Origin of the sequence: Xanthomonas sp. 1678, from assembly GCF_031455575.1 — a bacterium.
Taxonomy (GTDB): Bacteria; Pseudomonadota; Gammaproteobacteria; order Xanthomonadales; family Xanthomonadaceae; genus Xanthomonas_A.
Genome location: NZ_JAVDSZ010000013.1, coordinates 114,953 through 171,590 on the forward strand (window position 1 = coordinate 114,953; position 56,638 = coordinate 171,590).

Below are 56,638 nucleotides of genomic sequence, written 5' to 3' on the forward strand. Positions count from 1 at the left end.
TCGAGATATTCCAGTCCATAGCTTGTCCTTCCCCTGCTAAGGGTTTTTATCGCCTGCCGTTCAGGCGATTCCACCTTACGCGAGTCGCGGCGGACAGCTGTTGACAAATATCGGGTAGATAAACGGAGTTTTAGCCTATGCCATTGATATCCCGCATATTGTGAGGATGTCTACCGAAGTAACTTCCTCCCGTTCTTAATCTGTGTTAGCCGGGCGAGTTAATCGGCAGGCGGCAGCCGGCATTAATGCGCGATGGCCGCTTACGCAGCGCGCGGCAGGCAAAAAAGCCCCGGCGAACCGGGGCTTTTCTATCCGCTCAGCGGCCGGCGCCGCATCGGCTAGGCCGTACCGACCCGGCTCACCATTTGAAGTTGACGTTGGCGTAGGCGAACGCACCGTTGAAGCCGAACGGCGAGGAGGTGCTGTACGGCAGGTAGGTGCGGGTGCCCGCGCCGGCGCGCGACTGGTCGGGGTATTCGTCGAGCACGTTGTCGCCGCCGATGGTGAAGTCCCAGTTGCCCAGCTTGTAGCTGGCGGCCAGGTCCAGCGTCCACTTCGCCGTATAGGTCTGGTCGGCCGCCGGCGTGGTGCCGAAGTCGGTGAACTCGCCCCAGCGCGTGGCGGTGGCGGTGAATGCCCAGTTGCCCGGCGCCCACACGCTGCTGAGGAAGAACTTGTCGCGTGGCGCGCCCTTGGTGATGCGGCCGATCTCGGCGCGGCCGATGCGCACCGCGGTCGGGTCGATCGCCTCCAGCACCGCCGGGTTCTCGGCGATCTTCTCGATCTCGGTCTTGTTGTAGTTGTAGCCGGCGGTCAGGTCCAGGTTGCTGTTGCTCAGCGCGATCTTGTAGGTGCCGACCGCGTCCACGCCCTGGGTCTTGGTGTCGATGGCGTTGGTGAAGTAGCGGCCGCCGCCGATGCCGGCGTAGCCGTTGGCCTGCAGGTAGTTGCGCACTGCGGTGGAGGTCAGGTTCTCCGACAGCACGATGCGGTCGTCGATGTCGATGCGGTAGGCGTCGACGGTGACGTACAGCGCGTCGACCGGTTGCAGCACCAGGCCCAAGCCGTAGTTCTTCGATTTCTCCGCCTTCAGCGGCTCGGCGCCGAGCGCGACCGCGGCCGGATTGTCGGTGCGGAAGGTGCCGATCTCGAACGGCGTGGCGGTGATGCTGCCGTCGGGCTGGGTGACGTTGATGAAGTTGGTGGCGATGGACTGGAAATACTGCTGCTGCAACGACGGCGCGCGGAAACCGGTGGAGGCGGTGGCGCGCAGCGCGATCTTGTCGGTGAAGGCGTAGCGCAGCGACAGCTTGCCGGTGCTGGTGTCGCCGAAATCGCTGTAGTTCTCGTAGCGCCCGGCCAGGCCGGCGGAGAACTTGTCGGTGATGTCGCCTTCCAGGTCGACGTAGGCCGAATAGCTGTTGCGGTCGTAGTGGCCCGAATCGCTGGGCTTGAAGCCGGCGTACACCTGCGCGCCCGGCAGCAGCGTGCCGTTGGCCGAGGGCACCCCGCCATTGAGGTAGGAGGCCACGTCGCCGGGCGATTCGTTGAACTTCTCGCCGCGCCACTCGCCGCCGAAGGCCAGCGTGACCGGATAGGCCAGGCCGATCTCCAGCGACTTGCTGAAGTCGGCGTTGAGCAGGTTCTGGGTGACTTCCAGCGAACCGGCGTAGAAGTCGGTGGGGCTGCTCAGGCCCATGCTGTTGTTGAGGCTGTTCTTGACCTCGAAGCTCAGGTCGTTGCGGCCGTAGTTGTAGCTGATGTCGATGCCCAGCCCGCCCTCGGTGCTGGCCTTGAAGCCGCCGACCCAGGAGACGTCTTTGCTGACGTTGTAGATCTGCGGCAGGAAGCCGCCGGGGTAGATCTCCGGACGGTTGCGGTTGTCGCCGGACCAGCGGAAGTAGCCGTTGGACAGCACCTCGCGGCGGCTGAGCATGCCGTAGGAATAGAACGTGATGTACTCGGCCGGGCTGTACTGGCCGTTGTAGGAGAACGCGCCCTGGTCGATGTCCGGATCGCCGTAGCGCTGCTGCACTTCGCCCAGGTACGGCTTGGCGCGGTCGGTCTGGTCCTGATGGCCGGCCTGCGCGGCGAAATGCACCGCACCGTTCTCGCCGAACTTGACCCCGGCATCGCCGGACAACTGGTACTGCTCGCCGTCGCCGGCGCTGTACTTGCCGTAGCGCGCGGCGATGCTGCCGCCATCGCCGCTGCCCTTGAGCACGATGTTGATGACCCCGGCGATGGCGTCGGAGCCGTACTGCGCCGAGGCGCCGTCGCGCAGCACCTCGATGCGCTCGACCGCGGCGATCGGAATGGTGTTGAGGTCGGCCGGCGACGAGCCGCGGCCCTGCGCGCCGTTGAGGTTGACCAGCGCGGTGGTGTGGTAGCGCTTGCCGTTGACCAGCACCAGTACCTGGTCGGGCGAAAGCCCGCGCAACTGCGCCGGGCGCACCGCGTCGGAGCCGTCGGTGATCGCCGGGCGCGGGAAGTTCAGCGACGGCACCGCGCGCGACAGTGCGGTGGCCAGTTCGGTGGTGCCGGTGGACTGCAGCATTTCCGGCGAGATGATGTCGATCGGCGAGGCCGACTCGGCGACGGTGCGGTCGGCCACGCGGGTGCCGGTGACGATCACGGTATCCAGCGTCTGTGCGCTGCTGGACGTGCTCTGGGCGATGGCGGGCGCTGCGGAGGTGGTCAGGGCGAGGGCGACGGCGATAGCGAGAGGATGGGACGTGCGGTTCATCGGTGGGCGGCTCCAGAACGGGGGAGGTCGCCGCCAGATTCGCCATCACCCCCTCCCGGGTGTCGCGCGCATGGCGAACGTGGCGGCTGTCCAGTGGATTACCGGGATATGTCAGGTGTGTCAATGTTCCGTTAAACCTTGTCGCGTGGTTGCAAGTGCAACGACCGCCGCGACACTTGCGCCAGCGACGATGCGGCCGTTCGCCGCGCTTGTAGACAAAACCGGGCGGTGTCGTCCGGCGGGGCGGTAGCAATGCGTTGCGCTTCGCGCGTCGCGCCGCGTGCCGGCAAAGGCCGGCGCCACTCGCACGGCGGCGGGCGATCACACTGGAGGATGTGCGTAGCGACGCGCCGCAAGCGCGCGCGTGAGGGATGAGGAAACTTGATCAGGCCGACGCTGCGTCGCTTTCAACAGTTCGCTCCGCATGTGCCGCAGTCGCTCAACGTCATTGCCGAGGATGGCAAGTCGACGCACGCATCGACGTGTTTCCCCGCGCCTCCCGCATGCGCAGGTTCGGCGTGCCTTGCAGCGCGATGGCGGCCTTGCGCGCGCGCTTCCTCAATTGGATCGTGGATCGCAGCCCGGCAGCTGCAGTCGGCTCAGAAGCTGATCTGCACCGCGTCGGCACTGCGTTGTGCCGGCCCGTGGAAGACGGCTTCGATGTTGTTGCCGTCGGGATCGAGCACGAACGCCGCGTAGTAGGCGGGGTGATACGGGCGCAGCCCCGACGCGCCGTTGTCGCGTCCGCCATGCGCGAGCGCGGTACGGTGGAAGGCGTCGACCATCGCGCGATCGCGTGCCTGGAACGCGAGGTGGTGGCGTCCGGTCAGCTCGCCCTGCGCAAGCGTGCTGCGGTCGGACACGAACAGTTCGTCGGCCCAGAAATAGCCCTCGCCCTGGCCACCGAGCGGGATGCCCAGTTCGCCGAGCACGGCGGTGTAGAAGGCCTGGCTCGCCTGCAGGTCGCGCACCACCAGGTGCAGGTGGTCGATCAGGCGCCCGCGGTACAGTCGCTCGGTTTCCATATGCATGCTCCGCCGAAGGAAGGTGGCGCGTGTGATACCACCGTTCCCGCCCCGGTTTGTTCAGGTCGTGTGGATGCGAGACGCCGGCGTGCAGCGCAAGAACGAGCACGCCCCGGACCGGCCGGGGCGTGCTCGTGGTGCGCTAGGCGCGTGGGCCTACCAGCGGTAGTTGATCCGCCCGTATACGTAAGCGCCATTGAAGCCGTACGGCGAATAGTTGCTGTACGGCAGCATGCCGTAGGTGGAGTTGACCAGGTTGGTGGTCTTGTCCGGATACTGGTCCAGCAGATTGTCCGCGCCCAGGGTCAGGGCCCAGTTGCTGCTGGGCTTGAAGCTGGCCGAGGCGTCCACCACCCAGCTCGCGTCGTAGGTCTGGTCGCGGGCGGCGCTGGCCGAGTTGCGCACGGTGAAATCGCCGTAGCGCGTGGCGGCCAGGTTGAAGTCCCAGCGCTGCAGCTTCCAGGTGCCGCTGAGGATGAGCTTGTCCTTCGGGAAGCTGTCCTCCAGGCGGCCGATCTCGTCGCGGCCGAGGATGGTCTGGGTCGAGCCGATCGCCGCCAGCGCCTGCGGCTGTTCGACCGCATCGGTGATCTCGGTCTTGCTGTAGCCGTAGCTGGCGGTGAGGTCCAGGGTACTGGCCGCGAACGGGATCGTGTAGGTGCCGACCAGGTCGACGCCGCGGGTGCGGGTGTCGGCGGCGTTGGCGAAGTAGCGCACGCTGGTGACGTTGGCGTAGCCCAGGCCCTGCAGCTGCGCGAGCACGGCGGCATCGTTGAGGTTGGAGGAGAGCAGGATGCGGTCGTCGATCTTGATCTGGTACGCGTCCAGGGTCACGTACAGTCGCTCGACCGGTTGCAGCACCAGGCCCAGGCTGTAGGACAGCGAGGTCTCGGCCTTCAGCGGCGCAGCGCCCAGCGCCTGGGCCACGGCGCTGTCCACCGGGAAGGTGCCCGATTCGAAGAAGCTGCCGTTGATGTAGTTGCTGGTCACCGCCTGGTACTGCTGCTGCGCCAGCGATGGGGCGCGGAAGCCGCTGGCCACGGTGCCGCGCAGCGCCACCTTGTCGGTGAAGGCGTAGCGTGCCGACAGCTTGCCCGAGCTCTTGCTGCCGAAGTCCGAGTAGTCCTCGTAGCGGCCGGTGAGGCCGGCGGAGAACTTGTCGGTGAAGTCGGCTTCCAGGCCGGCGTAGACGGCGTAGTTGTGGCGGTCCGAATGCACTGCGTTGGCCGGGGAGAAGCCGGCGAAGCCCTGCGCGCCGCCGGTGGTGCCGGTGTAGGACGCCGCTTCGCCCGGCGACTGGTTCCACTTCTCCTGGCGGTATTCGGCGCCGAAGGACAGCGTGACCGGGTAGGCCAGGCCCCATTCCAGCGGCTGGGTGAAGTCGGCGTTGAGGATGTTCTGGGTGTACTCCAGCGCACCGTCGTAGAAGCTGCTCGGGCTGTCGGTGCCCAGGCTGTAGTTGATGCTGTTGCGGGTGTTGAAGCCGATCTTGTTGTAGCCGTAGTTGTAGCTCACGTCCCAGCCGAAGCCGCCCGCGGTGCTGCCCTTGAGCCCGGCGACCAGCGAGCGGTCCTTGGAGGACTGGTCGATTTCCGGCACGTAGCCGTCGGGGTAGGTCTGCGCCAGCAGCGCGCTCTGCCCGTTGTGGTTGCGCGAGCGGTAGAACGCGAACGAGGTGATGTCGCGGTTGCTGGCGATGGCGGTGGCGTAGCCGGTGACGTTGTCGCTGAAGCGGAACTCGCCGTTGGCCGAGACCGCGCTGGCGTCGACCTGCGGATCGCCGTAGACGAAGGTGGTTTCGCCGATGCCGGGATAGTTGCCGGTATTCGGCGCGACGCCCTGGTACGGGCCGGCGCGGTTGGTCTCGTCCTGCTGGCTGATCTGGCCGGCCACGTGCAGCGTGCCGCGGCCGTCGCCGAAGCTGACCCCGGTGTCGCCGGAGAGCTGGTACTTCTCGCCGTCGCCGGCCGAGTACTGGCCATAGTCGACTGCCAAGCTGCCGCCCTGGCCGGCGCCCTTGAGCACGATGTTGACGACCCCGGCGATGGCGTCGGAGCCGTACTGCGCCGAGGCACCGTCGCGCAGCACTTCCACGCGCTCGATCGCCGCGATCGGAATCGCGTTGATGTCCACCGCCGAAGCGCCGCGGCCGATGCTGCCGTTGACGTTGATCTGTGCGGAGGTGTGGCGGCGCTTGCCGTTGACCAGCACCAGCACCTGGTCCGGCGACAGCCCGCGCAGCTGCGCGGGGCGGATGCCGCTGGTGCCGTCGGTCAGTGCCGGGCGCGGGAAGTTCAGCGAGGGCAGGGCGCGCGACAGCGCGGTGGCCAGTTCCGAGGTGCCGGTGGACTGCAGCGCTTCGGGGGTGATGATGTCGATCGGCGACTGCGATTCGGCCACGGTGCGGTCGCTGACCCGGGTGCCGGTGACGATGACGGTGTCCAGGGTGCTCGGCGTGGCGCTGCCGTCGGCGTTCTGGGCGAAGGCGGGGACGCCGACGAGGACCGCGACGACGGCGGTCGCGAGCCGGGAAACAGGGTACTTCATGGATTCTCCAGACAACGGGTGGGCCGCGAGGGCCGGATAAGTGGGGGAGCGGGCGGCGCGGGGTGCCACAAGCGGGGTGGCAGGGTGGCGCGCGGGTCCCTGAGCGTCAATTATTCGTTAACGGTAGAATCGTGTCCCAGGAAGCATGCTCATCTGCATATTCCCAACCGTTCTTTGGACGCTCTCCCCCGATGATTTCGTTACGTAATTTCGCCATGCGCCGCGGCGAGCGGCTGCTGTTGTCCAATGTCGATCTGACCCTGCATGCCGGCTACCGCGTCGGCGTGGTCGGGCGCAACGGCACCGGCAAGTCCAGCCTGTTCGCGGCGATCCGCGGCGAGCTGGAGGCCGACAAGGGCGACGTGGAGCTGCCCGGCAAGCTGCGCACCGCCAGCGTCGCCCAGGAGACCCCGTCGCTGCCCGATCCGGCGCTGGACTTCGTGCTCGGCGGCGACACCGAGGTGGCCGCGGCGCTGCAGGCCGAGGCCGACGCGCTGGCCGCCGAGGACTGGGAGGCGGTCGCGGCCGCGCACGTGCGCCTGGAAGAGGTCGGCGGCTACGACGGCACCGCGCGCGCCGGCAAGCTGCTGCATGGCCTTGGCTTTCCCGCGGCGACGCATTCGCGCCCGGTCAAGGATTTCTCCGGCGGCTGGCGGGTGCGGCTGAACCTGGCGCGGGCGCTGATGATGCCCTCGGACCTGCTGCTGCTCGACGAGCCGACCAACCACCTGGACATGGACGCGGTGCTGTGGCTGGAACAGTGGCTGCTGAAGTACCCCGGCACGCTGCTGCTGATCAGCCACGACCGCGAGTTCCTCGACAACGTCGCCACCCACACCCTGCACCTGCATGGCGGCGGCGCCAAGCTGTACGTGGGCGGCTACACCGATTTCGAGCGCCAGCGCACCGAGCAGCTGCGCCAGCAGCAGATCGCGCACGACAAGGAACAGGCCGAGCGCGCGCACCTGCAGAGCTTTATCGACCGCTTCAAGGCGCAGGCCAGCAAGGCCAGCCAGGCGCAGAGCCGGATGAAGCGGCTGGCGAAGATGGCCGGCACCGAGGCGGTGCGCGCCGAGCGCGAGTTCCGCATCGAGTTCGCCCAGCCCAATCGCCTGCCGCATTCGCTGATCCGACTCAACCATGCCGACTGCGGCTACGGCAGCGAGGTGATCCTGCGCCAGGCCGGCTTCGGCCTGGAAGCGGGCGACCGCATCGGCCTGCTCGGCCCCAACGGCGCCGGCAAGTCGACCCTGGTCAAGAGCCTGGTCGGCGAGATCCCGCTGCTGAGCGGCGAGCGCAGCGCGCACCCGGACCTGCGCATCGGCTACTTCGCCCAGCACACGGTGGAATCGCTGCACGAAGGGCAGTCGCCGATCGACCATTTCCGCGACATCTCGCCGGACGCGTCGATCCAGGCGTTCCGCGACTTCCTCGGCAAGTGGAATTTCCCCGGCGACCGCGCCTTCGAAGTGGTGGACGGTTTCTCCGGCGGCGAGCGCGCGCGCCTGGCGCTGGCGCTGATCGCCTGGCAGCAGCCCAACGTGCTGCTGCTCGACGAGCCGACCAACCATCTGGACCTGGAGATGCGCGAGGCGCTGGCCGAGGCGCTGAGCGACTTCGAGGGCGCGATCGTGATGGTCTCGCACGACCGCCACCTGATCGGCCTGGTCTGCGACACCTTCTGGCGCGTGGCCGACGGCGTGGTCGAGCCGTTCGCCGGCGACCTGGACGAGTACGCCGCGTGGCTGCGCAGCCGCCCGGCCGCGCAGGGCACCAAGCAGAAGATGGCCGAGGTCGCGCCGACCCCGCCGCCGCCGGTCAAGCCGCTGCCGGCGAAGAAGCCGCCGAACCCGCACAAGCTCGCCGCCGCCGAGAAGCGCGTCGGCGAGCTTGAGGCGGCGCTGGCCGAGCTCGATCGCCAGCTGGCCGATCCCAAGCACTACGCCGATGCCGAAAAGATGGCGGTGCTGGGCCGCGACCGCGAAGCCACCGCGCAGCAGCTGGCGCAGGCCGAGCAGGCGTGGATGGAACTGATCGAGGGCGCGTGAGCGGCGGCGCTTGCCTGCGGCGCGCTGCCTGGCGCCGCACGTGCGCGCCGGTTCGCTAAGCTGTGGCGCCACGCCAGCAAGCAGGGAGCCAACCATGATCAGCGGCATCATCAGCGTGGACGACTATCTTGGCGCGCAACGTCTGCATACCCGGCATCAGCTGCGGCGCGCCTTGGCGGTGCTGGTGGTCGTATTGCTGGTCGGGCTGGTGCTGGTGCTGTCGCTGCCGTCCGCGGCCACGGTGTTCGGTGCCTTGCTGATCGGCGCCGCCGGCGGCGGGCTGATCGGCCTGGGCGTCACGCGCGCGTGGATACTGCCGCGCAAGGTGCGGCGCCTGCACGCGCAACAGGCCACGCTGCGGCACGTCGTCACCTATGCCTGGAACGAGGCCGAAATAGAGGTGTCGTGGTCGGGCGGGCAGGCGCGCCATCCCTGGGCCGACTACGTCCGCTGTCGCGAGAACGCGCAGGTACTGCTGCTGTACCACAACGACATGCTGTTCGAGCTGGTGCCCACCTCCTGGTTCGCCGATGCCGCCCAGCACGAGGCGTTTCGGCGCCTGGCGTCGCGCGTGGGGGCCTCTGCCGCACGCGCTGTGTAGCTGCGGCCGCAGATGGGTGTGCGAACACGGGTGACGCGTCGCGGCAGAAGTGGAGCGTGCGCCCGCGGCGTGTGCAGGGCGGCGCGCCAGACCGTTGCCAGCTCGCGCGTCCCGATCAGGCGCCGGCGTTTAGGGAGTGGCTCAGGCGGCGGCGCTGGCCACGACCAGCAGGCCGCCGGCGATGGCGGCCCAGTCCAGCGGCGTGCGCGAGCGCAGGCTGCGCAGCGACGGGCGCGCGGTCGGCGTCGGCCGCAGGCTGGCCTTGATCGCCATCAGCGCCAGTCCGGTCGCGCTGAGCGCCCAGTGCCATTCGCTCGCGCCGCTGCGCAGGAAATAGGCCAGGTGCAACAGGCACAGGCAGGCCAGCGCAGCGGCCAGGACGACGTCGCGAGAGACCAGGGCCGGACGCGCGGCCATGACGATACGGTTCATTGCGTGTTCCCCCCAGGAACGTGATCGCCTTCCCCTGGCGCACATTGCAACTGCGACCCTGATCATAGTTCGGCGTTCGGCCGGCCGCCAAGTGGCAGTGCACAAATTTTTCACGCGGTCTGGTGTGGGGGTCTGCACGGCTCCGGCGCGCTCGCGGACCTGCGGTTTCGTGCGGCGAAGGCGGTAGCGCCGGACCGAAGCGCGGGGGCGAAACACCGCTCAGCGCGCCACCTGCTGCCCCTGCTCCTGCAGCCACTCGCGCAAGCGGCGTCCGGCGTCGCTTTCCGCGCGCGAGCGCAGGCGGGTGAGCCAGTAGCGTCCGGCGTCCAGGCGGGTCGGGAACGGCGCGACCAGGCGCCCGGCATCCAGGTCCTGCGCGAACAGGCGCAGCGGCAGCAAGGCCACGCCGGCACCCGCCGCCGCGGCGCTGGCCAGGGTCAGCGACGAGTCGCAGATCGGCCCGCCGGCGACCAGTTCGGGCGCGCCGGCCGCCTGCAGCCAGCGCGGCCATTCGTCCAGCCGGTAGGAGCGCAGCAACGGCACGCCGCCCAGGTCGGCCGGTGCGCGCAGCGCGCGCGCCAGTGCCGGCGCGCACACCGGGGCGAACGGCGCATCGAGGATCGGCGTGGCGCACTGGCCTTGCCAGTCGCCGTCGCCGAAGCGGATCGCCAGGTCCAGGCCTTCGCCGGCCAGGTCGACGCGGTTGTTGTGGGTGTGCACGCGCAGTTCGATGTCCGCATGCGCGGCGTGGAAGGCGTCCAGCCGCGGCAGTAACCAGCCGACCGCGAACGTGCCGACCACGCCGAGGCTCAGCGTCTCGCGGTAGCGGCCGCCGGCGAAGCGCTGCAGGGTGGCGGCGATGCGGTCGAACGTCTCGGTCAGCACCGGGTGCAGGCGCTGGCCCTCGTCGGTCAGGGCCACGCCGCGCGGCAGGCGCTGGAACAGGACCACGCCCAGCCGCTCCTCCAGCCGTTTGATCTGGTGGCTCAGCGCGGCCTGGGTCACGCACAACTCGGCGGCGGCGCGGGTCAGGTTCTGGTGGCGCGCGGCTGCCTCGAAGGCGCGCAGGGCATTCAATGGCAGCTGCGGGCGGATCATCGTCAGGAATTAGTTCTGCTCATGGCTGCGATTGAATAACCTCGCTGGTGGGCGGCGGTCAAGCTGCGCATCATCGTCGCTTCCGACGGAGGTGGACGATGCTGGCGAGACGACAATTTTTGCAGGGGATGGGGTTGGCGGCGGCAGCCCTGGCGGTCGCGGTGGCGGACGCGAAAGCGCCGCAGAGCAAGGCGCCGGACCTGGCGCAGCGGCTGGCCGTGATCGAGCGCGGCAGCGGCGGCCGGCTCGGGGTGACGCTGCTCGACGGCAACGGCGCGACGCTCGGCGGGCAGCGCCAGGACGAGCGTTTCCCGATGTGCAGCACCTTCAAATTTCTATTGGCGGCGGCGGTGCTGCAGCGGGTGGATCGCGGCGAACTGACGCTGCAGCAGCGCGTGCAGATCCGCGCGGCGGACATGCTGTCGCACGCGCCGGTCACCGAGCGCCATGTCGGCGGCGCGCTCAGCGTGGCCGAGCTGTGCCAGGCGACGATGATCTTCAGCGACAACCCGGCGGCCAACCTGCTGTTCCCGCTGGTCGGCGACCCGCCGGGGCTGACCCGCTTCCTGCGCGGGCTCGGCGATACGCAGACCCGCTCCGACCGCCACGAGCCGGAGATGAACCGGTACGCCGCCGGCGACCCGCGCGATACCACCACCCCGGCGGCGATGGCCGCGACCCTGCGCGCGCTGCTGCTCGGCGATGCGCTGCAGCCGGCCTCGCGCAAGCGGCTGACCGATTGGATGATCGACAACCGCACCGGCGACGCCTGCCTGCGCGCCGGGCTGACGCCTGCCTGGAAGATCGGCGACAAGACCGGCAGCAACGGCGTCGACACCCGCAACGACATCGCCATCGTGTGGCCGCCGGGCCGGCGCACGCCGTTGCTGCTGACCGCCTATCTCAATGGCGCCAAGGTCGACGACGCCGCACGCGACGCGGCGCTGAAGGCGGTGGCGGTCGCGGTACGGGAAACGCTCGCGGATTGAACGCCTGGCGTGTCCGGTCCGCGCAATGCATGTAGTCGGCGATGGGCTTCGGCGACAAGCGGTGGCCGTCCGGACTTCGCCATCGCGGCCTCTCCGAGCGAAGGCGGGGCGCTCAACCGGGCGCGGCGAGCTCGGCCACCTCGCTCTGGTGCATCTGCGCCGGCCCGCCCATGGCCGGATCGCTGACGCTGGCCTTGCCGGTTTCCACGCGCCCGGCCAGGCGCTGGCGCGCGCGGTCCTGCACCAGCCACAGGTCGTACCAGCCGCCGGTCGGCGCCGCTTTCCAGGCGAGCCGCCGCTGCGCGCCCGGGGCCACGCTCAGGCGGTCGTGCGGTTGCGCCTGCGCGTAGGCGCCCGGCTGCAGTTGCACGTGCAGGGCGCTGTCGCCGGGATTGCGCAGCAGCAGGCACAGCGCCTGCGGATCGTCCGCGTCCTGCGCGATCTCGGCCTGCAGCAGCGGTGCGTCGAGGTCGCCGCGGTAGTGGCGGTGGAAGCCGTTGGGGCCGAGCAGCCACAGGTCGTAGCGGCCGTCGTAGGTGGTCCAGGTCGCGTCCAGCGTCGCGCCGCCGCCGACCGTGTAGCGCCGCGGAATCGCCGCCAGGTCGTAGCGGTCGTAGACGTGCAGCACCGCGGCCGCGCCGGCATTGGCCATCCGCAGCCGCACTTCGCCGCGCGCGTCCACGTGTTCGAACTGCACCGTCGGGCGATACGGCAATGCGCGCGAGCGGCGCACGCCGAACGGCTGTTGCGGGGCCTGCACGGTGGCCGGCAGCGGCGGCAGCGCATGCTCGCGCAGGGCGGCCGCGCGCGCCGCGGCGGCGCTCACGTCGGGCAGCGCGGCGACGAACGGGCGCGTATCGGCCTGGCGGAAATCGAAGGCGTCGAGCAGGTCGCCGCAGACCGCGCGGCGCCATGGCGTCAGTCCGCTCGCGGCGACGCCGAAGCGGCGTTCCAGCAGGCGCAGCACCGAGGTGTGGTCGTAGACCTGCGAGTCGATCCAGCCGCCGCGGCTCCACGGCGAGATCACGTACAACGGCACCCGCGGGCCCAGGCCATAGGGCCGGCCGCGCAATTCCGGCAGGTCGGCCTTCTCGTCGCCCGGCGCCGGATGCAGGTGGTATTCGCCGTCGGTGCTGACCGTCGAGGCGCCGGCCCAGCCGCCGGCCGCGGCCGGATCGGGCGAGGGTGGCGCCGGCGGCGGCACGTGGTCGAAGAACCCGTCGTTCTCGTCGAACATCAGCAGCAGCGCGGTGCGCGACCAGACCTGCGGATCGGCGGTCAGCGCGTCGAGCACGCGCGCGGTGTAGGCCGCGCCTTGTGCGGGACTGGACGGATCGGGATGCTCGCTGCCGGCGGCGTCGGCGATGATGAAACTCACCGCCGGCAGCCGCGCGGCGAGCACGTCCTCGCGCAACTGCGCCAGCGTGCGCGTGCCGACCCCGCGTTCGCGCAGCTGCGGATCGTGGCCGGGCGCGCCGCGCCAGGCTGCGCGGAACGGCGCGAAGCCGGCCAGCGGGTTGTCGGTGAAGTTGTCGGCCATGTCCTGGTAGATCTGCCAGGACACGCCGGCCTGCTGCAGCGCTTCGACGTAGCTGGGCCAGCGGTAGTCCTGCGCATGTCCGCCCAGTTCGGGGAAGTTGTCGTGCGAGTTGGCGATCACCGGCCCGCCGGCGCGCGCATGCGCATCGTTGTGGCCGGTCCACAGGAACACCCGGTTGGGATTGGTGCCGGCCTGGATCGCGCAGTGGTAGGCGTCGCACAGGGTGAAGGCCTCGGCCAGCGCGAACTGGAACGGCAGGTCGTCGCGTTCGTAGTGGGCCAGCGCATGGTCGCGCTTGGCCGCGGTCCAGTGGCCCATGCGGCCGTGGTCCCAGGCCTGCTGCGCGTTGGGCCAGGTGTGCGGCGTGCCTTGCACGCGCATGGTGGCGAAGTCGCGCGCGGTGTGCAGCGGGAACGGCGCCAGCAGCCGGCTGCCGTCCGCGCTGGGCTGCAGCCAGACGCTGCGCCGTGCCGCCTCGGGCAGCGGCGGCGCCGGGATCGGGAAGCGGTCGCCGAAGCCGCGCGCGCCGGGAAAGCTGCCGAAGTAGTGGTCGAAGGCGCGGTTCTCCTGCATCAGGATCACCACGTGCTGCAGGTCCTGCAGGGTGCCGCTGCGTACGTCCGGCGCGATCGCCGCGGCGCGGGCGATGCTGGGCGGCAGCAGCGCTGCGGCGGCACCGGCGACGCCGGCCTGCAGCAGGCGGCGGCGGGGAAGATCGGTCATGGCACGGGCACCGGCAGGACGGAACGAAGAGGGCTCGCCGACGGCATCGCGCCGCCGGCGAGGGCGCAGCATGCGGGCTGCGCGATTACAGATCCAGCGTCAGGGTCAGGCCGACCGTGCGCGGTGCGGCGATGAAGGCGCTGTCGCTGCCATCCACGCCTTCCAGGTAGCGCTTGTCGGTGAGGTTGCTGACGTTGAGGTCCAGCTTCACCCCCTGCAACTGCGCCGACAGCTGCGACAGGCTCAGGCCCAGGTGCGCGTCGAAGGTGGTGACGCCGTCCAGGCTGGCGCTGTTGGACGCATCCAGGTAACGCTTGCCCAGGTAGCGCCCGGAGATGCCGAACGCCCAGGCCTGGCCCTGCCAGTCGGCCGAGGCGACCAGGGTATTGCGCGGCTGGCCGATCACCTGCGAGCCGGGGGTGATCTCCAGCGCCGTGTCGCGCGCCGCGTCGCCGCTGCCCAGGTAGGTCGCCTTGTTGAAGGTGTAGGCGCCGTTGATCCGCCAGCCGTTGTCCCAGCCGTAGCCCAACGCCGCTTCCACGCCGCGCGCGTGCACGCCGCCGAAGTTCTCGTAGACGCCGTCGGTCTCGCCCAGATAGTCGATGCCGTCGACGAAGTTGGCCGGCACGTAGACGATGCGGTTGTCGAAACGGATGTCGTACACGGTGACGCTGCCGGTCAGCGGCCAGCGGCTGATGCGCAGGCCCAATTCGACGTTGTCGGCGGTTTCCGGCTTGACCCGGCTCAGCGCCACCGGGTCGGTCTCGCCGAGCACGCCGGAGGGGATCGCGGCGAAGTTCTGCGAGTAGCCGGCGAAGGCTTCCAGGCCCTTGACCGGCGTGGTCCAGGTCAGGCCGGCGGAGAACAGCGGATCGGAATGCGCGTCCGATGCGGCGTGCTGGCTGTCGCCGATGCGGCGGTCGCGGGTCTGGTCGACGAAGAACTGCTTGACGCCCACGCGCCAGGCGAAATCGCCGTAGCGCATCAGGTCTTCGACGTAGTACATGCGCTCGTCGGTGTCGTAGCGGTCCTTGAACTGCACCCAGTACGGGCTGTGGTCGAAGGCGATGTTGGTGCCGACGTTGAGCAGCCGGTGCCAGTCGCGGGTGACGCTGCGCTGGTACTTCTCCAGCCACACGCCGGCGCGCACGGTGTTGTCGATCGCGCCCAGCGCGGTGCGCAATTCGGCATCGGCGGTGAACCCGGCGCGCTCGTTGTCGTAGTGGCTATGGCGGTAGGACTGCACCGCTTGCGAACCGGCCGGGTAGCAGGCCGGGTCGGACTCGGCCGGCAGCGTCGCGCTGCCGCTGCAGCCGGCGCGCATGGTCGCCGCCGCGCCGCTGGGGGTGACGAAGTAGATCTTGCCCAGGTCGCTGCCGCCGTACACGGTGCGCCCGCCCCGGTATTCCGATTCCGGATTGCCGCTGCCGTCGTCGCTCACGTCCACCAGGTACGGTGGGATCCAGTCGCCGCGGCCTTCCAGGCGGTGCGCGTAGCCGGCCAGCGTGGCCTTGAAGCCGTTGCCGCCGTCGAACGCGCCGCGCAGGTAGCCGAAGGTGTTCTTTCGGAGTGCGCGCGAGCCGGAACGGTAGTTCTGGTCCAGATAGGGAATGCCGGTCAGCGTGCCGGTCAGCAGGTCGTGCTCGGGATCGCGCGCGAACTGCTCAGGGGTGACGCTGGTGTATTCCGACTCGTCGGCGTCATCGTAGGACAGGTAGCCGCTCAGTTTCCATGCGCCCAGCTCGCTGTCGAACTTGCCGGCCAGGTGGTCGCGGGTGGTGTGGCCGCTGCCGTCGATCCAGTCGTCGTTGCTGCTGTGCGAGGCGCTGAGCCAGGCCTTGGTGCTGCCGATCAGGCCGGTGTCGTAGCGGGCGTAGTACTTGCGCGCATCGTTGTCGCCGATGCCCACCGCTACGCGCACGCGCTGCGCGTCGAGCGGCTCGCCGGTCAGGTAGTTGAGCGTACCGCCCAGCGCCTCGTTGGAGCGCGAGGCGATGTCAGCGGTGCCTTGGCTGACTTCCACCGTCTCCAGGTCCAGCGGATCGATGAAGCGGTTGGCCTTGGCGCCGCCGCCGTAGGCCGAGCCGCCATTGGGCAGGCCGTCGATGGTGGTGCCGATCTGCTGGGTGTCGCGGTTGCTGACGAAGCCGCGCATGCTGATCTGCGTGCCCCAGTCGGAGGAGCCGAACGCGTCGGCCTCGGTCACGATCACGCCTGGCAGTTCGTTGAGCACGTCGTTGACGCTGCCCATGGCGAACTGGCGGTCGAGCATTTCCTTGCTGACGCTGGTCTTGGCGTAGGTGGTGGCCTGGCCGACGACCTGGACCTGCTCCAGGGTGGAGACCTGCTCGCCGGCATCGGCGGGGGCCGCGGGAGCACCGGCGTCGCTGGCGGCCTGGGCGTGGGCGACCATGGCTGACAGCAACATGGCCAGTGTGGTCCGCCGCGGGACACGGAAACTTTTCGGAAAATTCATCAAGGGTGAACGCTTGCATGTGGGGGACCGCGATGGTGTCGGCGCATGGTTGCGTGGATGTGACTGTCGGTTTGCGGCCTTGTGCGCATGCCTCTGCGGTGGCGGCGCGCTCGGCTGCTCGGGGCTACGGCCCCTTTGGTGGAAGGTGCCCGAAGGGCGGATGAGGGTACGGACGCAGCCTCGTGCGCCCAGCGGGTCGCTTCGCGCCGGACCCTCACCCCAACCCCTCTCCCGACGGGAGAGGGGCTTAAGGCAGGTCGCGGCTTTTCCTTCTCCCCTCGGGAGAAGGTGCCCCGCAGGGGCGGATGAGGGTACGGGCGCAGCCTCGTGCACCCAAACCCCGCGAGTCGCTTCGCGCCGTACCCTCACCCCAACCCCTCTCCCTTGGGAGAGGGGCTAAGGGCTCGGCGGCTGGCGGCGCTATGGCCTCGGCAGGCACCGCCTTGGCGGCCGCGCCGACGGCATCGCTTGAAAGCCTGCGCCCGGGCCCCATACTGGCGGCCTCTGTTCCTCTCGCGTTTTTGCCGCCATGCCGATCTATGCTTTCCAATGTGCCGAGTGCGGTCACAGCTTCGACCGCCTGCAGAAACTCTCCGATCCCGATCCGGACGCCTGCCCGTCGTGCGGTGCGCCCGCGATCAAGCGGCAGCTGACCGCGCCGTCGTTCCGGCTGTCCGGCAGCGGCTGGTACGAGACCGATTTCAAGAAGGACGGCGACAAGAAGCGCAACCTGGCCGAGTCCGGCAGCGCAACCGGCGGCACCGGCGAGGCCAAACCCGCCGCGGCGCCCGCGGCCTCCGACGCCAAGCCCGCCGCTGCCGCGGCCAGCACGCCGGCGCCCGCGCCAGCGGCCAAGCCCGCCGCGACCTGAGGGCGCGCCTGTAGGCGGCGTCGCGCGGCTCACCCGGCCAGGCACCTTTGCCACCGGCGGCCCGAGACCGCAGCAGCAGCCAACGCCCGAAAACGCGAACGGCCCGGAGTCGCCTCCGGGCCGTTCGTGTTTCCATCTGGGAAGATCAGCGGGCGCCGAAGCGCGCCCGGCAGCCTTCCTTGACCCACACCGCATTGCCCTCGTAGCCCCAGTTGCGGCCTTCCACGCAGGTGGTGCCGGACAGCTGCTGGATCACCGCCGGGCGGCCCTGGCGGCGATCCCAGGCGCAGCTGCGCAGGCGCTTGTCGTCGCTGCTGCAGGTCACCGAGTAGTCGCCGCCGCCGGACGGCGGACGGCCCGGGCCCCAACCGCCACCGCCACCGCCGCCCCGGCCTTCGGCGAACTCGCCGCGGCAGCCATCGTCGACCCACACCGTGCCGTCGCGCTGGCCCCAGCTGCGGCCCTCGATGCAGCGGGTGTCGGACAGCTGCCGCACCAGCACCGCGTTGCGCCAGCCGGTGTTGCACACCCGTTGCCGCTGGTCCTGGCTCTCGCAGCGGATGGTGCCGCCGGGACCGGCGCCGCCGCCGTTGCCGCCGCCGCCCCAGTTGCCGCCACCGCCGCCGTCGCCCCAGCCGCCCCGGCCCTCGGCGAAGCGGCCGCGGCAGCCGCGGTCCACCCACACCACGCCGGGACCGGCGCCCCAGGTCTGGCCCTCGATGCATGGCGAGTCCGACAGCGTGCCGACCAGCCGCGCGCGGCCGCGGAACGGGGTCGCGCACTGGCGGCGCTTGCGGTCGCTGCTGGAGCAGGCGATGGTCTGCGCGGTGGACCCGGGCTGCGGCCGCCATTGGCCGTTGCTGCCGCGCAGCGAGGTGGCGATGTCCTGCTGGATGCGACCGAAGCCCCAGCCGCGGTCGATCTGGTCCAGGTAGAACTCCAACTGGTCGTCGGGGATCTGCCGGCCGCGCGACTGGTCGGCGTACTCGCGCTCGATCGCCCGCACCCGGCTCGGCACCGACAGCTGCCGCAGGTCCTCCGGCGCATAGGCGCGCGCGCTCTGCGCGGCCACCGGCGCGCTGGCCAAGGCCAATCCGGCCACCAATAGCCAACCGCTCAGCTGCTTCAACATGGGTCCCCTCCGATGCCCGTGGATGTGGGCGGACTATAGCCTCACGGAAACTTAAGGCCAGGTGAGTTGCGGCGCGATTTGCCCGGGCCGGCGCCGCGCCGCAGAATATCCGGCTTGCCGGCGCCTTCTGCGGCGGCGGTCCCTCCTTGGAGTTTGCGATGCGTACCCACTTCTGCGGCCTGGTCGACGAGACCCTGATCGGCCAAACCGTCACCCTGGCCGGCTGGACCGATGTCGCCCGCAATCTCGGCGGCGTCTGCTTCATCGACCTGCGCGACCACGAAGGCATCGTGCAGGTGACGGTGGAGCCGGAGAGCGCGGACGTGTTCGCGGTCGCCGCCTCGCTGGGCTACGAGGACGTGCTGCAGGTCGAAGGCGTGGTGCGCGCGCGGCATGCGGTCAACGACAAGCTGCGCAGCGGCAAGGTCGAGGTCATCGCCACCCGCATCAGCGTGCTCAACAAGGCCGCGCCGCTGCCGTTCCATGCGCACGAGAACCCCGGCGAGGAAACCCGCCTGAAGTACCGCTACCTGGACCTGCGCCGCCCGGAGATGCAGCGCATGCAGCGCACCCGCATCAAGCTGGTGCAGGCGCTGCGCCGGCACCTGGACAGCAAGGGCTTCCAGGACATCGAGACGCCGATCCTGGCCAACGTCACCCCGGAAGGCGCGCGCGACTTCCTGGTGCCGGCGCGCATGCACGCGGGCGAGTTCTACGCGCTGCCGCAGTCGCCGCAGCTGTTCAAGCAGATCCTGATGGTGGCCGGCTTCGACCGCTACTACCAGATCGCGCGCTGCTTCCGCGACGAAGCGCTGCGCGCCGACCGCCAGCTCGAGTTCACCCAGCTCGACATGGAGTTCGCCTTCGTGCGCGAGCGCGACGTGCAGGACTTCGTCGAAGAGATGATCCGCGCCATCTTCAAGGAAGTGGCCGAGGTCGAACTGGACGCCAGCTTCCCGCGCATGACCTGGGCCGAGGCGATGCGCCGCTACGGCTCGGACAAGCCGGACCTGCGCATCGCGCTGGAGCTGGTCGACGTGGCCGAACTGGTCAAGGACAGCGAATTCGCGGTGTTCAGCGCCGCCGCCAACGACGCCGATGGCCGCGTCGCCGCGCTGCGCATCCCCGGCGGCGCCAGCCTGTCGCGCAAGCAGATCGACGAGTACGCCGCGCACGCCGCCAAGTACGGCGCCAAGGGCCTGGCCTACATCAAGATCGGCGACAACGGCGAGATCAGCTCGCCGATCGCCAAGTTCTTCGGCGAAGCGGCCTTCGCCGCGCTGGTCGCGCACGTCGGCGCCGGCAACGGCGACATCGTGTTCTTCGGCGCCGGCGCCTACGGCAAGGTCTCCGATTTCATGGGCGCGCTGCGGCTGAAGGCCGGCAAGGACTTCGGCCTAATCGCCGACGGCTGGCGGCCGCTGTGGGTCACCGATTTCCCGATGTTCGAGTACGACGAGGAAGCGCAGCGCTACGTCGCCCTGCATCATCCCTTCACCGCGCCGGCGGTGGAGGACATCGACGACCTGCGCGCCAACGCCAGGACCGCGGTGTCGCGCGGCTACGACATGGTGCTCAACGGCAACGAGATCGGCGGCGGCTCGATCCGTATCCACCGTACCGACATGCAGGCGGCGGTGTTCGAACTGCTCGGCATCGGCGCCGAAGAAGCGCGGATCAAGTTCGGCTTCCTGCTCGACGCGTTGAAGTACGGCGCGCCGCCGCACGGCGGCATCGCCTTCGGCATCGACCGCATCGCCGCGCTGATGGCCGGCACCGACTCGATCCGCGACGTCATCCCGTTCCCCAAGACCACCGGCGCGCAGGACCTGATGACCGGCTCGCCGTCGCCGATCAGCGAAGAGCAGCTGGCCGAAGTGCACGTGCAGGTGCGCGCCAAGCCGGTGCAGGGCTGAGCGATGGCATTGGCGATCCGCCAGGCCACGCCGGACGACGCCGCCACGCTGGCGGCGCTGGCCGCGGCCACCTTCACCGAGACCTTCGGCCACCTGTATTCGCCGGAAGACCTGCATGGCTTCCTCGACGAGCACTACACCGCGCAGCGGCAACGCACGATCCTGCAGCACCCGGACTACGCGATCTGGCTGCTGGAGGACGACGGCGTGGCGGTTGGCCACGCCGCGGCCGGCCCGTGCGGCCTGCCGCATGCCGAGGTGCAGCCCGGCGACGGCGAACTGAAGCGGCTGTACCTGCTGCGTTCGCACCAGAACAGCGGCTGGGGCAGCCGCCTGTTCGAGACCGCGTTGGCCTGGCTGGAACACGCCGGCCCGCGCACGCTGTGGATCGGGGTGTGGTCGGAGAACTTCGGCGCGCAGCGCTTCTATGCGCGCTACGGCTTCGAGAAGGTCGGCACGTACGAGTTCCCGGTCGGGCAGACCCGCGACCTGGAATTCATCCTGCGGCGCCTGCCGCGCTCGGCATAGCCTCGCGCGGCACGCATGGCCGCCATGCCGGAGCGGCCAGCCGATCGGCAGGGCCGGCGCCATGGCGCAGTAGACTGGCCACTCCTCCCGACCCGACAGGAGAGTGCCATGCCGCGATCACTGAAATACGCCGCCGCCGTGCTGCCGCTGCTGGCCGCGTGCGCGCCATCGGCCTCGCTGCAGCCGGCCAGTGGCGGCCCGGCCGGGCAGGGCGATGGCCGCTGCCAGGCCGAGCCGGTGGCCTGGGCGGTCGGCCAGGCCGCGACCGAGGCGACCATGGCCAGGCTGCGCAAGGACAGCGGCGCCGGCCTGCTGCGGCCGATCGCGCCCGGCCAGCCGACCACGCGCGACCTGCGCCCGGACCGGCTCAACGTCTTCGTCGGCGCCGACAATGTCATCACCAAGCTCGGTTGTGGCTGAGCCGGCCGGCGCGTGCGCAGCGCGGCCGGAGCCGGACACCGGTGCCGCCGGTGCCGCCGCGCCGCCGCAGGTGCTGCTGCTGCACGGCATCTGGAACGGCCGCGCCTGGCTCGGGCCGCTGGCCTGGCGGCTGCGTCGCGCCGGTTTTCGCGTCGCCAGTTTCGGCTACTCCACCGCGTTCGGCGGCGCCGAGGCGGCGGTGCCGCGGTTGCAGCAGCGGATCGAGCGGCTGGCCGCGCACGGGCCGGTGGCGCTGGTCGGGCACAGCCTGGGCGGGCTGATCGCGCTGCACGCCCTGCGCCAGGCGCCGCAGCTGCCGGTGACCCGGGTGGTGTGCCTGGGCGCCCCGTTGGCGGGCAGCGCGGTGGCGCAGGAGCTGCTGCGACGCGGCCTCGGCGCAGCCCTGGGCCGCAGCGCGGCCTTGCTGCAGCAGGGTCTCGGACACTGGGACGGTCGCGCCGCGGTCGGCATGGTCGCCGGCAGCGTCGCGCTCGGGCTCGGTCACCGCTTCGCCGCGCTGGGGCCGGAATCGGACGGCACCGTGGCCCTGGCCGAGACCCGTCTGCCCGGCCTGCACGACCATTGCCTGGTCCGCGCCAGCCACAGCGGCCTTTTGTTCTCACCGGCGGCCGCGCGTCAGGCCGCGGCCTTCCTGCGCCATGGCCGCTTCGCCGCCTGAGCGCGGGCACCGCGGATGGGGCGCGGCGGCGCAATCGAGTAAAATCCGCCGCTTGTCCTTCTGATGTCCGGAACGCCCCATGGGTAGAGGCCCCTCGATCGAAGCCCGCAAGAACGCATCCGATGCGAAGCGCGGCAAGATTTTCACCAAGATCATCCGCGAGATCGGCGTCGCCGCGCGCGCCGGCGGCGGCGACCCGTCCAACAACCCGCGCCTGCGCGTGGCGATGGACAAGGGCCTGGCCTCGAACATGTCCAAGGACGTGATCGAGCGCGCGATCAAGAAGGCCACCGGCGAGCTGGAAGGGGTCGAATACGAGGAAATCCGCTACGAGGGCTATGCACCGGGCGGCGTGGCGGTGATCGTCGACTGCCTGACCGACAACCGCGTGCGCACCGTGGCCGACGTGCGCCATGCCTTCAGCAAGTGCGGCGGCAACATGGGCACCGAGGGCTCGGTGGCCTTCATGTTCAAGCGCCTGGGCGTGCTCAGCTTTGCCGCCGGCGCCGACGAGGAGAAGATCACCGAAGCGGCGATCGAGGCCGGCGCCGACGACATCGTGGTCTATCCGGAGGACGGCGCGATCGACGTGCTGACCTCGCCGGATGCGTTCCACGCGGTCAAGGACGCGATGCAGGCGGCCGGCCTGGCCGCCGACCATGCCGAGATCAGCTTCCGCGCCGACAACGACATCGCCGTGGAAGGCGACACCGCGCTGCAGGTGCGCAAGCTGCTGGACATGCTGGAAGACCTGGACGATGTGCAGGCGGTCTATTCCAACGCCGATCTGGGCGGTTATGCGTGAACTGAGGCGCGGGACCGGGGACCGGGGACCGGGGACCCGTAACGGCGCAAGGCACAGGTACGTCACTGCCCGGCGCGTCGAGGTGTTCCAATGCGCGCCCCGGTGAGCGCTTCCGGTCCCCGGTCCCCGGTCCCCGGTCCCGGCGCCGTCCGCATCCTCGGCATCGATCCCGGCTCGCAGCGCACCGGCGTGGGCATCATCGACGTCGACGCCGCCGGCCGCACCACCCATGTGCACCACGCGCCGTTGCTACTGCTCGGCGAGGGCGACTTCTCGCAGCGGCTCAAGCGCCTGCTGCACGGGCTGGGCGCGCTGATGGAGGAATACCAGCCGCAGGAAGTGGCGATCGAGCGGGTGTTCATGGGCAAGAGCGCCGATGCGGCGCTCAAGCTCGGCCACGCGCGCGGCGCGGCGATCTGCGCGGTGGTGCTGCGCGATCTGCCGGTGCACGAATACGCGGCCAAGGAGATCAAGCTGGCCATCGTCGGCAAGGGCGGGGCCGAGAAGCAGCAGGTGCAACATATGGTCGGCCTGATGCTGAGCCTGACCGGCAAGCTGCAGGCCGACGCCGCCGACGCGCTGGCGGTGGCCATCACCCACGCCCACGTGCGCGCGACCGCGCAGCGCCTGGGCATCAGTACGCAACAGGCTTGGAGCAGGAAATGAGTGGAGCCGGGATTCGGGATTGGGGATTGGGGATTGGAAACGGCCGCGCGCAAGCGCGGACGCCGCGCTTTTATGAATCCCCAATCCCGAATCCCCAATCCCGGCGCCTCGCACGAGGCGCCCAATGATCGGCCGTCTGCGCGGGATCCTCGCCTACAAGCAGCCGCCGTGGCTGGTGATCGACGTGGGCGGGGTCGGCTACGAGCTGGAGGCGCCGATGAGCACCTTCTACGACCTGCCCGACGTCGGCCGCGACGTGATTTTGTTCACCCACTATGCGCAGAAGGAGGACAGCGTGTCGCTGTACGGCTTCCTGCGCGAGGGCGAGCGGCGCCTGTTCCGCGACGTGCAGCGGGTCACCGGCATCGGCGCCAAGATCGCGCTGGCGGTGCTGTCGGGGGTCAGCGTGGACGAGTTCGCGCGGATGGTCACCGCCGCCGACGTCACCGCGCTGACCCGCATCCCCGGCATCGGCAAGAAGACCGCCGAGCGCATGGTGGTGGAACTGCGCGACCGCGCCGCGGACTTCAGCGGCGGCGCGCCGATCACCGGCCAGCTGGGCACCGACGCGGTGTCCGAGGCCACCGTGGCGCTGCAGCAGCTCGGCTACAAGCCGGCCGAGGCGGCGAAGATGGCGCGCGATGCCGCCGCCGACGGCGACGAGGTCGCCACCGTGATCCGCAAGGCCCTGCAGGCCGCGTTGCGCTGAGCCGGCGCCGTACCCCTCTTCTTCACGCCTTGCGGCGCTAACCTGATCTCCTCATGTCCTCCACTCCCGTTCCATCCCCCGGCTCAGGCCATTCGGCCGATGCGCATGGCAAGGCCGGCTTCGCGCTGGTCATCGGCGCCATCGGCGTGGTGTTCGGCGACATCGGCACCAGCCCGCTGTACACGCTCAAGGAAGCGTTCTCGCCGCACTACGGCCTGAGCAGCGACCACGACACCGTGCTCGGGGTGCTGTCGCTGGCGTTCTGGTCGCTGATGATCGTGGTGACGCTGAAGTACGTCACCATCATCATGCGCGCCGACAACGAGGGCGAGGGCGGCATCATGGCGCTGATGGCGCTGACCCAGCGCACCATGCGCAAGGGCTCGCGCTCGGCCTACGTGGTCGGCATCCTCGGCATCTTCGGCGCCTCGCTGTTCTTCGGCGACGGCGTGATCACCCCGGCGATCTCGGTGCTGGGCGCGGTCGAGGGCCTGGAGGTCGCCGCGCCGGGCCTGCACGCCTTCATCGTTCCGATCACCGTGGTGGTGCTGGTGATCCTGTTCCTGGGCCAGCGCTTCGGCACCGAGAAGGTCGGCAAGGTGTTCGGCCCGATCACCTGCCTGTGGTTCCTGTCGCTGGCGGCGATCGGCATCTGGAACATCGTCGACGCGCCGGAAGTGCTGAAGGCGTTCAACCCGTGGTGGGCGATCCGCTTCTTCCTCGAGCACGGCTGGCACGGGGTGTGGATCCTCGGCGCGGTGGTGCTGGCGGTGACCGGCGGCGAAGCGCTGTACGCGGACATGGGCCACTTCGGCGCGCGTCCGATCCGCCACGCCTGGTACTTCTTCGTGCTGCCGTGCCTGGTGCTGAACTACCTGGGGCAGGGCGCGCTGGTGCTCAAGCATCCGGCGGCGCTGAAGAACCCGTTCTTCGAGGCGGTGCCCGGCTGGGCGCTGTACCCGATGATCGTGCTGGCCACGCTGGCGGCGGTGATCGCCTCGCAGGCGGTGATCACCGGCGCGTTCTCGATCGCGCGCCAGGCGATGCAGCTGGGCTACATCCCGCGCATGCTGATCAAGCACACCTCGCACGACACCATCGGCCAGATCTACATCCCCGGCATCAACTGGCTGCTGATGGTGATGGTGATCGCGCTGGTGCTGATCTTCCGCAGCTCCACCAACCTGGCGGTGGCCTACGGCATCTCGGTGTCGGCGACGATGCTGATCGACACCCTGCTGCTGGCGCTGGTGGCGCGCGCGCTGTGGCCGCGCTGGCGCAACTGGGTGCTGCCGCTGTGCGTGGTGTTCTTCGTCATCGACGCCGCGTTCCTGATCGCCAACGGCGCCAAGCTGCTGCAGGGCGCCTGGTTCCCGGTGGCGCTGGGCATCGTGATGTTCACCATGATGCGCACCTGGCGCCGCGGCCGCGAACTGCTGCGCGAGGAGATCCGCAAGGACGGCATCCAGATCGACAGCTTCCTGCCCGGGCTGATGCTGGCGCCGCCGGTGCGGGTGCCGGGCACCGCGGTGTTCCTGACCGCCGACGCGACCGTGGTGCCGCATGCGCTGATGCACAACCTCAAGCACAACAAGGTGCTGCACGAGCGCAACGTGTTCCTGACCGTGGAGACCCTGCCGGTGCCGTACGCCTCGGCGCGGCAGCGGCTGAAGATGGATGCCATCGGCGACGAGTTCTACCGGGTGATCGTGCGCTTCGGCTTCATGGAGACCCCCGACGTGCCGCTGGCGCTGATGCGCTCCTGCGACCAGGGCGGCATCTACTTCGACCCGATGGACACCACCTATTTCGCCAGCCGCGAGACCATCGTCGCCAGCGCCAACCGCGGCATGCCGATCTGGCGCGACAAGCTGTTCGCGGTCATGCACCGCAACGCCGCCCCGGCCACCGGCTTCTTCCGCATCCCGGGCAACCGGCTGGTGGAGCTGGGGGCGCAGGTGGAGATCTGAGTGGGGCCGGGACTCGGGTTGCGGGACTCGGGATCCGGAAAAGCGGCAGTCCGCCTGCCAGTTGCCTACAATAGCCGGATGCCGACCTGCGCCCGCGCCACTGTCCGTTTGCCGATGATCCGTCCGATGGCGGGAACGCTTGCCGGGTCCCGGGTCCCGAGTCCCGAGTCCCGCTGATGGACCGCATCATCGCCAGCAGCGCCACCCGCGAAGACGATGCGGTCGAGGCCAGCATCCGTCCCAAGCGCCTGGCCGATTACCTCGGCCAGCAGCCGGTGCGCGAACAGCTGTCGATCTATATCGAAGCGGCCAAGGCGCGCGGCGAGGCGATGGACCATGTGCTGATCTTCGGCCCGCCGGGGCTGGGCAAGACCACGCTCAGCCACGTCATCGCCAACGAACTGGGGGTCAACCTGCGGGTGACCTCCGGCCCGGTGATCGAGAAGGCCGGCGACCTGGCGGCGCTGCTGACCAACCTGCAGCCGCACGACGTGCTGTTCGTGGACGAGATCCACCGCCTGTCGCCGGTGGTCGAGGAAGTGCTGTATCCGGCGATGGAAGACTTCCAGATCGACATCATGATCGGCGAGGGCCCGGCCGCGCGTTCGATCAAGATCGACCTGCCGCCGTTCACCCTGATCGGCGCCACCACCCGCGCCGGCCTGCTGACCGCGCCGCTGCGCGACCGCTTCGGCATCGTGCAGCGGCTGGAGTTCTATACCCCGGAAGAGCTGGGCAAGATCGTGCGTCGTTCCTCCAGCATCCTCGGCATCGCCTGCGACGCCGACGGCTGCGCGGAGATCGCGCGGCGCGCGCGCGGCACTCCGCGCATCGCCAACCGGCTGCTGCGCCGGGTCCGCGACTTCGCCCAGGTGCGCGCCGACGGGCACATCGACCTGGCCGTGGCGCAGGCGGCGATGCAGATGCTCAAGGTCGACCCGGAGGGCTTCGACGAGCTCGACCGGCGCCTGCTGCGCACCATCATCGACTACTTCGACGGCGGCCCGGTCGGGGTCGAGTCGCTGGCCGCCTCGCTGTCCGAAGAGCGCGGCACCCTGGAAGACGTGATCGAGCCCTACCTGATCCAGCAGGGCTACCTGATCCGCAGCGCCCGCGGGCGCATGGCGACCAACAAGGCGTATCTGCACTTGGGCTTGCCGCCCAAGCGGGATTCGGGATTGGGGATTGGGGATTCGGGAGGGCTGTTTTGACTGCTAGCCGCCAGGACGCGCCTTTGCTCGGCGAATCCCCAATCTCCAATCCCCAATCCCGGCAGCTATTCAGTTGGCCGACACGCATCTACTGGGAAGATACCGATGCCGGTGGGGTGGTCTACCATGCGCGCTATGTCGCCTTTCTGGAGCGGGCGCGCACGGAATGGTTGCGCGCGCTGGGCTACGGACAGGAGCGCTTGCGCCTGCAGCACGATCTGGTGTTCGCGGTACGCGCGATGCAGCTCGACTTCCTGCGCCCGGCCCGCCTCGACGATACGCTGCAGGTCGGCGCCGCGCTGTCGCAGTGCAAGCGCGCCAGCCTGCTGTTCGCGCAGTCGATCCACCGCGACGGCGAGTTGCTGTTGCGCGCGCAGGTGAAGGTGGCGGTGCTGGGCGCCGGCAGCTTCCGCCCGCGCGGCATGGACGACGCGCTGTACGACGCATTGAAAGTTCTCGAAATCACTGAAACAGAATTACTGAGGAACGACGGATGATCGCATTGCTCCTGGCCCTGCAGGACACGGTGGTGGAGGCGCTGCCGCAGGACGTGACCCAGACCGCCGCGCAGGCCGTCGCCAACACGGCTGCCCACGGCGGCATCAACTACCTGGACCTGCTGCTCAAGGCCAGCCTGCCGGTCAAAGTGATCGTGCTGCTGCTGCTGCTCGGCTCGCTGATCAGCTGGGTGATCATTTTCCGCAAGGCGCGCGTGTTCAAGCAGGCCAACCGCGAGGCCGACGACTTCGAGAACCGCTTCTGGTCCGGCACCGACCTGACCAAGCTCTACGCCGGCGCGGCCGACCGCAACCGCGTGGTCGGCGGGCTGGAGGCGATCTTCGAGGCCGGCTTCCGCGAGTTCACCCGCCTGCGCGACAAGCGCAAGCTCGACGCGCGCATCCAGCTGGAAGGCGCGCAGCGCGCGATGCGGGCGACCTATGCGCGCGAGGTGGATCGCCTGGAGCGCAACCTGGAACTGCTCGCCAACATCGGCTCCACCGCGCCCTACGTGGGCCTGGTCGGCACCGTGTTCGGCATCATGGTGACCATGCACGACATGATCAACAGCGGCCAGCAGGCGGGCATCGCCGCGGTCGCGCCGGGCATTTCCGAGGCGCTGTTCGCGACCGCCATCGGCCTGTTCGTGGCGATCCCGGCGGTGTGGGCGTACAACCGCTTCACCACCCGGGTCGAGCGCATGGCCGTCCGCTTCGAGACCTTCTCCGAAGAGTTCAGCTCCATCCTGCAGCGCCAGGCCAGCGGCGACTGAGCGCGCCCGCGCGCTCCGCCCCAGATCCCAGGATTCCCGCATGACTGCCGCCATTTCCCGCCGCAAGCGCCGCAAGCTCAAGTCCGAGATCAACGTCGTGCCGTACATCGACGTGATGCTGGTGCTGCTGATCATCTTCATGGTCACCGCGCCGCTGCTCAGCCTGAGCGTGGACGTGGACCTGCCCGATTCCACCGCGCGTTCGGTGGAGAGCAAGAAGGACCCGGTCATCGTCACCGTCGACGCCGAGGGCCGCTATACGCTGACCCTGCAGGACGGCAAGCCGGAGAAGATCGGCGCGCCGGAACTGAAGGCCAAGATCCAGGCCTTCGTTGGCCAGAACAAGGACGTGCCGGTGTTCGTCGCCGCGCCCGGCAATTCCAACTACCAGCTGGTCATGGACACCATGGTCATGCTGCAGCAGGCCGGCGTTCCCAAGGTGGGCCTGATGAGCCAGCCCGGTACCAATGCACGCTGAAGCCGATACCCGACCGCATCTGGCCCAGGGCGACAACGATGGCCTGATGTACGGCATCGCCCTGGCGGTGGGCGTGCACGTGCTGCTGGCGCTGCTGTTCTTCCTCGCCTGGTGGTGGTCGCCGCTGCGCGAGGTGGAGCCGGCGGCCGGGTCGCCGATGGTCGAGGCCTCGCTGGTGGTGTCCGCCGCCGACGTGCGTTCGGCGCAGAAGGCGGTGCAGGACGCGCCCAAGCCGCTGCCCGAGCCGCTGCCCGAACCGGTCAAGGACGTCGCCGAGGACGACACCGTGCCGCCGCCGCAGCCGATCCCCGTGCCCAAGCCGCAGCAGGCGCCGACCGAGCAGCAGCAGAAGGCGCAGGACTTCATCCCGGTGCCGGACAAGGTCGACCAGGACCGCGCCAGCCGCACCGCGATCTCGCAGGAAAAGGAAAAGCAGGAGCAGGAAGCCAAGCGCCGCCAGGAACAGGTCGACCTGACCGAGCAGAAGCGCCAGCAGGAGGCCGAGCAGAAGCAGCGCCTGGCCGCGCAGCAGGAAGAGGAGCGGCAGAAGAAGATCGCCGACATCCGCAAGCAGCGCGAGCAGGCCGAGCGCGAGGCCAAGCTGGCCGAGCAGAAGCTGCGCCAGCTGGCCGACGTGCGCGCCAAGCAGGCCTCGGCCACCGCCGCGTCCACGCCGCAGGCCGCACCCGGCCAGAACGGCACCAACACCGACCTGTCGGCCAAGTACGCCGCGGCGATCCAGCAGGCGGTGCTGAGCCAGTGGGTGCGCCCGGATTCGGTGCCGCTGGGGCAGAAGTGCAAGATCTCGATCAAGCAGATCCCCGGCGGCACGGTGATGGAGGCCCGGGTCAGTCCCGACTGCCCGTACGACGAGGCCGGGCGCCGCTCGATCGAGGCGGCGGTGCTGCGCGCGCAGCCGTTGCCGTATCGCGGCTTCGAATCGGTGTTCGCGCGCGAGCTGACCTTCAACTTCACCGCGCAGGATCGCTGAGACGCCGGGATTGGGGATTCGGGATTGGGGATGCGAAGTTTCGTTGTTGCCTGTCCCGACGGGCCAAAACCCCCGCTTCCGGGCTTGGCGAGGTCCGGAACGCCCGGGCGGCGGTGCGATAGGCGATAATCGGTGGCTCCTGCCATCGGCTTCACATGCCGATGGTTCATGATTGCGAATACGTTCACCCGCGCATTGCTATCTCTTGCGCCTTCCCGAGTACTGCTGAGCGACCCATGAAGAAACTGCCGCGCTGGCTTGCCGTCCTGACTGCCCTGTTGCTCCCCTTGGCCGCGTCCGCGCAGGACAAGGGCCTGGAAATCGACATCGTCGGCGGCAACGCGTCGGCGACCCCGATCACCGTCGTGCCGATGCCCTACCAGGGATCGGCGGCCGCGCCGTCCACCGACGTGTCCGCGGTGGTCCGTGCCGACCTGGACCGGTCCGGCCAGTTCCGCAACCTGCCCGAGGCGCAGATCGTCGAGCGCCCGACCCGCGGCAGCGAAGTCCAGTACGCCACCTGGCGCGCGCTGAAGCAGGACTACCTGGTCGCCGGCCGGGTGATGGACGCCGGCGAGGGCACCTACCGGGTCGAGTACGAACTGTTCGACGTGGCCAAGGGCGAGCGCATGCTCGGCCTGGCGATGACCGCGCGTTCCAGCGCGATGCGCGACGTGGCGCACCAGATGGCCGATGCGATCTACGAGAAGATCACCGGCGTGCGCGGCGCGTTCTGGACCCGCATCGCCTACGTCACCGCCAGCGGCAAGGGCGGCGCGATGCGCTATGCGTTGATGGTCGCCGATTCGGACGGCTACAACCCGCAGACCATCGTGCGCTCGGCCGAACCGCTGCTTTCGCCGAACTGGAGCCCGGACGGCAAGAAGCTGGCCTACGTGAGCTTCGAGCGCGGCAACTCCTCGATCTACATCCAGGACATCGCCACCGGCGCCCGCCAGCTGGTGTCCAGCTTCCGTGGCATCAACGGCGCGCCCGCGTTCTCGCCGGACGGCCGTAAGCTGGCGCTGGCGCTGTCGCGCAGCGGCAATCCGGAGATCTACGTGATGGACCTGGGCAGCAAGCAGCTGACCCAGCTGACCAACCACTTCGGCATCGACACCGAGCCGACCTGGGCACCGGACGGCAGCACCATCTACTTCACCTCCGATCGCGGCGGCCGCCCGCAGATCTACCAGGTGGCCGCAACCGGCGGCAGCGCCAGCCGGGTGACCTTCCAGGGCAACTACAACGCCACCGCCAGCGTGTCCTTCGACGGCAACAAGATCGCCGTCGCCCAGGGCAGCGGCAACACCTACAAGATCGCGATGATGGACCGCAGCCTGGGTTCGCCGCGCTGGAACACATTGTCTACGGGTTCGCTGGACGAGTCGCCGAGCTTCGCGCCCAACGCCAGCATGGTCCTGTACGCCGCCCGCGAAGGCGGGCGAGGGGTCCTTTACGCGGTCTCGGCCGATGCCCGCGTGCGCCAGCGCCTGGTCCTGGCCGATGGCGACGTGCGCGAGCCGTCGTGGTCTCCGTATCGGACGGCGCGTTGACAACGTAAGTTTGATGTTAATATTTCGCTGCGTTGAACCCCCTTTCGGCTCAGGAGCCATATAGGTATCCCCATGAACAAGACCACCCGCGTTCTGCTTGTTTCGCTTTTGTCCGTCGCAGCTCTGGCCGGCTGCACCAAGAAGGTCAAGGAAGTTCCCCCGACCGACACCACCGGCACCACCGGTTCCACCACCCCGACCGGTCCGTCGACCTCCGGCCTGTACGGCCCGGGCGACCTGGACACCGACGCCTGCCTGCGCCAGCGCGTGGTCTACTTCGATCTGGACCAGGACTCGCTGAAGCCGGAGTTCCAGGCGATCATGGCCTGCCACGCCAAGTACCTGCGTGACCGTCCGTCCTCGCGCATCACCCTGCAGGGCAATGCCGACGAGCGCGGTTCGCGCGAGTACAACATGGGCCTGGGCGAGCGTCGTGGCAACGCCGTGTCTTCGGCGCTGCAGGCTGCCGGCGGTTCGGCTGCGCAGCTGACCGTGGTCAGCTACGGCGAAGAGCGTCCGGTCTGCACCGAGTCGGGCGAGTCCTGCTGGTCGCAGAACCGCCGCGTCGAGATCGTCTACACGGCTCAGTAATAGATGCGTATCGGTGTCCTTACATCGATGATCGTCGCGGCGGCCCTGGTGGCCGCCGCGCCGGCTCATGCGCAACGCGCCAGCTTGGCCGACCGGGTGACCGTGCTCGAGCAGCAGGCGATGAACACCCAGGCCAACACCGACATGCTGAACCAGCTCAACCAGCTGCGGACGCAGATGCAGTCGCTGCAAGCCACGATCGAGCAATTGCAGCACGACAACGAACAACTCAAGCAGCGCGCCAAGGACCAGTACCTGGACCTGGACGGCCGCCTGAACCGGCTCGAGGGTGGCGCCATGCCGCCGTTGCCGCCGGCTGGCGGTGCCGCACCGGCCGCTTCCGCACCGCCTGCCAGGCCGGCTGCCGCCGTTTCCGAACGGCCGCCGTCGGTGCATGGCGATGCCGGCACGCTGAGCGCCACCGGCGACGAGCGCACCAGTTACAACGTCGCGTTCGACGCGCTGAAGGCCGGCAAGTACGCCGACTCGGCCAATCTGTTCCAGAGCTTTCTCGAGCTGTACCCGAACGGCGTCTACGCCCCCAATGCCTTGTACTGGCTGGGCGAGAGCTATTACGCCACCAAGAATTTCCCGCTGGCCGAGGCGCAGTTCCGCGACTTGATCGGCCGCTATCCGACCCACGACAAGGCGTCCGGCGCCCTGCTCAAGCTGGGCCTGTCGCAGTATGGCGAAGGCCATGCGCAGGAAGCCGAGCAGACCCTGCAGCAGGTGATCAGCCAGTATCCGGGATCGGATGCCGCGCGCACCGCGCAGGACCGCCTGCAGTCGATCCGCATCGGCCAGCAGCTGCGCTGAGCCCCGAACGCTGCCGCCATCGTCGCGGGGGCATACTTCTCCCGCCATGGCCGCCGTTCCCAGCGATATCGTACAAAGCCCGCTGCCGCGCCTGAAGCTGACGGAGATCTTCCTGTCGCTGCAGGGCGAGGCCGACAGCGCCGGCTGGCCGACGGTGTTCGTGCGCCTGACCGGTTGCCCGCTGCGCTGCAGCTACTGCGACACCGCCTACGCCTTCCACGGCGGGCAATGGTGGGACATCGACGCGATCCTGGCCGAAGTGGCGCGGCACGGCGTGCGCCATGTCTGCGTGACCGGCGGCGAGCCGCTGGCGCAGAAGCGCTGCCTGCGCCTGCTCGAGCAACTGTGCGACGCCGGTTACGACGTGTCGCTGGAAACCTCGGGCGCGCTCGACATCGCCGAAGTGGATCCGCGCGTGTCGCGGGTGCTCGACATCAAGACCCCGGCCTCGCAGGAGGCGCATCGCAACCGCTGGGACAACCTGCCGCTGCTGACCGCGCGCGACCAGATCAAGTTCGTGCTGTGCGGCCGCGCCGATTACGACTGGGCGCGCGCGATCGTCGCCGAACACCGCCTGCACGAGCGCTGCACCGTGTGGTTCTCGCCGAGCAAGAGCGAACTGGCCCCGCGCGACCTGGCCGACTGGATCGTCGCCGACCGCCTGCCGGTCCGCTTCCAGATGCAGCTGCACAAGCTGCTGTGGAACGACGAGCCAGGCCGGTGAGAAGCCGGAATTGGGCATTCGGGATTGGGGATTCGTAGAAGCTCCCCTCCGATGTCCGATCGCGTGCTGTAGCTTTTGCGAATCCCCAATCTCCACTCCCAAATCCCGGCCCCACAATGAAAAACGCCGTCGTCCTACTCTCCGGTGGCATGGATTCCGCCGTCGTCGTCGCCATGGCCCGCGAGCAGGGCTATGCCGTGCATGCGCTGAGCGTGAGCTATGGGCAGCGGCATACGTCCGAACTGGACGCGGCCACGCGCGTGGCCGACGCGCTCGGCGCGGCGGCGCACAAGACCGTCAACGTCGACCTGCGCAGCATCGGCGGCTCCGCGCTGACCGACGACATCGAGGTGCCGGAGGCGGGCGGCGAGGGCATCCCGGTCACCTACGTGCCGGCGCGCAACACCATCATGCTGTCGGTGGCGCTGGGCTGGGCCGAGGTGCTGGGCGCGGCGGACATCTTCTGCGGCGTCAACGCCGTGGACTATTCCGGCTATCCGGACTGTCGCCCCGAATTCATCGACGCCTTCCAGACCCTGGCCAACCTGGCGACCAAGGCCGGCGTGGAAGGCGCCGGCCTGCGCGTGCACGCGCCGCTGCAGCGCATGAGCAAGGCCGACATCGTGCGCGAAGGCGTGCGCCTGGGCGTGGACTTCGGCCTGACCGTGTCCTGCTACCGCGCCGATGCCGCCGGCCGCGCCTGCGGCCACTGTGACGCCTGTCGCCTGCGCGCCGCCGGCTTCGCCGACGCCGGCGTGGCCGATCCGACCCGCTACGCCTGATTTCGCGTTGACCCGGGGCTGGGGTAGAATACGCACCCCGGCGCAACGCCGGGGCATTGTTTTGGGCCGTTAGCTCAGTCGGTAGAGCAGAAGACTTTTAATCTTTTGGTCGATGGTTCGAATCCATCACGGCCCACCAATCAATTCAATGACTTAAAGTCATTTCGCGCCTTTGGCGTCGCCCTGTCGATCCTGTCGGTGCCCGTTTGGTGCCCATAAGGTTGCGCCACCTCAACAGCTGCACTGCACGCTGCATCCGTTTGCGCGCCGCGTCTAGGTCGTTGCTATGCTTGCGACGCCGATTGAGGCTGAAGCTAGGAGTGAACGTGCAAGTTCAACGGCCGCCGACCCAGATGATCGGCGGCGTCCACTGGATTGAAGGATGGGCAGATTAATGTCTGAAGATGGACTAGGAAAACCAGTTTTTTCAATCATCGACAAGATCGCGGCCCTTGAATACGTCATGATCTGCGTATGCCATTCACACCCAGATCGTGATGCCCTTAAGGGTCAGGTAGGCACCTTGTTCGAATATTTGTCATCGTCCGACGTCTCCGGAAACGCGGAAGCGATCATAAAGAGTGTCGAGAACATGACCGGATTCTCAAGGCAGGGATTGGAAGATGCACCCGAAGTTTGAGCAGTTCGCTAAGGTAGGGGGCCGCCAAGATGCGCCTTCCCCGCCTATTGCAGGCGGCGGCGACCCTCCCCATGATGACGGCATGGAAGCCCGTGTCGCTAAGCTCGAAAGCACCGCAGACCACATCCTCCGGGAGTTGGTCGAGATGAAAGCGGATATCCGTGAACTCCGCCGCGATGCCAAGACGGATTTTCGGCTGTTGTTCGGCGCCATCATCACCGTGGCCCTCGGCTTGGCTGCCCTCATGGCTAAGGGCTTCCACTGGCTGTAGCCCGATTCGGGTTTGCTTTAAATACTAGCTGCGAAGTCTCCTGAAATTGCGCCTGAAAAACTCTGGTAGTGCGGGCGGGCAGGCCGCGTTGTGGTTACCGCGAAAAATGCATCGCTGACTACGCGTCGAACGAACCTGCAGGCGGCTGTCGGGCCGAGCTTCTCCGTCGTGCACCTGATCGCAAGTCATAGGAACGGCTTCGGTCGCGGCAAGGCAGCAGGTAAGCACGCCGCGCTCAAGCGCGTTGCCGGCCGCCCTGCATGCTCGATGCCGCCGTGCGCAGTGCCTGGCCGATGTGCTGCAAGGCGCTCGAGCGCACCGCCGCGTGCTGCCAGTAGAGCGGGACGTCGAGCCAGCGCTGCGGATCGATGATCACGATCTGCTTCTCGCGCAATCCGGACGCGAGCATCTGCTCGGGGGCGAGGCACCATCCGAGACCGCGTGCGGCGGCTTCGACGAAGCCGGTGGAGGTCGGCAGGTAATGGATGGGAGGGGCGAGGCGGGTGCGGGTGATGCGCCGCACGAAGCGCGCCTGCAGATCGTCCTTGCGGTTGAACACCATCATCGGCGCCTGCGCCAGCGCCGCGGCGCCGAATCCGGCGGCGAAGTGGCGGGCGACGAAGGCCGGCGAGGCGATCGCGTAGTAGCGCATGGCGCCCAGGGGATGGACGTTGCAACCCTGCAGCGGCTTGCTCGCGGAGGTGACCGCGCCGAGCACGGTGCCGTTGCGCAGCAGTTCCAGGGTGTGGTCCTGGTCGTCCACGTGCACGTCGAACAGGAAACCGTGCGCATCGTGCAGGGCCGACAGCGCGGCGAGGAACCAGGTCTGCAGCGAGTCGTCGTTCACCGCAATCGCGATGCTGCGCGCGGGTCCGGCGGCGGCCGCGCCCGGCACGAAGTCGGCCAGCGCCTCGGCCTCCAGCGCCTGCATCGGTCGCACCCGGCGCAGCAGCGCTTCTCCTGCAGGCGTCGGCCGGCACGGCGCCTGGCGCACCACCAGCACCTGCCCCAGGCGGTCCTCGAGCGCCTTGATCCGTTGCGAGATCGCCGAGGGGGTCAGCGAAAGCCGGCGTGCGGCCGCCTCGAAGCTGCCCTCGTCGAGCACGGCGGCGAAGGCCGACAGTTGTGGATGCAGCAGGTCCATGCGTCCGGCCAATTAGAATTTCTTCACAGCCTACAGAATATTTAGCTTGGCTAATGACGCCGCCAGGGCCAGCATGCGCCTTCCGCAGTCCTGGACATCCGCATGTTGCTCGAAGCATCGCTTGCCGGTTTCATCGCCAGCGCCGGCTTGATCATCGCGATCGGCGCGCAGAACGCCTTCGTCCTGCGCCAGGGTCTGCAGCGGCAGCATGTGGGCGTGGTGGTGGCGGTCTGCGCCTTCGGGGATATCGCGCTGATCGTGCTCGGGGTCGCCGGCATCGGCGCGCTGGTGCAGCAATGGCCGGCACTGCTGCAGGTGCTGCGCTACGCAGGCGCGGCCTTCCTTGGCGTCTATGGCCTGATGGCGGCGCAGCGCGCATGGCGTGGTGCCGGCGCATTGAAGGCGCAGGGCGAGGAGCCGGCGAGTTGGCGCCGCATCCTGCTGACCTGCCTGGCTTTTACCTTTCTCAACCCGCACGTGTATCTCGACACGATGGTGCTGCTCGGCAGCCTGTCCACCCGCTATCCGGGAGCGCTGCGCTGGGCGTTCGCGTTCGGCGCCTGCCTGGCGAGCGTGGCCTGGTTCTGCAGCCTGGGCTATGGCGCGCGATTGCTGCAGCCGGTGTTCCGCAAGCCCAACGCATGGCGGGTGCTGGATGCATGCATCGCGGTGTTCATGCTGGCGCTGTGCCTGTTGCTGCTGTTGCGGCCGCTCGGCTGACGCGCTTGGCGGCAATGCGAGGTACTGCAGCGGCACGCTGCCGGTCGCGGTTACGCTAGCGGCAAGCGAAGCGTCGGCCCGCTTGGCCGCTACGCGGAGGCGGGCGCGCTGCTGAGCATCCCGGCTAGGCTTTCGCTGAGGATCAATTGCAGGTGCATGCGCTTGAGTTCCACGCCCATCATCATCAGTTGCAGGCCGGCGCACATCGCCGCGACTGCGTAGACCCGCGCCTGGAATTCCTGGTCGCTGCCGTTCCAGCTGCCGTGTCCGCGCAACAGGCGCTTGAGCATGTCGCCGAGGTGTTCGATCAGGGAGACGGCCAGGCGCCGCGCATACGCGGTCAGCTCGGGGTCGCGCGCGGCGGCCAGGTCCATTTCCAGGTTGAACCTCAGCCGGCGCTCGTCGACCTCGGATAGCAGCCATTCCTCCAACGCGCCGGCGATGAAGTCGGTCGCGTCCAGGTGCGGCGGCCGTTCGGTCGTCCACATCGCGCGCAGCGACCTCTCGTAGCTGCGTTCCATCAACGCCCGCACCAATCCGCGCCTGTCGCCGAAGCGCCGGCGCAATGTGCTGCAGGAGACGTCGCTGGTCTGGGCGATCAGTTCGAAGGTGGTCGCGCCGACACCCTTGTCGGCGATGCACTGTTCGGCCGCGTCCAGCGCGGCGTCGTAGAGGCGTTGCTCGCGTTCCCTGGCGCTGCGCAGATCAATAAGGTTGGACATGGAGATCGATCCTGGGCGGAAAAACATGGTGACGCGGTTGTGCCGCTGGCGCCATGCCGGACCAGCGCGAATGCGGAGTCGCGGGTGCGGGACGCGGCGGTCGAATCGCACGTGTGCGTATAATAATCATTCTCGTTAGTCGACGGCGCCTGGGTGGCGCCGTCTCGTCCCAAGGACCCATTGATGCGTTTGCCGCTTTCCCTGTTCGCCGCGATGTTGCCGGCGACGGCCGCCATTCCCGATGCCCGGGCGCAGTCGCCCTCCACGCAAACGCTGGACGCCGTGGTCGTCAGCGCATCGCGGACCGACCAACCCGCGGACACGGCGCCGCAGACCGTGGTGGTGATCGACCAGCAGGAGATCGCCCAGCAGCTCACCATCAGCAGCAATTCGTCGGACCTGCTGTCCAGCCTGCTGCCGTCGTATACGCCGAGCCGCGGCAAGATGAACGGCAGCGGCGAAACCTTGCGCGGACGCACGCCGCTGATCCTGGTCGACGGCATTCCGCAGTCCAATCCGCTGCGTCCGACCGGGCGCGAAGCACACACGATCGACTATGCGATGGTCGAGCGCATCGAGGTGATCCAGGGCGCCAATGCGATGAACGGCCTGGGCGCCACCGGCGGCACCATCAACCTGGTCACGCGCCGCCCGCAGCCGGGCGCGCTCAACCAGCACGTCGAGGTGCAGGCCAGCGTGCCGACCACCGACGTCGATGCCGAGACCGCGAGCTACAGGACCAGCTACCGCATCGACGGGCGCCGCGACAAGCTCGACTACCTGCTCGCCGTCGGCTACGAGGACCAGGGCCTGTACCTGGACGGCGACGGACGCGCGATCGGCACCGACGTGACCCAAGGCGATCTGATGGCCACGCGCGCTTACGACGTGCACGCCAAGCTGGGCTACTGGATCGACGACCGGCAGGAGCTGCAGTTCAGTTCCAACCGCTACCGGATCAAGTCCAAGGCCGAGTACCTCGGCGTGGCCGGCGATCGCGATCTCGGCATCCCCACCACCTCGGTGCGCGGTCGGCCGCAGGGCACGCCGCCCTGGAACGACGTGTGGACCACCGGCCTGTCCTATGCCCATCACGATCTGGCGGGCATGGAACTGAAGGCGATGGTGTTCAACCAGGAGTTCGAGGGCCTGTTCGGCGCCGACAACTCGGCCACCTTCCAGGACCCGCGCATCGCGCCCAACGGCACGCTGTACGACCAGTCGCGCTCGGTCGCGTCCAAGTGGGGTTCCAAGACCAGCCTCGGCAAGGACGACCTGCTCGATGGCCGGCTCAAGCTCACCGGCGGCGTCGATACCCTGTGGGACAGCGGCAAGCAGGATCTGTACGGCACCGGCCGCACCTATGTGCCCGAGTCGGAGTTCCGCGACCTGGCCGCATTCGTGCAGGGCGAATACCGGCTGCTGCCGCAGCTGACCGTGCATGGCGGCGTGCGCCACGAAGACGCGAAGCTGACCATCGACAGCTACCAGACCCTGGCGCGCTACAACCGCGTGCAGGTGCAGGGTGGCCGCCTGTCCTTCGCCGAGACGCTGTACAACGCCGGCGCGGTGTTGGCGCCGAGCGAGCGTTTCAATGTCTTCGCCAGCTATTCCGAAGGCTTCGGCATGCCCGACGTGGGCCGCGTGCTGCGCTCGATCAATACGCCCGGCACCAGCGTCGCCAGCCTGAGCGCGCTGCAGCCGGTGCTGACCCGCAACGTCGAACTGGGCACGCGCCTGCGCGGCGATGCGTGGGATGTCGATGTCGGCGTGTTCCAGTCGCGCTCGGATTACGGCACCCGCGTGATCGCGGTGGACGGCGCGTTCCAGATGGCGCGGGAGAAGACCCGCATCGAGGGCGTGGACGCCAGCGCCAAGTACCGGCTCAACGACCGGCAGCGTCTCGGCCTGGCCTATGCGTATACGCGCGGACGCTACGACAGCGACGGCAACGGCAGCCTGGACGCGCATCTGGACGGGCTGAACATCGCGCCGAACCGCGTTATCGGCAGTTGGTCGTCGCAATGGACGCCGCGGCTGTCCAGCTTCGTGCAGGCGCAATACGCGTTCAGCCGCAGCTTCGACGATCCGCAAAAACGGTTCAGCGGTTACGCGCTGGTCGATGCCGCGCTGAACTACAGGCTGCGTCAGGGCGAACTGCGCCTGGCCGTGGCCAACCTGCTCGATCGCCAGTACATCACCTATTACTCGCAGAGCGCGCTGGTCGAACCGGATCGCTATTTTGCCGGGCGCGGGCGCACGCTGACGGTGGGCTACAGCCTGGATTTCTGAGCGAGGGCCGCTGCGTGGCGCGCGCTTGAGCGCGTCCGCAGGCGCGGCGTTGTGGCGCGGCATCCGCATGGTTCTAGGTCGGACGACGGACGCGGCGGATGGCGGCGGGCCGTGCAGCCATTCGTGGCTGGCTGACTAGGGCCATTTGCCCGGTCGGTGCGTTCGCCGGCATCGGCGGCGTTGTCGAGCAGCGCCTGCAACAGGTGTCCGATCGCGCTAGGTGTCCGATCGCGCTTTCAGGTCGCTCGCGCCGGAATCATGCGTGACGTTCGCCTGCCCGATGCCGGCGCGGGCAGGTCGCCGCTGCGCTTGCCGCCTGGCGGCTACCTACCAGCCGCCGTAGGGATAGCCGTAGCCGCCGTGGCCGTAATAGCCGCCATGGCCTTCGCTCTGGCCGACGCTGATGCTGATGCCGACTTCGCGCGGCTTGCCGTCGTCGTTGTAGTAGGTCTTGCACAGGTTGAGGTTGGCGGCCTGGTAGTTGCTGTTGCCGCCGCGCGAGGAATAGCCGAAGCCGGTGGCGACACTGCCGTGCACGTCGCCCTTGCAGCGGTCGACGCGCGCCTGTTGCGCCTCGGCCAGGGCCTGGGTGGCCGCGGCCTTCTGCGCCGAGGCCGAGGTGCCGCTGGTGTCGCCGTAATAGGCGCCCGGCGGGTCGGCCTTGTACACCGGGTCGGTGCCGTAGGTGATCGGCTGCTGCGGCACGCTCAGGTCCAGCGCGCGCTTGGCCGCTTCGCTGTCGCTGTTGCCGCTGTCGGCGGAGGTTTGCGCCATCGCCGGGCCGGCGAGCAGGGCGCAGGCAAGCAGGAGGGATCGCTTCATCGGACGTACGCCAAGGAAAGAAGGGCTCGGTGGCTGCAGCCGCAGCTGCGCGCCGCCACAACGCGACGCTATCAATACCACGTTGAACCCGGCCTGTCGGCGGCCGGGGATTTTCTTGCCGGTGCCGGCCCCAGGGCGCGATGCGGCGGCAAACGGCCGCCGCCAGGCCAGCCCAGCTAGCCCTGCTGCTGCACGATGTCGACCAATTGCTGGCCGTAGCGGGCCAGCTTGGTGCCGCCGATGCCGCCGACGTGGGCCAGTTCGTCCAGGCTGGTCGGGCGCTGCTCGGCGATGTTGCGCAGGGTGCTGTCGTGGAAGATCACGAACGCCGGCACGTTCTGCTCCTTGGCCAGGGCGGCGCGCAGGTCGCGCAGGGCGTTGAACAGGCTCAGGTCCTGCGGCTGCACCGGCACGCCTGTGCGCGGGCTGCCGCTGCGGTCGCCGCGTTCGCGGCCGCGGGTCGGCGCCTCGCGGCGCATCATGATCTGGCGCTCGCCCTTGAGCACCTGGCGGCTGGCGTCGGTCAGGCGCAGCCCGCCGTAGGCGTCGCTGTCCACCTCCAGCAGCCCGGTAGCGACCAGCTGGCGGAACACGCCGCGCCAGGCGCGCGCGTCCAGGTCCTTGCCGATGCCGTAGGTGCTGAGCTGGTCGTGGCCGAACTGCTTGATCTTCTCGCCGTCGCTGCCGCGCAGGATGTCGATCAGGTGGCCGACGCCGAAGCGCTGGCCGCTGCGGTAGACGCAGCTCAGCGCCTTCTGTACGGCCACGGTGGCGTCCCAGGCGGCGGCCGGGGTCAGGCAGTTGTCGCAGTTGCCGCAGGGCTGCGGATAGGTTTCGCCGAAGCTGGCCAGCAGCACCTGGCGCCGGCATTGCATCGATTCGCAGTAGCCGAGCAGCTGGTCGAGCTTGCGCCGTTCCACCCGCTTGCGGTCTTCGCCGGCCTCGCCCTTCTCGATCATCTGCTTGAGCAGCACCACGTCGCCCAGGCCGTAGCACAGCCAGGCCTCGGCGGCTTCGCCGTCGCGGCCGGCGCGGCCGGTTTCCTGGTAGTAGCCTTCCAGCGACTTGGGCAGGTCGGTATGCGCGACGAAACGCACGTCCGGCTTGTCGATGCCCATGCCGAAGGCGATGGTGGCGCACATCACGATGCCGTCCTCGCGCAGGAAGCGGCGCTGGTTGCCGGCGCGCACCTCGGCCGGCAGGCCGGCGTGGTAGGGCAGGGCGTTGAGCCCTTCCTTGGCCAGGAACTCGGCGGTTTCCTCGACCTTGCGCCGCGACAGGCAATACACGATGCCGGCGCTGCCGCGGTGCGCGCGCAGGAAATCCAGCAGCTGGCGCTTGCTGTTGTCCTTCTGCACCACGGTGTAGCGGATGTTGGGGCGGTCGAAGGAGCTGACGAAGTGGCGGGCCTGGGTCAGGTCCAGGCGCTCGGCGATCTCGCGCTGGGTCGGCGGATCGGCGGTGGCGGTCAGGGCGATGCGCGGGGTCTGCGGCCAGCGCTCGTGCAGCACCGTGAGCTGGCGGTACTCGGGGCGGAAATCGTGGCCCCATTGCGACACGCAGTGCGCCTCGTCGATCGCGAACAGGGCGATGCGGCTGCGCTCGATCAGCGACAGGAAGCGCGGGGTCAGCAGGCGTTCGGGGGCGACGTACAGCAGGTCCAGCTCGCCGGCCAGCAGTTCGCGCTCGACCCGCTGCGCGGTCTCGCCGTCCAGCGTGGAATTGAGGTATTCGGCGCGCACGCCGAGCTGGCGCAACGCCTCGACCTGGTCCTGCATCAGCGCGATCAGCGGCGAGATGACGATGCCGGTGCCGTCGCGCAGCAACGAAGGAATCTGGTAGCACAGCGACTTGCCGCCGCCGGTGGGCATCAGCACCAGCGCGTCCTGGCCGGCGGCGACATGTTCGACGATGTCCTGCTGCGGGCCGCGGAACTGGTCGTAGCCGAACACGCGGCTGAGCACGGAATGAGCGGAAGATTGCATGCGCCTAGGATACCGCGTAGGTCAAGTGCGCCCGAGCGGCGCCGCCGTGCTGCGCAGTGTCAGGCAAGCGATGCCGCATGCGTCGGCATTGCCCGACGCGCGCGGCGCCTGCCGACAAAGTGGCCGATCACCAGCACCGGCAGCGCGACCAGCAGCCCTGACGAACACGCCAGCGCCGGCGCGATCAGCGCCACCAGCTGCGCCGGATGGTCGGGGTCGTATCCGCGCGCCCACCACGTCACCGCCAGCACGCCCAGGCCGCTCGCCAGCAGCAGCAAGGCCAGCGCGGTCATCTTCGGCACGCTGCGCTGCTGCGGCTGGTAGCTGTCCACCGCCAGGGCCAGCGCGACGCAGGCGGCCCACACCCCGGCGAACCAGTTCAGCGCGGGCATGAGGAAACTGACGCTGTAGCCGATCACGGTCAGCACCGCGAGCAGCAACGCGACCAGCCCATGTCCACTATTGGTGGGCACGCCGGAGTCGCCGAGCTGCCACCACGCATGAAAACCCGCGGCCAAACCAGCCGCGATGCCAACGGCGCAGCCCAGCACGATGGCCAGCAGTGGGCGACGCAGCGAGGGATACGGAGACGGGGCGATCATCGAACGTCACATGTGGGCGGAGCGGCTGCTCCGCCCGCCAGTATGCACGACGCTTGCGACCCGGGCGCTTGCGTTGAAACCCCGGCGTGCAAGCCCCCTTGGTAAGGGGGCGCGCCGAAGGCGCGGGGATCGGGAGCCACGATGCTGGGGGGCCAGAGTTTGCAGCGCAAACTCTGGGAGGCCATGCCTGCTGCGCAGGCGTGGCCGTACCCTTACTGCAGCAGCGACCGCAGCATCCACGCGTACTTCTCGTGGGTCTGCAGGCGCTGGGTCAGCATGTCCACCGACGGGTCGTCGCCGGCATCGTCGGCGGTCTTGAGCGCCTTGCGCGCGGTGCGGCACAGCGCCTCGTTGCCGACCACCAGCTGGCGCACCATCTCGCGCCAGTCGGCGCTGTCGCTCAGGCCCGGCTCTTCCGGGATCGAGGTCAGCGCGGCGAATTCCTTGTACGAGCCGGGCGCGTTGAAGCCCAGCGCGCGGATGCGCTCGGCGACGTCGTCCAGCGCCGCCCACTGCTCGGTGTACTGGGTCTCGAACATCAGGTGCAGCGAGTTGAACATCGACCCGGTCACGTTCCAGTGGAAGTTGTGGGTCTTCAGGTACAGGGTGAACGCGTCGGCCATGAACTGCGACAGGCCGTCGGCGATCTTCTTGCGGTCGCCGCCACTGATCCCGATATCGATGTTGGGCGCGGACGGCGCCAGCGCCGCCAGCGGCGTGGTGGACGCGGCCTGCTTGGCGGGGCTCTTGGTCTTGCCGGGGGTCTTGCTCTTGGCCATCAGGGGATCCTCTTGAGGGGTTGGGAACGATATGGCGTCACAATAGACAGACTAAAGCATGCGCTGTTATTCAAAGTTCAACGGCACCCGATTGATGAGCACTATCGAAAAACACCTGGCCACCCGCCTGCGCGAGCGCCGCGACGCGATCGACGGGGCGCTGACCCGCGACCGCGGCCGCCTGTTCGGCCTATGGTCGCGCTGGCAGGCCGCGCCCGGCAATCCCGCAGCGGAGGCCGCGTTCGAGCAGGCGCTGGGCCAGTCGCGGGCGCGCTGCGAGGCGCGCGCGGCGGCGCAGCCGGCGATCACCCTAGACGAGCAACTGCCGATCGCGCGCGAGGCCGAGCGCATCGTGGCGCTGATCCGCGCGCACCAGGTGGTGGTCATCGCCGGCGAGACCGGCTCGGGCAAGACCACCCAGCTGCCGAAGCTGTGCCTGGCCGCCGGCCGCGGCGCCGCCGGCATGATCGGCTGCACCCAGCCGCGGCGCATCGCCGCGCGCGCGGTGGCCGCGCGCGTGGCCGAGGAACTGCGCACGCCGGTGGGCGGGGCGGTCGGCTTCCAGGTGCGCTTCAACGACCGGGTCGGCGAGGAGACCCGGATCAAGTTCATGACCGACGGCATCCTGCTGGCCGAGATCGCCAGCGACCGCTGGCTGTCCAGCTACGACACGATCATCGTCGACGAGGCGCACGAACGCAGCCTCAACATCGACTTCCTGCTCGGCTACCTCAAGCAGCTGCTGCGCAAGCGCCCGGAGCTGAAGGTGATCGTGACCTCGGCGACGATCGACACCGCGCGCTTCGCCGAACATTTCGACGGCGCGCCGGTGATCAGCGTCGAGGGCCGCACCTTCCCGGTGGAGGTGCGCTACCGGCCGCTGGAAGAGCCGGGATTGGAGAGTGGGGATTCGGGATTGGCAGAAGCGCGAGAAGGCCAACGTTCGCCGCGAACGGCCGTTGCGGTTGCGACTCCCGACTCCCGACTCCCCAATCCCGGCCTCACAGTCAACGATGCGATCGTGGCCGCGGTGGACGAGATCACCCGGCTCGATCCGCGCGGCGACGTGCTGCTGTTCCTGCCCGGCGAGCGCGAGATCCGCGATGCGCACCAGGCGCTGGAGCGGCGCAAGTACCGCGAGACCGAGGTGCTGCCGCTGTACGCGCGGCTGTCCAACAGCGACCAGGACCGGGTGTTCAATCCGGGCCCGCGGCGGCGCCTGGTGCTGGCCACCAACGTCGCCGAGACCTCGCTGACGGTGCCGCGGATCCGCTACGTGGTCGATCCGGGCTATGCGCGGGTCAAGCGCTACAGCCCGCGGCAGAAGCTGGACCGGCTGCACATCGAGCCGATCTCGCAGGCCAGCGCCAACCAGCGCAAGGGCCGCTGCGGGCGCGTGGCCGAAGGTATCTGCTACCGGCTGTACGCCGAGGCCGATTTCCAGGCGCGGCCGGAGTTCACCGATCCGGAGATCCGCCGCTCCAGCCTGGCCGGGGTGATCCTGCGCATGCTGCAGCTGGGCCTGGGGCGGATCGAGGATTTCCCGTTCCTGGAGCCGCCGGACGAACGCGCGGTCGCCGATGGCTGGCAGCAGCTGGTGGAGCTGGGCGCGGTCGGCGAGGCCGACCGCCATGGCCTGCGCAAGCTCACCGAGATCGGCCGCAAGATGGCGCGGCTGCCGGTGGACGTGAAGCTGGCGCGGATGCTGGTGGCCGCGCAGCAGCATGGCTGCCTGCGGCCGATGCTGGTGATCGCCGCGTTCCTGGGCATCCAGGACCCGCGCGAGCGCCCGCCGGAAGCGCGCGAGGCGGCCGACAACGCGCACGCCAAGTTCGCCGATGCGCGCTCGGAATTCGTCGGCATCCTGCGCCTGTGGGACGGCTACCGGCAGGCGCACGAGGAGCTGACCCAGTCCAAGCTGCGCGACTGGTGCGGGCGCAACTTCCTCGGTTTCCTGCGCATGCGCGAGTGGCGCGAACTGCATCGCCAGCTGCACCTGCTGTGCGAGGAACTGGGCTGGAGCGAGGAGCCGGCGGCGGCCTCGCTGCTGCCGCTGCTGGCCGGCGCCGCGTCGCTGCCGCCGGCGCGCGATGCCGAGACCAATGCGCGGGCCACGCGCGGGCAGCTGCACCGTGCCGCGCGGCTGGCGCGCGAAGGGCGCAGCGAGCCGACGGCTGCGCCGGTCGAGACCAGGCCCGCGCCGCCGGCCAATGCGGCCGACGACGCGCCACGTGCGAGCGAGCGCGAACGCGCCGCCGCCTACCAGGCGCTGCATCGCGCGCTGCTCGCCGGCCTGCCGACGCAGGTCGGCCATCGCACCGAGAAGGGCGATTTCCTGGCGCCGCGGCAGCGCCGTTTCCTGCTGTTCCCCGGCTCCACGCTTGCCCGCAAGCCGCCGCCGTGGGTGCTGCCGGCCACGCTGCTGGACACGCAGAAGGTGTGGGGCCTGACCAATGCCGCGATCGAGCCGGACTGGGTCATCGCCGAGCTGCCGCACCTGCTGGCGCGCAAGCACTTCGACCCGCACTGGTCGCGCGCGCAGGGCCAGGTGCTGGCCTCCGAGCAGATCAGCCTGTTCGGGCTGGTGCTGGCGCCGAAGAAGCCGGTGCACTACGGCCGTATCGATCCGCCCGGCGCGCACGAGCTGTTCGTGCGCCAGGGCCTGGTGCCGGGCGAGGTCAACACCCGCGCCAGTTTCGTCGCCGACAACCAGAAGGTGCTGGCGCAGGCGCACGAGGAAGAAGCCAAGCTGCGCCGCGCCGGCATCGTCGCCGACGAGGACTGGCAGGCGCGCTGGTACCTGGACCGGATTCCGGGCGAGATCCACTCGGCCGCCGGCCTGGACGCGTGGTGGAAGGCGCTGCCGCCGGAGCAGCGGCGCGCGCTGCACTGGTCGCTGACCGACCTGCTGCCGGGCGAGGGCAGCGAGGCCGATCGCTATCCGAAGTACTTCGCCCTGGGCGACGCGCGGCTGGCGCTGCACTATAAATTCGAGCCCGGCGCGGCCGACGACGGCGTGACCCTGGAGGTGCCGCTGCACCTGCTCAACGCGCTGGATCCGGCGCGGCTGTCGTGGCTGGCGCCGGGTTTCGTCGCCGACAAGGCCGCGGCGCTGATCCGCAGCCTGCCCAAGGCGCTGCGGCGCAACTACGTGCCCGCTCCGGATTTCGCCCGCGCCTTCTACGAGGCGTTCCCGCAGCCCAGCGCCGATGATATCCGCGGCGAACTGGCGCGCTTCCTGCAGCGCGCCACCGGCGCGGCGCTGAGTGCGCTGGACTTCGACGAGACCACGCTGGAACCGCACCTGCGCATGAACCTGCGGCTGCGCGACGACGTCGGCAAAGTGCTGGCCGAAGCGCGCGACCTGGAGGCGCTGCGCGCGCGCTTCGGCGACCGCGCCGGGCAGGCGTTCGCGGCCCGCGCCGGACGCGAAATGGCAGCCGACGGGCTGCGCGAATTCCCGTCCGCGCCGATCCCGCTGCAGGTGCCGGGCGAAGCCGGCGTGCCGGCGTATCCGGCGCTGATCGACGAAGGCGAGGCCGCGGCGCTGCGCATCTTCGCCGACCGTGCGCAGGCCGAGGCCGAACATCCGCGTGGCGTGCGCCGGTTGCTGGAGATCGCGCTGGCCGACAAGGTCAAGCAGGCACGCAAGCAACTGCCGGTGTCGCCCAAGACCGGGCTGCTGTATGCGGCGATCGAGTCGCAGGAGCGGCTGCGCGGCGACCTGGTCGATGCGGCGTTGAATGCATTGCTCGAAGATGGCCTGGACGCGATCCGCGACCCCGGCAGCTTCGCCCAGCGCCGCGATGCCGCCGGCAAGCAGCTGTTCGGCGAGGCGATGGAGCGGCTGAAACTGGCCGAGGCGATCATGGGCGCGGCGGCGGAACTGAAGCCGCAACTGGAATCGCCGCTGATGGGCTGGGCCAGCGGCAACCTCGACGACCTGCGCGCGCAGCTGGCGGCGCTGGTGCATCCGGGCTTCCTGCGCGAGACGCCGGCGACGGCGCTGGCGCAGTTCCCGCGCTACCTGCGCGCGATGATCCTGCGCGCCGAACGCGCCAAGCGCGACCCGGCGCGCGATCAGGCGCGGATGCTGGAGCTCAAGCCCTTCGTCGACGCGCTGGCTGCCGCCGCCGCGGCCGGGCGCAGCGGCGATCCGCAATGGCAGGCGCTGCGCTGGGACCTGGAGGAATTGCGCGTGTCGTTGTTCGCGCAGGAGCTGGGCGCCAAGGCCGGGATCTCGGCGAAGAAACTGGCGCAGCGGGTGGCTCAGTTGCGGTGATTCGGGATTCGGGATTGGGGATTCGTAAAAGCGCAAAGCGCGCGATCAGACATCCGTAATCGCTTTTACGAATCCCCAATCCCCAATCCCGGCCTCTCACTCAATCATCCACCCGCTCGCCCATCAGCTCGCGCTGGCGCTTGTCCAGCTCCTCGGCGTAGCGCTTGCGCACGAAGCCTTCGGTCAGTACGCCGAGCACCTTGCCCTGTTCGTCGACCACCGCCAGTTCGTCGCTCTGGGTCAGGTCGAACTGGCGCATCGCGGTGACCACGTCGGTGTCGGCGCGCAGGGCCACGTCGCGGTTGCCGGCATAGTCGGCGATCGCCGCGTCGGCGTCGACGCCGTCGGCGTAGGCCGCGGCCAGCGTCACCAGGCCGGCGTAGTGGCCGTGTTCGTCCTCCAGTACCACGCGCGTGCCCGAGCCGAGCGGGAAGCGGCGGCGGAACTCGGCCACCGAGGTGGCGGCGGCGAGCGGGTGCACGTCCTTGCGCATCATCCGCCCGGCGCTCAGGTGCTTGACCCAGCCCACGTCGCGCGCGCTCTTGATGGTCTCGCCGCGCAGGTGCAGGCGCCAGGTCGAGAACGAATAGCCGAACACCTGGCGCACGATGGTGTTGGCCACCAGCACCGCCACCATCACCGCACTGGCCAGCACGAAATCGTGGGTGCCTTCGAGCACCAGCATCGCCATCGTCATCGGCGCGCCGACCACCGCCGCGGCCAGCGCGGCCATGCCGGCCAGCGAGGCGGCGGTGCCGTCGACCAGGGCCATGCCGCTGCCCAGGTTCAACAGGCCGGCGAACAGGCCGCCGACCAGCGAGCCCATGAACAGCGAGGCGAAGAACAGGCCGCCGCGGAAACCGAAGCCGAGCGAAATGCCCGAGGCCAGGCACTTGAGCAGCAACAGCATGCCCAGCCATTGCAGCGAGGTCGGGCTGGTCAGGTCCAGGTGCAGCGCGCCGTGCCCGGAGGAGAGTACCTGCGGGGTGATCAGCGCCAGCGGGATCAGCATCAGGCCGCCGGCCACCGGCCGCGCCCAGCGCGGCAGCGGGCTGCGGTTGACCGCCTGCTCGATCGCCGCGACCAGGCGCATCACCGCCACCGCCAGCAGCGCGCAGATCACGCCCAGCAATGCGTACAGCGCGTAGTCGCGCGCTTCCAGCGCGGACGCCGCCGAGGCCGGCAGCAGGTACGGCTGCACGCCGGCGGCCTGGGCCACGAACACCGCGCCCAGCGACGCCACCGCGACCGGCGCCAGCGCCGACGGCGAGTACGCGCCGATCACGATTTCGAACGCGTAGAACGCGCCGGCCAGCGGCGCGCCGAACGCGGCGGCGATGGCCGCGCCGGCGCCGGCGCCGACCAGGGTGCGGATGTCGGCGCGGCGCAGGCGCAGGATCCGCCCCAGGTGCGAGCCGCTGCCCGCGCCCATCTGCGTGTACGCCGCTTCCAGCCCGACCGAGGCGCCGCAGCCGTTGGACAGCAGGGTCTGCGCGGACACGATCAGGTTGTCGCGCATCGACATGCGCCCGCCGTACAGCGCGTTGGCCTCCACCGCATCGATCAGCTGGCGCTTGCGCGCGCGTGCGGCCATGCCGAGCAGGCCGACCAGCAGCCCGCCCAGCGGCAACACCAGCAACTGGCCAAGGCTCAGTTCGGGCAGCGCGCTGAGCCGGGCGTCGGCGTCCAGGCCGTACAGCCAGGCCTGCGCATGGTGCGCCAGGCCGCTCTGCAACAGGGTCAGCAGGCCGGCGACCAGGCCCACCAGCAGCGCCAGCGCGATGAACCAGACGTCGCTGGCGCGGAAGCGCCGGCGCAGCGCGTCGGCCAGGCTGTGCGAGGCGTCGGCCAGGCCCAGCCGCGGGTGCTGGCGCGCGTTCACGGCACGCGCCTTACTTGACCCGCCGGACCTTGGCCTGGGTGTTGTAGGTGTCGACCTGCATGTACCACACGCCGGCGATGCCGGGCTTGATCCGCACCTTGGGCGCGCTGCGGTGCACGCTGCTCAGGCTGGCCGATTCGGTCTGCTCCCATTCCTGGCCGTTGGCCAGCACGTAGCGGCGGCCCTTGGAGAAGCCGGTGAAGTCGCCCACCAGGGTGCTGACGATCGGTTCCTGGCTGCCGAAGTCGAAGAAGCCGCGGTTCTTCACGATCACTTCCTGGCGGCCTTCTTCCTTGGCCTTCTCCAGCGCCACCGCGGTTTCCTTGGCGACCTTGCCCTGCAGCCAATCGTTCAGCGCGGCCAGTTCCTGTGGCGACAGTTTGTCCAGGCCGGCGGCCTTGAACTCCTGCGTCGACATCTGCGTCTGCAGGTCGCCGGCGACGGTGCGTTGGGCGGCGGCGGGAGCGGCGGACACGGCGAGCGCCGCGCACAGGACCAGGGGAGTGAGGCGCGCAAGCAGCATGGCGGGATCCGGGCAGTGGGATGCGGGCTAGTGTAGTCGCAAGCCGCGCCGCCGGTGCCGGGTGGGTGGCGCGCGCCGTCATGCCGGCTTGTGCGCCATCCACGCCGCCGCCGATCACCGTTGGCGCAGGCGGCGGACAGGGTGATCCGACGCTCAGCCGGTGCTTGGCTCGGTGGCGTGCGGCCGCGCTGGGCGCCGGTACACGAATTCCGGCGCCGCGCCGGCCGCCTCGCGCTGGGCCAGCGCCTGCAGGTCGGCATGCTCCGGCGCGCGCTCGCAGACCGGGTCCAGCGTCGCCGCGTCGCCGCTCAGCGCCAGCGCCTGGCAACGGCAGCCGCCCCAGTCGATCTCGCGTTTCGGACAGCCCTGGCAGACTTCCGGCATCCACGCCGTGCCGCGGAAGCGCGCGAACGCCTCGCCGTCCTGCCAGATCGCCGCCAGCGGCCGTTCGCGCAGGTTCTCGAACACCATGTCCGGCAGGGTCTCGGCGGCGTGGCAGGGCAGCACGTCGCCGCGCGGGGAGATGTTGACGAAGCGCTGGCCCCAGCCGCCCATGCACGCCTTGGGCCGGTGCGCGTAGTAGTCGGGGGTGACGAAATCGATCGTCAGGCGGTCGCGCAGGCGCTCGCGCGCGGCGGTCACCGCGACCACGGTGGCGTCGATCTGCGCGCGGCTGGGCATCAGCGCGGCGCGGTTGCGCAGGCCCCAGCCGTAGTACTGGGTGTGCGCCACTTCCAGGCGCTCGGCGCCCAGTTCCAGCGCCAGGTCGATCATCGCCGGCACCCGTTCGGCGTTGTGGCGGTGGATCACCGCGTTGATCGTCAGCGGCAGGCCGAGCGCGGTGACCGCGGCGGCGAACGCGCGTTTCTTGGCCAGACTGTCGCGGTAACCGGCGATGAAGTCGGCGCCGGCGGCATCGGCGTCCTGCACGCTCAATTGCACGTGCTCCAGCCCGGCGTCGGCCAGTTGCGCCAGCATCGGCGCGCCGCCGGCCACGCCGGAGGTGATCAGGTTGCTGTACAGGCCCAGCGCGCGCGCATGCGCGACCAGGTCGGGCAGGTCCTTACGCAGCATCGGCTCGCCGCCGGAGAAATGGGCCTGCAGCACGCCCATCGCCGCGGCCTGGTCCAGCGCCGAACGCCAGCCGGCGGTGTCCATCTCCTCGCGCAGCGCGGCCAGCGCGATCGGGTTGGAGCAGTACGGGCAGGCCAGCGGGCAGCGGTGGGTCAGCTCCAGCAGCAGCGACAGCGGCGGCGGCACGGTCGCGTTCATGCGCGCAGCAGGCGTTTGTCGTGCAGCTGCGCGGCCAGCTCGAGCACGTCGCGTTCGACCTCGGCCGGGTCGGCGTCGAATTCCGCGGCCAGTTCGGCCGCGATCGTCGCGAGGCTGCGTACGCCATCGCAGCGCGACACGATCGCATGCGCGATCTCGTCCAGTTCGATCACCCGTTCCGGCGCCAGCAGCACCCACTGCGCGCGGGCGCGGTCGTGCTGCAGGCGCACGCCCGGCGGCAGCCGCGGGCAGCTGGCCGGCGCCAGCGTGCTCATGCCACCGCCTGCGCCGGCGCGGCGGCGAACGCCTCCGGCCAGGCCACGGCGGGTTGCACGTAGGCGAAATGCAGCGCGTCCAGCTGCGACCACAGCACGCCGCACTTGAAGCGCAGCGCGTCCTGCACCAGTTGCTGCTTCTCGATCGTGTCGGCGTGGCGCTTGACGTAGTCCAGGGCGAAGTCCGAGTCGCGCGGCGCCTCGTGCAGGCGGTGCTCGAAATACGCCAGCGCCTCGCGCGAGACGAAATCGTAGTGCTGCAGCATGCCGGCGACGCGGCGGCCGATGATGCCCGGCGCGAACAGTTCGGTCAGCGACGAGGCGATCGCCTCCAGCAGGCTCTTCTCGCGCACGAAGTGCAGGTAGGCCTGCACCGCGAAGCGGGTGCCGGGCAGCAGGGCGCGGCCGGACTGCACCAGTTCGCGGTCCAGGCCCAGCGCGTCGGTCAGGTGCAGCCAGCGCGCGATGCCGCCTTCGCCGTCGGCGCTGCCGTCGTGGTCGACGATGCGCTGGCGCCAGATCCGGCGCAGCGCCGGATCGTCCATCCGCGCCAGGATCGCCGCGTCCTTCAGCGGGATGCAGCGCTGGTATTCGTAGCGGTTCAGCGCCCAGGCCTGGACCTGGCCGCGGTCGAGTCGGCCGCTGTGCAGCAGCGCGTGGAACGGGTGCTGATCGTGGTACAGGCGCGCGCCGATCGCGCGCAGTTCCGCTTCCAGCTGGTCGGGGCTGAGCAAAGCGCTCACGGGCGGATGCTCACAGGTGGATGGCTCACAGCGCGATATCCATGCCGTCGTGGGCGACGTCCCAGCCGTGCGCGGCCACCGCTGCGCGTTCGGCCGAGCCGGCGTCGAGGATCGGGTTGGTGGTGTTGATGTGGATGAAGACCTTGCGCGCTACGTCCAGGTCGGCGAACGCGCGCAGGGTGCCGGCCTCGCCGTCGATGCTGAGATGGCCCATGCGCTGGCCGGTCTTGGCGCTGACCCCGAGCTGCACCAGTTCGTCGTCGCGCCACAGGGTGCCGTCGAAGAACACCAGTTCGGCGCCGCGCAGGCGCGCGCGCAACGCGTCGGTCATCGCCGCGCAGCCGGGGATGTAGTGCAGGCGATGGCGGCCGTCGTCGATGGTCAGGCCCAGGGTTTCCTCGTCGGAGCCGGCCAGGTCGCCGCTGTGGCGGCTCTCCATGAACAACGGCACCTTGCCGGGCACCGCAAACGGGGTCACCTGCAGGCCGAGCAGCGACAGCGGCGTGTCCAGGGCGAAGGCATGGCGTTGCACGTAGGCCGGATGCAGCGCGTCGAAGATCGGATTCTGCGCCAGCAGGTCGAGCACGCGGCCGCTGGCATGCAGGTCGAAGCGCTGGCTCTCGCGCATCGACAGCAGGCCGGCGATATGGTCGATCTCGCCGCTGGTCAGCAGCACGGCCTCGATCGGGGAATGGCGCAGGTCGCGTTGCGGCCAGAGCGCGGGGGTGGCCAGCAGCTGCTGGCGGAAATCGGGGGAGGCGTTGATCAACAGCCAGCGCTGGTTGTCGGCGCTGACCGCGATGCTGGCCTGGGTGCGACGTTGGGCACCCGCAAGCTGTTGCCATGCCCGCAGGCTCGCGGGCGTATGGCAGTTCCATTGCGGGTGCCCTCCGCCGGCCGCCGATCCCAATACGATGAGGTGCATCCGGTCTCCGTCTACGGCGCCTGGCCGGTCACATCGTCTCGGGAAAGGAGCTAACGCGCGATCAAAGCTCGCCGGAGGCGTAGCAGTTGATCTCCGCGCCGACGCAGATCTCGCGGATCACTGGCTTGTTCCACTGCTTCATGGGCATTCCTCTTCAGAGTGGGACGACAGGGCGACGACGGCGGCATCCGCCTGCGGCGGGGCGACGGCGTCGACTTCGAGAATAGGCCTGCCCCTCGCCATGGATGTGAAAATTCCGGTAAGGCAGGCCAAGTCGCAAGCGCATCACACTGAGCTTGCGGTGCGTATGCGCAACGGACGCCACGGCGGCCGGCAGCGCCGCGCGCAATTGTGGGAAAGCGCGCAAGCGCGCTAGTGTAGGCGGCACTGTTTCGCCGCGAATGCCCGTCCTTGAACCACTCTTCCCATCCCGGCCTGGAGGCGCTGCTGCAGCGTCCGGCGGCGGCTGTCCTGGCGCCCGCGCTGCGCGAGGCGCTGCTGCAGGCCTGGCACGCGCAGCCGGAGCAGGCCGCACGCGCGCCGTGGCCGGTGCTGGCCGACACCCTGGACGCGCTGGCGCTGCTGTCCGCCGACGAGGCGGCGCTGCTGGCCGCGTTGTTGTTCGATCTGCCCGGGTTGCGTGCGCACCTGGCGCAGTTGCCGGTGGCGCCGCCGGCGCGGGCGCAGGCGGTGGCCGGCCTGCTCGACGGGCAGGATGCGGCCGACCAGGTGTGGGCGCTGCATGCCGGGCGCGAGGCCGGGCGCAACAGCGAGGGCCTGCGCCGGCTGCTGCTGTCGATCGTGCAGGACCTGCGCGTGGTGCCGATCCTGCTGGCGCGGCAGCTGGCGAAGATGCGCGAGGCCGACAAGCTGCCCGAGGCGCAGCGCCGCGCGCTGGCGCAGCTGACCCGCGACATCCACGCGCCGTTGGCCAACCGGCTGGGCATCTGGCAGCTGAAATGGGAACTGGAAGACCTGGCGTTCCGCCACCTGGAGCCGGACACCTACCGGCGCATCGCGCGCGAGGTGGACGAAAGCCGGGTGGCGCGCGAGCGCTACATCGAGGCGGTCAAGAAGCTCCTGTCCAAGGCGCTGGGCGAGCAGGGCCTGCGCGCGGAGATCAGCGGCCGGCCCAAGCACATCTACAGCATCTGGCGGAAGATGCAGAAGAAGCGGCTGGCCTTCGACCAGCTGTACGACCTGCGCGCGGTGCGGGTGATGGTCGACGACGTCGCCGCCTGCTACGCCGCGCTGGGCGTGGTGCACGCGTTGTGGGCGCCGGTGCCCAGCGAGTTCGACGACTACATCGCCCGGCCCAAGGCCAACGACTACCGCTCGCTGCACACCGCCGTGGTCGGCCCGGAAGGGCGCACGATCGAGGTGCAGATCCGCACCCACGACATGCATGCGCAGGCCGAGCTGGGCGTGGCTGCGCACTGGAAGTACAAGGAAGGCGGCAAGGGCGCGGAGAAGGCCTTCGACCGCAAGATCACCTGGATGCGGCAGCTGCTGGAGCAGTCGCAGGACAGCGAGCAGGGCGGGCTGGCCGGTGCGCTGGATGCCGAGCTGGTCGAGGACCGGGTCTATGCGCTGACCCCGATGGGCGAGGTGATCGACCTGCCGCAGGGCGCCACGCCGCTGGATTTCGCCTACCACGTGCACACCATGGTCGGGCATCGCTGCCGCGGCGCCAAGGTCAACAACCGCATCGTGCCGCTGACCCACAAGCTGCGCAGCGGCGATCGCGTGGAGATCCTCACCGGCAAGGAGGCCGAGCCGCGCCGCGACTGGCTGCTGCCGGCCAACGGCTACCTGGCCAGCGGCCGCTCGCGCGACAAGGTGCGCGCCTGGTTCCACAAGCTCGACCGCGCGCGCAACGTGCAGGCCGGCAAGGACCTGCTCGAGCGCGAACTCAAGCGCCTGGGCCTGCAGCACGCCGACCTGCTGCCGGCGGCGAAGAAATTCCATGCCGACGGCATCGAAGAGCTGTACATCCAGGTCGCGCTGGGCGACGTCGGCCCCAGCCAGGTCGGCCGCGCCCTGCACGAGGCCGAGCGCGCCGCGGCGCAGCCGGCCGCGCCGGCGCTGCCGCGACCGACCGCACGCCGCAGCGGGCTGGCCAAGTCCAAGTTCACCGTGCAGGGCGTGGGCAACCTGCTGGTGCAGTTGGCGCGCTGCTGCCAGCCGGTGGCCGGCGAACCGATCGCCGGCTACCTGACCCGCACCCGTGGCGTCACCGTCCATCGTGTCGATTGCGCCGCCTTCGCCCGGCTCGCCGCCGGCAGCCCGCAGCGGGTGCTGCCGGTGGAGTGGGGCCAGGCCGGCGGCGGCTACGAGGTCGACGTGCTGGTGCGGGCGATGGACCGACGCTGGCTGCTTAAGGACATCACCAACCTGATCGCGCAGGAGGACGCCCACG

General features: G+C 69.5%; 48 protein-coding genes, 1 tRNA gene and 1 pseudogene (1 of these 50 only partly in view). 29 read left to right on the forward strand and 21 right to left on the reverse strand.

Annotated elements, in window-relative coordinates:
- Positions 1-358: 358 nt before the first annotated feature.
- The 3 genes from J2Y70_RS19470 to J2Y70_RS19480 all read right to left on the reverse strand — a co-directional run bounded on the left by J2Y70_RS19470 (position 359) and on the right by J2Y70_RS19480 (position 6,318).
- Positions 359-2,746, reverse strand: coding sequence for a TonB-dependent receptor (locus J2Y70_RS19470; RefSeq protein ID WP_309921350.1), 2,388 nt, complete (start codon positions 2,744-2,746; stop codon positions 359-361).
- 599 nt (positions 2,747-3,345) lie between these two features.
- Positions 3,346-3,771: a VOC family protein gene (locus tag J2Y70_RS19475; RefSeq protein ID WP_309921353.1), complete on the reverse strand. Its 426-nt coding sequence runs from the start codon at positions 3,769-3,771 to the stop codon at positions 3,346-3,348.
- Positions 3,772-3,927: 156 nt separating this feature from the next.
- Positions 3,928-6,318 carry a TonB-dependent receptor gene (locus J2Y70_RS19480; RefSeq protein ID WP_309921356.1) on the reverse strand — a complete coding sequence of 797 codons (2,391 nt, stop codon included), beginning with the start codon at positions 6,316-6,318 and terminating at the stop codon, positions 3,928-3,930.
- A gap of 191 nt (positions 6,319-6,509) precedes the next feature.
- Here J2Y70_RS19480 and J2Y70_RS19485 point away from each other — a divergent pair, with 191 nt between their 5' ends.
- Both J2Y70_RS19485 and J2Y70_RS19490 read left to right on the forward strand, forming a co-directional pair.
- A complete protein-coding gene (locus J2Y70_RS19485; RefSeq protein ID WP_263395412.1) occupies positions 6,510-8,366 on the forward strand; it encodes an ABC-F family ATP-binding cassette domain-containing protein in 1,857 nt (618 codons plus the stop codon).
- A gap of 94 nt (positions 8,367-8,460) precedes the next feature.
- The gene (locus tag J2Y70_RS19490) at positions 8,461-8,967 is read left to right on the forward strand and encodes a YcxB family protein (RefSeq protein ID WP_309921361.1); all 507 of its coding nucleotides are present in this window, start codon (positions 8,461-8,463) and stop codon (positions 8,965-8,967) included.
- 141 nt (positions 8,968-9,108) lie between these two features.
- Here J2Y70_RS19490 and J2Y70_RS19495 read toward each other — a convergent pair whose 3' ends face one another.
- Positions 9,109-9,399 (reverse strand): hypothetical protein, encoded by a 291-nt coding sequence (locus tag J2Y70_RS19495; protein ID WP_263395410.1) that lies wholly within the window; start codon positions 9,397-9,399, stop codon positions 9,109-9,111.
- Positions 9,400-9,618: 219 nt separating this feature from the next.
- A complete protein-coding gene (locus J2Y70_RS19500) occupies positions 9,619-10,497 on the reverse strand; it encodes a LysR substrate-binding domain-containing protein (RefSeq protein WP_309921364.1) in 879 nt (292 codons plus the stop codon).
- Positions 10,498-10,697: 200 nt separating this feature from the next.
- Between J2Y70_RS19500 and bla the strand changes: the two are divergent.
- Positions 10,698-11,486: pseudogene (gene bla, locus J2Y70_RS19505) on the forward strand (class A beta-lactamase); the annotation flags it as partial.
- 112 nt (positions 11,487-11,598) lie between these two features.
- Here bla and J2Y70_RS19510 read toward each other — a convergent pair.
- Positions 11,599-13,749 (reverse strand): phosphocholine-specific phospholipase C, encoded by a 2,151-nt coding sequence (locus J2Y70_RS19510; protein ID WP_309921366.1) that lies wholly within the window; start codon positions 13,747-13,749, stop codon positions 11,599-11,601.
- 85 nt (positions 13,750-13,834) lie between these two features.
- On the reverse strand, positions 13,835-16,225 hold the full coding sequence (locus tag J2Y70_RS19515) for a TonB-dependent receptor (protein ID WP_309921369.1): 2,391 nt from the start codon (positions 16,223-16,225) through the stop codon (positions 13,835-13,837).
- A 529-nt stretch (positions 16,226-16,754) separates the two neighbouring features.
- On the opposite strand from J2Y70_RS19515, the gene J2Y70_RS19520 reads away from it, so the two are divergent.
- The gene (locus J2Y70_RS19520) at positions 16,755-17,096 is read left to right on the forward strand and encodes a zinc ribbon domain-containing protein (protein ID WP_309921373.1); all 342 of its coding nucleotides are present in this window, start codon (positions 16,755-16,757) and stop codon (positions 17,094-17,096) included.
- A gap of 145 nt (positions 17,097-17,241) precedes the next feature.
- Here the strand turns inward: J2Y70_RS19520 and J2Y70_RS19525 are convergent, their stop codons facing one another.
- Positions 17,242-18,228 (reverse strand): DUF3011 domain-containing protein, encoded by a 987-nt coding sequence (locus J2Y70_RS19525; RefSeq protein ID WP_309921375.1) that lies wholly within the window; start codon positions 18,226-18,228, stop codon positions 17,242-17,244.
- A 158-nt stretch (positions 18,229-18,386) separates the two neighbouring features.
- Between J2Y70_RS19525 and aspS the strand changes: the two genes are divergently transcribed.
- From aspS to J2Y70_RS19630, 21 genes are all read left to right on the forward strand, one after another.
- Entirely contained in the window at positions 18,387-20,144 is a 1,758-nt protein-coding gene (gene aspS, locus J2Y70_RS19530; protein WP_309921378.1) for an aspartate--tRNA ligase, read from the forward strand.
- A 3-nt stretch (positions 20,145-20,147) separates the two neighbouring features.
- Complete coding sequence (locus J2Y70_RS19535) at positions 20,148-20,672, forward strand: GNAT family N-acetyltransferase (protein WP_309921381.1); 525 nt, start codon at positions 20,148-20,150, stop codon at positions 20,670-20,672.
- 108 nt (positions 20,673-20,780) lie between these two features.
- Positions 20,781-21,092 (forward strand): I78 family peptidase inhibitor, encoded by a 312-nt coding sequence (locus J2Y70_RS19540; RefSeq protein ID WP_309921384.1) that lies wholly within the window; start codon positions 20,781-20,783, stop codon positions 21,090-21,092.
- A gap of 70 nt (positions 21,093-21,162) precedes the next feature.
- Positions 21,163-21,771, forward strand: coding sequence for an alpha/beta fold hydrolase (locus tag J2Y70_RS19545; protein WP_309921481.1), 609 nt, complete (start codon positions 21,163-21,165; stop codon positions 21,769-21,771).
- Between the two features lie 79 nt (positions 21,772-21,850).
- Positions 21,851-22,576, forward strand: a complete 726-nt coding sequence (locus tag J2Y70_RS19550) for a YebC/PmpR family DNA-binding transcriptional regulator (protein WP_263395400.1) — start codon at positions 21,851-21,853, stop codon at positions 22,574-22,576.
- 90 nt (positions 22,577-22,666) lie between these two features.
- Entirely contained in the window at positions 22,667-23,242 is a 576-nt protein-coding gene (ruvC, locus tag J2Y70_RS19555) for a crossover junction endodeoxyribonuclease RuvC (protein ID WP_286038015.1), read from the forward strand.
- A 124-nt stretch (positions 23,243-23,366) separates the two neighbouring features.
- The gene (ruvA, locus tag J2Y70_RS19560) at positions 23,367-23,951 is read left to right on the forward strand and encodes a Holliday junction branch migration protein RuvA (protein WP_263395398.1); all 585 of its coding nucleotides are present in this window, start codon (positions 23,367-23,369) and stop codon (positions 23,949-23,951) included.
- Between the two features lie 53 nt (positions 23,952-24,004).
- A complete protein-coding gene (locus J2Y70_RS19565) occupies positions 24,005-25,921 on the forward strand; it encodes a potassium transporter Kup (protein WP_263395397.1) in 1,917 nt (638 codons plus the stop codon).
- A 176-nt stretch (positions 25,922-26,097) separates the two neighbouring features.
- The gene (gene ruvB, locus J2Y70_RS19570) at positions 26,098-27,132 is read left to right on the forward strand and encodes a Holliday junction branch migration DNA helicase RuvB (protein ID WP_309921390.1); all 1,035 of its coding nucleotides are present in this window, start codon (positions 26,098-26,100) and stop codon (positions 27,130-27,132) included.
- Positions 27,133-27,155: 23 nt separating this feature from the next.
- Positions 27,156-27,629 (forward strand): tol-pal system-associated acyl-CoA thioesterase, encoded by a 474-nt coding sequence (ybgC, locus tag J2Y70_RS19575; protein ID WP_309921393.1) that lies wholly within the window; start codon positions 27,156-27,158, stop codon positions 27,627-27,629.
- On the forward strand, positions 27,626-28,402 hold the full coding sequence (gene tolQ, locus J2Y70_RS19580; protein WP_309921396.1) for a protein TolQ: 777 nt from the start codon (positions 27,626-27,628) through the stop codon (positions 28,400-28,402). Before ybgC ends, tolQ begins: the two co-directional genes overlap by 4 nt.
- A 40-nt stretch (positions 28,403-28,442) precedes the next feature.
- On the forward strand, positions 28,443-28,880 hold the full coding sequence (gene tolR, locus J2Y70_RS19585; protein ID WP_263395393.1) for a protein TolR: 438 nt from the start codon (positions 28,443-28,445) through the stop codon (positions 28,878-28,880).
- A gap of 46 nt (positions 28,881-28,926) precedes the next feature.
- Positions 28,927-29,871 (forward strand): cell envelope integrity protein TolA, encoded by a 945-nt coding sequence (tolA, locus tag J2Y70_RS19590; RefSeq protein ID WP_309921484.1) that lies wholly within the window; start codon positions 28,927-28,929, stop codon positions 29,869-29,871.
- 236 nt (positions 29,872-30,107) lie between these two features.
- Positions 30,108-31,427: a Tol-Pal system beta propeller repeat protein TolB gene (gene tolB / locus J2Y70_RS19595; RefSeq protein WP_309921399.1), complete on the forward strand. Its 1,320-nt coding sequence runs from the start codon at positions 30,108-30,110 to the stop codon at positions 31,425-31,427.
- 72 nt (positions 31,428-31,499) lie between these two features.
- Positions 31,500-32,018 carry a peptidoglycan-associated lipoprotein Pal gene (gene pal / locus J2Y70_RS19600; RefSeq protein ID WP_309921402.1) on the forward strand — a complete coding sequence of 173 codons (519 nt, stop codon included), beginning with the start codon at positions 31,500-31,502 and terminating at the stop codon, positions 32,016-32,018.
- A gap of 3 nt (positions 32,019-32,021) precedes the next feature.
- Positions 32,022-32,834: a tol-pal system protein YbgF gene (ybgF, locus tag J2Y70_RS19605; RefSeq protein WP_309921405.1), complete on the forward strand. Its 813-nt coding sequence runs from the start codon at positions 32,022-32,024 to the stop codon at positions 32,832-32,834.
- Positions 32,835-32,880: 46 nt separating this feature from the next.
- A complete protein-coding gene (queE, locus tag J2Y70_RS19610) occupies positions 32,881-33,558 on the forward strand; it encodes a 7-carboxy-7-deazaguanine synthase QueE (RefSeq protein ID WP_309921408.1) in 678 nt (225 codons plus the stop codon).
- 116 nt (positions 33,559-33,674) lie between these two features.
- Positions 33,675-34,340 carry a 7-cyano-7-deazaguanine synthase QueC gene (gene queC / locus J2Y70_RS19615; protein ID WP_309921411.1) on the forward strand — a complete coding sequence of 222 codons (666 nt, stop codon included), beginning with the start codon at positions 33,675-33,677 and terminating at the stop codon, positions 34,338-34,340.
- Between the two features lie 63 nt (positions 34,341-34,403).
- Positions 34,404-34,479: transfer RNA gene (locus J2Y70_RS19620), tRNA-Lys, on the forward strand.
- Between the two features lie 255 nt (positions 34,480-34,734).
- Positions 34,735-34,980: a hypothetical protein gene (locus J2Y70_RS19625; RefSeq protein ID WP_309921415.1), complete on the forward strand. Its 246-nt coding sequence runs from the start codon at positions 34,735-34,737 to the stop codon at positions 34,978-34,980.
- Entirely contained in the window at positions 34,964-35,251 is a 288-nt protein-coding gene (locus J2Y70_RS19630; RefSeq protein ID WP_309921418.1) for a hypothetical protein, read from the forward strand. Before J2Y70_RS19625 ends, J2Y70_RS19630 begins: the two co-directional genes overlap by 17 nt.
- Positions 35,252-35,486: 235 nt before the next feature.
- Here J2Y70_RS19630 and J2Y70_RS19635 read toward each other — a convergent pair whose 3' ends face one another.
- A complete protein-coding gene (locus tag J2Y70_RS19635) occupies positions 35,487-36,395 on the reverse strand; it encodes a LysR family transcriptional regulator ArgP (protein ID WP_309921487.1) in 909 nt (302 codons plus the stop codon).
- A 102-nt stretch (positions 36,396-36,497) separates the two neighbouring features.
- Between J2Y70_RS19635 and J2Y70_RS19640 the strand changes: the two genes are divergently transcribed.
- Positions 36,498-37,115: a LysE/ArgO family amino acid transporter gene (locus J2Y70_RS19640; protein ID WP_309921422.1), complete on the forward strand. Its 618-nt coding sequence runs from the start codon at positions 36,498-36,500 to the stop codon at positions 37,113-37,115.
- Between the two features lie 89 nt (positions 37,116-37,204).
- Here J2Y70_RS19640 and J2Y70_RS19645 read toward each other — a convergent pair whose 3' ends face one another.
- The gene (locus tag J2Y70_RS19645; protein ID WP_309921424.1) at positions 37,205-37,837 is read right to left on the reverse strand and encodes a helix-turn-helix domain-containing protein; all 633 of its coding nucleotides are present in this window, start codon (positions 37,835-37,837) and stop codon (positions 37,205-37,207) included.
- Between the two features lie 183 nt (positions 37,838-38,020).
- Here J2Y70_RS19645 and J2Y70_RS19650 point away from each other — a divergent pair, with 183 nt between their 5' ends.
- Positions 38,021-40,129, forward strand: a complete 2,109-nt coding sequence (locus J2Y70_RS19650) for a TonB-dependent receptor (protein ID WP_309921427.1) — start codon at positions 38,021-38,023, stop codon at positions 40,127-40,129.
- 327 nt (positions 40,130-40,456) lie between these two features.
- Here the strand turns inward: J2Y70_RS19650 and J2Y70_RS19655 are convergent, their stop codons facing one another.
- The 4 genes from J2Y70_RS19655 to J2Y70_RS19670 all read right to left on the reverse strand — a co-directional run bounded on the left by J2Y70_RS19655 (position 40,457) and on the right by J2Y70_RS19670 (position 44,317).
- Positions 40,457-40,951, reverse strand: a complete 495-nt coding sequence (locus J2Y70_RS19655; protein WP_309921429.1) for a hypothetical protein — start codon at positions 40,949-40,951, stop codon at positions 40,457-40,459.
- 176 nt (positions 40,952-41,127) lie between these two features.
- Positions 41,128-42,936: a DNA helicase RecQ gene (gene recQ, locus J2Y70_RS19660; RefSeq protein ID WP_263395382.1), complete on the reverse strand. Its 1,809-nt coding sequence runs from the start codon at positions 42,934-42,936 to the stop codon at positions 41,128-41,130.
- Positions 42,937-42,995: 59 nt separating this feature from the next.
- On the reverse strand, positions 42,996-43,538 hold the full coding sequence (locus tag J2Y70_RS19665; protein WP_309921434.1) for a hypothetical protein: 543 nt from the start codon (positions 43,536-43,538) through the stop codon (positions 42,996-42,998).
- A 212-nt stretch (positions 43,539-43,750) separates the two neighbouring features.
- Positions 43,751-44,317 (reverse strand): Dps family protein, encoded by a 567-nt coding sequence (locus J2Y70_RS19670; RefSeq protein ID WP_309921437.1) that lies wholly within the window; start codon positions 44,315-44,317, stop codon positions 43,751-43,753.
- Positions 44,318-44,411: 94 nt separating this feature from the next.
- Here J2Y70_RS19670 and hrpA point away from each other — a divergent pair, with 94 nt between their 5' ends.
- Positions 44,412-48,599: an ATP-dependent RNA helicase HrpA gene (gene hrpA / locus J2Y70_RS19675; RefSeq protein ID WP_309921440.1), complete on the forward strand. Its 4,188-nt coding sequence runs from the start codon at positions 44,412-44,414 to the stop codon at positions 48,597-48,599.
- Between the two features lie 100 nt (positions 48,600-48,699).
- Here hrpA and J2Y70_RS19680 read toward each other — a convergent pair whose 3' ends face one another.
- The 7 genes from J2Y70_RS19680 to pqqA form a co-directional block, all read right to left on the reverse strand.
- Positions 48,700-50,481 carry a chloride channel protein gene (locus tag J2Y70_RS19680; protein ID WP_309921444.1) on the reverse strand — a complete coding sequence of 594 codons (1,782 nt, stop codon included), beginning with the start codon at positions 50,479-50,481 and terminating at the stop codon, positions 48,700-48,702.
- 10 nt (positions 50,482-50,491) lie between these two features.
- Positions 50,492-51,004, reverse strand: a complete 513-nt coding sequence (locus J2Y70_RS19685; protein WP_309921447.1) for a hypothetical protein — start codon at positions 51,002-51,004, stop codon at positions 50,492-50,494.
- Between the two features lie 153 nt (positions 51,005-51,157).
- Positions 51,158-52,276, reverse strand: a complete 1,119-nt coding sequence (gene pqqE / locus J2Y70_RS19690) for a pyrroloquinoline quinone biosynthesis protein PqqE (RefSeq protein WP_309921449.1) — start codon at positions 52,274-52,276, stop codon at positions 51,158-51,160.
- The gene (pqqD, locus tag J2Y70_RS19695; protein ID WP_309921452.1) at positions 52,273-52,551 is read right to left on the reverse strand and encodes a pyrroloquinoline quinone biosynthesis peptide chaperone PqqD; all 279 of its coding nucleotides are present in this window, start codon (positions 52,549-52,551) and stop codon (positions 52,273-52,275) included. Before pqqD ends, pqqE begins: the two co-directional genes overlap by 4 nt.
- A complete protein-coding gene (pqqC, locus tag J2Y70_RS19700; protein ID WP_309921455.1) occupies positions 52,548-53,294 on the reverse strand; it encodes a pyrroloquinoline-quinone synthase PqqC in 747 nt (248 codons plus the stop codon). The genes pqqD and pqqC overlap by 4 nt, the downstream gene beginning before the upstream one ends.
- Positions 53,295-53,319: 25 nt before the next feature.
- Positions 53,320-54,219 (reverse strand): pyrroloquinoline quinone biosynthesis protein PqqB, encoded by a 900-nt coding sequence (pqqB, locus tag J2Y70_RS19705; RefSeq protein WP_309921458.1) that lies wholly within the window; start codon positions 54,217-54,219, stop codon positions 53,320-53,322.
- A gap of 61 nt (positions 54,220-54,280) precedes the next feature.
- Positions 54,281-54,367: a pyrroloquinoline quinone precursor peptide PqqA gene (pqqA, locus tag J2Y70_RS19710; protein ID WP_309921490.1), complete on the reverse strand. Its 87-nt coding sequence runs from the start codon at positions 54,365-54,367 to the stop codon at positions 54,281-54,283.
- A gap of 263 nt (positions 54,368-54,630) precedes the next feature.
- Between pqqA and J2Y70_RS19715 the strand changes: the two genes are divergently transcribed.
- Positions 54,631-56,638 carry the 5' portion of a bifunctional (p)ppGpp synthetase/guanosine-3',5'-bis(diphosphate) 3'-pyrophosphohydrolase gene (locus J2Y70_RS19715; RefSeq protein ID WP_309921462.1) on the forward strand. Its footprint extends 149 nt past the window's final position, so the window shows 2,008 of its 2,157 coding nt (coding positions 1-2,008); its start codon is at positions 54,631-54,633; its stop codon lies beyond the right edge, outside the window.

Bases quoted from the DNA above. Each gene is read 5' to 3' on its own strand.
- J2Y70_RS19470 (WP_309921350.1), bottom strand. From the start codon at position 2,746: ATGAACCGCACGTCCCATCCTCTCGCTATCGCCGTCGCCCTCGCCCTG.
- J2Y70_RS19475 (WP_309921353.1), bottom strand. From the start codon at position 3,771: ATGGAAACCGAGCGACTGTACCGCGGGCGCCTGATCGACCACCTGCAC.
- J2Y70_RS19480 (WP_309921356.1), bottom strand. From the start codon at position 6,318: ATGAAGTACCCTGTTTCCCGGCTCGCGACCGCCGTCGTCGCGGTCCTC.
- J2Y70_RS19485 (WP_263395412.1), top strand. From the start codon at position 6,510: ATGATTTCGTTACGTAATTTCGCCATGCGCCGCGGCGAGCGGCTGCTG.
- J2Y70_RS19490 (WP_309921361.1), top strand. From the start codon at position 8,461: ATGATCAGCGGCATCATCAGCGTGGACGACTATCTTGGCGCGCAACGT.
- J2Y70_RS19495 (WP_263395410.1), bottom strand. From the start codon at position 9,399: ATGAACCGTATCGTCATGGCCGCGCGTCCGGCCCTGGTCTCTCGCGAC.
- J2Y70_RS19500 (WP_309921364.1), bottom strand. From the start codon at position 10,497: ATGATCCGCCCGCAGCTGCCATTGAATGCCCTGCGCGCCTTCGAGGCA.
- J2Y70_RS19510 (WP_309921366.1), bottom strand. From the start codon at position 13,749: ATGACCGATCTTCCCCGCCGCCGCCTGCTGCAGGCCGGCGTCGCCGGT.
- J2Y70_RS19515 (WP_309921369.1), bottom strand. From the start codon at position 16,225: ATGAATTTTCCGAAAAGTTTCCGTGTCCCGCGGCGGACCACACTGGCC.
- J2Y70_RS19520 (WP_309921373.1), top strand. From the start codon at position 16,755: ATGCCGATCTATGCTTTCCAATGTGCCGAGTGCGGTCACAGCTTCGAC.
- J2Y70_RS19525 (WP_309921375.1), bottom strand. From the start codon at position 18,228: ATGTTGAAGCAGCTGAGCGGTTGGCTATTGGTGGCCGGATTGGCCTTG.
- aspS (WP_309921378.1), top strand. From the start codon at position 18,387: ATGCGTACCCACTTCTGCGGCCTGGTCGACGAGACCCTGATCGGCCAA.
- J2Y70_RS19535 (WP_309921381.1), top strand. From the start codon at position 20,148: ATGGCATTGGCGATCCGCCAGGCCACGCCGGACGACGCCGCCACGCTG.
- J2Y70_RS19540 (WP_309921384.1), top strand. From the start codon at position 20,781: ATGCCGCGATCACTGAAATACGCCGCCGCCGTGCTGCCGCTGCTGGCC.
- J2Y70_RS19550 (WP_263395400.1), top strand. From the start codon at position 21,851: ATGGGTAGAGGCCCCTCGATCGAAGCCCGCAAGAACGCATCCGATGCG.
- ruvC (WP_286038015.1), top strand. From the start codon at position 22,667: ATGCGCGCCCCGGTGAGCGCTTCCGGTCCCCGGTCCCCGGTCCCCGGT.
- ruvA (WP_263395398.1), top strand. From the start codon at position 23,367: ATGATCGGCCGTCTGCGCGGGATCCTCGCCTACAAGCAGCCGCCGTGG.
- J2Y70_RS19565 (WP_263395397.1), top strand. From the start codon at position 24,005: ATGTCCTCCACTCCCGTTCCATCCCCCGGCTCAGGCCATTCGGCCGAT.
- ruvB (WP_309921390.1), top strand. From the start codon at position 26,098: ATGGACCGCATCATCGCCAGCAGCGCCACCCGCGAAGACGATGCGGTC.
- tolQ (WP_309921396.1), top strand. From the start codon at position 27,626: ATGATCGCATTGCTCCTGGCCCTGCAGGACACGGTGGTGGAGGCGCTG.
- tolR (WP_263395393.1), top strand. From the start codon at position 28,443: ATGACTGCCGCCATTTCCCGCCGCAAGCGCCGCAAGCTCAAGTCCGAG.
- tolA (WP_309921484.1), top strand. From the start codon at position 28,927: ATGTACGGCATCGCCCTGGCGGTGGGCGTGCACGTGCTGCTGGCGCTG.
- tolB (WP_309921399.1), top strand. From the start codon at position 30,108: ATGAAGAAACTGCCGCGCTGGCTTGCCGTCCTGACTGCCCTGTTGCTC.
- pal (WP_309921402.1), top strand. From the start codon at position 31,500: ATGAACAAGACCACCCGCGTTCTGCTTGTTTCGCTTTTGTCCGTCGCA.
- ybgF (WP_309921405.1), top strand. From the start codon at position 32,022: ATGCGTATCGGTGTCCTTACATCGATGATCGTCGCGGCGGCCCTGGTG.
- queE (WP_309921408.1), top strand. From the start codon at position 32,881: ATGGCCGCCGTTCCCAGCGATATCGTACAAAGCCCGCTGCCGCGCCTG.
- queC (WP_309921411.1), top strand. From the start codon at position 33,675: ATGAAAAACGCCGTCGTCCTACTCTCCGGTGGCATGGATTCCGCCGTC.
- J2Y70_RS19625 (WP_309921415.1), top strand. From the start codon at position 34,735: ATGTCTGAAGATGGACTAGGAAAACCAGTTTTTTCAATCATCGACAAG.
- J2Y70_RS19630 (WP_309921418.1), top strand. From the start codon at position 34,964: ATGCACCCGAAGTTTGAGCAGTTCGCTAAGGTAGGGGGCCGCCAAGAT.
- J2Y70_RS19635 (WP_309921487.1), bottom strand. From the start codon at position 36,395: ATGGACCTGCTGCATCCACAACTGTCGGCCTTCGCCGCCGTGCTCGAC.
- J2Y70_RS19640 (WP_309921422.1), top strand. From the start codon at position 36,498: ATGTTGCTCGAAGCATCGCTTGCCGGTTTCATCGCCAGCGCCGGCTTG.
- J2Y70_RS19645 (WP_309921424.1), bottom strand. From the start codon at position 37,837: ATGTCCAACCTTATTGATCTGCGCAGCGCCAGGGAACGCGAGCAACGC.
- J2Y70_RS19650 (WP_309921427.1), top strand. From the start codon at position 38,021: ATGCGTTTGCCGCTTTCCCTGTTCGCCGCGATGTTGCCGGCGACGGCC.
- J2Y70_RS19655 (WP_309921429.1), bottom strand. From the start codon at position 40,951: ATGAAGCGATCCCTCCTGCTTGCCTGCGCCCTGCTCGCCGGCCCGGCG.
- recQ (WP_263395382.1), bottom strand. From the start codon at position 42,936: ATGCAATCTTCCGCTCATTCCGTGCTCAGCCGCGTGTTCGGCTACGAC.
- J2Y70_RS19665 (WP_309921434.1), bottom strand. From the start codon at position 43,538: ATGATCGCCCCGTCTCCGTATCCCTCGCTGCGTCGCCCACTGCTGGCC.
- J2Y70_RS19670 (WP_309921437.1), bottom strand. From the start codon at position 44,317: ATGGCCAAGAGCAAGACCCCCGGCAAGACCAAGAGCCCCGCCAAGCAG.
- hrpA (WP_309921440.1), top strand. From the start codon at position 44,412: ATGAGCACTATCGAAAAACACCTGGCCACCCGCCTGCGCGAGCGCCGC.
- J2Y70_RS19685 (WP_309921447.1), bottom strand. From the start codon at position 51,004: ATGCTGCTTGCGCGCCTCACTCCCCTGGTCCTGTGCGCGGCGCTCGCC.
- pqqE (WP_309921449.1), bottom strand. From the start codon at position 52,276: ATGAACGCGACCGTGCCGCCGCCGCTGTCGCTGCTGCTGGAGCTGACC.
- pqqD (WP_309921452.1), bottom strand. From the start codon at position 52,551: ATGAGCACGCTGGCGCCGGCCAGCTGCCCGCGGCTGCCGCCGGGCGTG.
- pqqB (WP_309921458.1), bottom strand. From the start codon at position 54,219: ATGCACCTCATCGTATTGGGATCGGCGGCCGGCGGAGGGCACCCGCAA.
- pqqA (WP_309921490.1), bottom strand. From the start codon at position 54,367: ATGCCCATGAAGCAGTGGAACAAGCCAGTGATCCGCGAGATCTGCGTC.